The organism is Streptomyces sp. 8N114, from assembly GCF_052245835.1.
Classification (GTDB): Bacteria; Actinomycetota; Actinomycetes; order Streptomycetales; family Streptomycetaceae; genus Streptomyces.
Genome location: NZ_JBQQBT010000027.1, coordinates 1 through 54,265, shown reverse-complemented (window position 1 = coordinate 54,265; position 54,265 = coordinate 1). Strand labels below are relative to the sequence as shown.

The 54,265-nt window shown below is 71.2% G+C and carries 52 protein-coding genes (1 of these 52 cut by a window edge); 32 read left to right on the top strand and 20 right to left on the bottom strand.

The genetic code is table 11. The features are described from left to right. The 3 genes from map to ACTWQF_RS32190 form a co-directional block, all read left to right on the top strand. Positions 1-467: the 3' portion of a type I methionyl aminopeptidase gene (gene map / locus ACTWQF_RS32200; protein ID WP_443283274.1), read on the top strand. 301 nt of this gene lie to the left of the window's left edge; 467 of the gene's 768 nt are visible here — the last part of the coding sequence; the start codon falls outside the window, past its left edge; it ends in the stop codon at positions 465-467. Between the two features lie 348 nt (positions 468-815). Beyond that, complete coding sequence (locus ACTWQF_RS32195) at positions 816-1,271, top strand: GNAT family N-acetyltransferase (protein WP_443283273.1); 456 nt, start codon at positions 816-818, stop codon at positions 1,269-1,271. A gap of 54 nt (positions 1,272-1,325) precedes the next feature. Then, positions 1,326-1,610, top strand: coding sequence for a muconolactone Delta-isomerase family protein (locus tag ACTWQF_RS32190; protein ID WP_443283272.1), 285 nt, complete (start codon positions 1,326-1,328; stop codon positions 1,608-1,610). Between the two features lie 80 nt (positions 1,611-1,690). Here ACTWQF_RS32190 and ACTWQF_RS32185 read toward each other — a convergent pair whose 3' ends face one another. Then, positions 1,691-2,281: a CGNR zinc finger domain-containing protein gene (locus ACTWQF_RS32185; protein WP_443283271.1), complete on the bottom strand. Its 591-nt coding sequence runs from the start codon at positions 2,279-2,281 to the stop codon at positions 1,691-1,693. 85 nt (positions 2,282-2,366) lie between these two features. Here ACTWQF_RS32185 and ACTWQF_RS32180 point away from each other — a divergent pair, with 85 nt between their 5' ends. Both ACTWQF_RS32180 and ACTWQF_RS32175 read left to right on the top strand, forming a co-directional pair. Beyond that, the gene (locus ACTWQF_RS32180) at positions 2,367-3,266 is read left to right on the top strand and encodes an alpha/beta fold hydrolase (RefSeq protein ID WP_443283301.1); all 900 of its coding nucleotides are present in this window, start codon (positions 2,367-2,369) and stop codon (positions 3,264-3,266) included. A gap of 48 nt (positions 3,267-3,314) precedes the next feature. Then, the gene (locus ACTWQF_RS32175; RefSeq protein ID WP_443283270.1) at positions 3,315-3,869 is read left to right on the top strand and encodes a YunG family protein; all 555 of its coding nucleotides are present in this window, start codon (positions 3,315-3,317) and stop codon (positions 3,867-3,869) included. On the opposite strand, the gene ACTWQF_RS32170 is transcribed toward ACTWQF_RS32175, so the two are convergent. Next, positions 3,823-4,794, bottom strand: a complete 972-nt coding sequence (locus ACTWQF_RS32170; protein ID WP_443283269.1) for a quinone oxidoreductase family protein — start codon at positions 4,792-4,794, stop codon at positions 3,823-3,825. The two genes, ACTWQF_RS32175 and ACTWQF_RS32170, sit on opposite strands and share 47 nt — an antisense overlap. A gap of 120 nt (positions 4,795-4,914) precedes the next feature. On the opposite strand from ACTWQF_RS32170, the gene ACTWQF_RS32165 reads away from it, so the two are divergent. Next, the gene (locus tag ACTWQF_RS32165) at positions 4,915-5,352 is read left to right on the top strand and encodes a MarR family winged helix-turn-helix transcriptional regulator (protein WP_443283268.1); all 438 of its coding nucleotides are present in this window, start codon (positions 4,915-4,917) and stop codon (positions 5,350-5,352) included. 70 nt (positions 5,353-5,422) lie between these two features. On the opposite strand, the gene ACTWQF_RS32160 is transcribed toward ACTWQF_RS32165, so the two are convergent. Continuing rightward, complete coding sequence (locus tag ACTWQF_RS32160; RefSeq protein WP_443283267.1) at positions 5,423-5,926, bottom strand: GNAT family N-acetyltransferase; 504 nt, start codon at positions 5,924-5,926, stop codon at positions 5,423-5,425. A 43-nt stretch (positions 5,927-5,969) separates the two neighbouring features. Continuing rightward, positions 5,970-6,443 (bottom strand): MarR family winged helix-turn-helix transcriptional regulator, encoded by a 474-nt coding sequence (locus ACTWQF_RS32155; protein WP_443283266.1) that lies wholly within the window; start codon positions 6,441-6,443, stop codon positions 5,970-5,972. Between the two features lie 245 nt (positions 6,444-6,688). On the opposite strand from ACTWQF_RS32155, the gene ACTWQF_RS32150 reads away from it, so the two are divergent. After that, positions 6,689-7,921, top strand: coding sequence for an MFS transporter (locus ACTWQF_RS32150; RefSeq protein WP_443283265.1), 1,233 nt, complete (start codon positions 6,689-6,691; stop codon positions 7,919-7,921). A 190-nt stretch (positions 7,922-8,111) separates the two neighbouring features. Here ACTWQF_RS32150 and ACTWQF_RS32145 read toward each other — a convergent pair whose 3' ends face one another. Further along, on the bottom strand, positions 8,112-8,621 hold the full coding sequence (locus ACTWQF_RS32145) for a DUF2269 domain-containing protein (protein WP_443283264.1): 510 nt from the start codon (positions 8,619-8,621) through the stop codon (positions 8,112-8,114). A gap of 141 nt (positions 8,622-8,762) precedes the next feature. Between ACTWQF_RS32145 and ACTWQF_RS32140 the strand changes: the two genes are divergently transcribed. The 3 genes from ACTWQF_RS32140 to ACTWQF_RS32130 all read left to right on the top strand — a co-directional run bounded on the left by ACTWQF_RS32140 (position 8,763) and on the right by ACTWQF_RS32130 (position 12,644). Next, positions 8,763-9,473, top strand: a complete 711-nt coding sequence (locus tag ACTWQF_RS32140) for an HAD family hydrolase (RefSeq protein ID WP_443283263.1) — start codon at positions 8,763-8,765, stop codon at positions 9,471-9,473. 211 nt (positions 9,474-9,684) lie between these two features. Continuing rightward, positions 9,685-11,076: a globin domain-containing protein gene (locus ACTWQF_RS32135; RefSeq protein WP_443283262.1), complete on the top strand. Its 1,392-nt coding sequence runs from the start codon at positions 9,685-9,687 to the stop codon at positions 11,074-11,076. Between the two features lie 98 nt (positions 11,077-11,174). Then, positions 11,175-12,644 carry a pyridoxamine 5'-phosphate oxidase family protein gene (locus tag ACTWQF_RS32130; RefSeq protein WP_443283261.1) on the top strand — a complete coding sequence of 490 codons (1,470 nt, stop codon included), beginning with the start codon at positions 11,175-11,177 and terminating at the stop codon, positions 12,642-12,644. Between the two features lies 1 nt (position 12,645). Here the strand turns inward: ACTWQF_RS32130 and ACTWQF_RS32125 are convergent, their stop codons facing one another. Both ACTWQF_RS32125 and thiC read right to left on the bottom strand, forming a co-directional pair. Further along, complete coding sequence (locus ACTWQF_RS32125; protein ID WP_443283260.1) at positions 12,646-13,149, bottom strand: NUDIX domain-containing protein; 504 nt, start codon at positions 13,147-13,149, stop codon at positions 12,646-12,648. Between the two features lie 293 nt (positions 13,150-13,442). Beyond that, on the bottom strand, positions 13,443-15,245 hold the full coding sequence (gene thiC, locus ACTWQF_RS32120) for a phosphomethylpyrimidine synthase ThiC (protein ID WP_443283259.1): 1,803 nt from the start codon (positions 15,243-15,245) through the stop codon (positions 13,443-13,445). A gap of 199 nt (positions 15,246-15,444) precedes the next feature. Between thiC and ACTWQF_RS32115 the strand changes: the two genes are divergently transcribed. Then, complete coding sequence (locus tag ACTWQF_RS32115) at positions 15,445-16,899, top strand: YibE/F family protein (protein ID WP_443283258.1); 1,455 nt, start codon at positions 15,445-15,447, stop codon at positions 16,897-16,899. Between the two features lie 40 nt (positions 16,900-16,939). On the opposite strand, the gene ACTWQF_RS32110 is transcribed toward ACTWQF_RS32115, so the two are convergent. After that, complete coding sequence (locus ACTWQF_RS32110; protein ID WP_443283257.1) at positions 16,940-17,158, bottom strand: DUF5326 family protein; 219 nt, start codon at positions 17,156-17,158, stop codon at positions 16,940-16,942. A gap of 164 nt (positions 17,159-17,322) precedes the next feature. After that, positions 17,323-17,640: a cupin domain-containing protein gene (locus ACTWQF_RS32105; protein ID WP_443283300.1), complete on the bottom strand. Its 318-nt coding sequence runs from the start codon at positions 17,638-17,640 to the stop codon at positions 17,323-17,325. Between the two features lie 48 nt (positions 17,641-17,688). Here ACTWQF_RS32105 and ACTWQF_RS32100 point away from each other — a divergent pair, with 48 nt between their 5' ends. The 4 genes from ACTWQF_RS32100 to ACTWQF_RS32085 are packed head-to-tail and all read left to right on the top strand — an operon-like array spanning position 17,689 to position 20,716. After that, the gene (locus ACTWQF_RS32100) at positions 17,689-18,066 is read left to right on the top strand and encodes a phage holin family protein (protein ID WP_443283256.1); all 378 of its coding nucleotides are present in this window, start codon (positions 17,689-17,691) and stop codon (positions 18,064-18,066) included. A gap of 6 nt (positions 18,067-18,072) precedes the next feature. Then, positions 18,073-18,567: a low molecular weight protein-tyrosine-phosphatase gene (locus tag ACTWQF_RS32095; protein ID WP_443283255.1), complete on the top strand. Its 495-nt coding sequence runs from the start codon at positions 18,073-18,075 to the stop codon at positions 18,565-18,567. Next, a complete protein-coding gene (locus ACTWQF_RS32090; protein WP_443283254.1) occupies positions 18,567-19,490 on the top strand; it encodes a fructosamine kinase family protein in 924 nt (307 codons plus the stop codon). The genes ACTWQF_RS32095 and ACTWQF_RS32090 overlap by 1 nt, the downstream gene beginning before the upstream one ends. 47 nt (positions 19,491-19,537) lie before the next feature. Then, positions 19,538-20,716, top strand: coding sequence for a cystathionine gamma-lyase (locus tag ACTWQF_RS32085; protein ID WP_443283253.1), 1,179 nt, complete (start codon positions 19,538-19,540; stop codon positions 20,714-20,716). A gap of 43 nt (positions 20,717-20,759) precedes the next feature. Here the strand turns inward: ACTWQF_RS32085 and ACTWQF_RS32080 are convergent, their stop codons facing one another. From ACTWQF_RS32080 to ACTWQF_RS32070, 3 genes are all read right to left on the bottom strand, one after another. Beyond that, positions 20,760-21,719: a hypothetical protein gene (locus ACTWQF_RS32080; RefSeq protein WP_443283252.1), complete on the bottom strand. Its 960-nt coding sequence runs from the start codon at positions 21,717-21,719 to the stop codon at positions 20,760-20,762. Positions 21,720-21,983: 264 nt separating this feature from the next. Beyond that, on the bottom strand, positions 21,984-23,444 hold the full coding sequence (locus tag ACTWQF_RS32075; protein ID WP_443283299.1) for a metallophosphoesterase: 1,461 nt from the start codon (positions 23,442-23,444) through the stop codon (positions 21,984-21,986). A 506-nt stretch (positions 23,445-23,950) separates the two neighbouring features. Continuing rightward, a complete protein-coding gene (locus ACTWQF_RS32070) occupies positions 23,951-25,126 on the bottom strand; it encodes a LacI family DNA-binding transcriptional regulator (protein WP_443283251.1) in 1,176 nt (391 codons plus the stop codon). A gap of 439 nt (positions 25,127-25,565) precedes the next feature. Between ACTWQF_RS32070 and hisC the strand changes: the two genes are divergently transcribed. The 4 genes from hisC (at position 25,566) to cydD (ending at position 33,017) form a co-directional block, all read left to right on the top strand. Beyond that, positions 25,566-26,672, top strand: a complete 1,107-nt coding sequence (hisC, locus tag ACTWQF_RS32065; RefSeq protein WP_443283250.1) for a histidinol-phosphate transaminase — start codon at positions 25,566-25,568, stop codon at positions 26,670-26,672. Between the two features lie 241 nt (positions 26,673-26,913). Then, positions 26,914-28,449 (top strand): cytochrome ubiquinol oxidase subunit I, encoded by a 1,536-nt coding sequence (locus ACTWQF_RS32060; protein ID WP_443283249.1) that lies wholly within the window; start codon positions 26,914-26,916, stop codon positions 28,447-28,449. 19 nt (positions 28,450-28,468) lie between these two features. Beyond that, positions 28,469-29,476: a cytochrome d ubiquinol oxidase subunit II gene (gene cydB / locus ACTWQF_RS32055; protein WP_443283248.1), complete on the top strand. Its 1,008-nt coding sequence runs from the start codon at positions 28,469-28,471 to the stop codon at positions 29,474-29,476. Positions 29,477-29,492: 16 nt separating this feature from the next. Beyond that, complete coding sequence (gene cydD, locus ACTWQF_RS32050) at positions 29,493-33,017, top strand: thiol reductant ABC exporter subunit CydD (protein ID WP_443283247.1); 3,525 nt, start codon at positions 29,493-29,495, stop codon at positions 33,015-33,017. Here cydD and ACTWQF_RS32045 read toward each other — a convergent pair. Together ACTWQF_RS32045 and ACTWQF_RS32040 are read right to left on the bottom strand one after the other, a co-directional pair. After that, the gene (locus ACTWQF_RS32045) at positions 33,003-33,386 is read right to left on the bottom strand and encodes a VOC family protein (RefSeq protein ID WP_443283246.1); all 384 of its coding nucleotides are present in this window, start codon (positions 33,384-33,386) and stop codon (positions 33,003-33,005) included. The genes cydD and ACTWQF_RS32045 overlap by 15 nt on opposite strands. Before the next feature lie 79 nt (positions 33,387-33,465). Next, positions 33,466-34,350, bottom strand: a complete 885-nt coding sequence (locus ACTWQF_RS32040; RefSeq protein WP_443283245.1) for a Cof-type HAD-IIB family hydrolase — start codon at positions 34,348-34,350, stop codon at positions 33,466-33,468. A 319-nt stretch (positions 34,351-34,669) separates the two neighbouring features. Between ACTWQF_RS32040 and htpX the strand changes: the two genes are divergently transcribed. Together htpX and pspAB are read left to right on the top strand one after the other, a co-directional pair. Next, positions 34,670-35,581 (top strand): zinc metalloprotease HtpX, encoded by a 912-nt coding sequence (gene htpX, locus ACTWQF_RS32035; protein ID WP_443283244.1) that lies wholly within the window; start codon positions 34,670-34,672, stop codon positions 35,579-35,581. 25 nt (positions 35,582-35,606) lie between these two features. Further along, positions 35,607-36,194 (top strand): PspA-associated protein PspAB, encoded by a 588-nt coding sequence (gene pspAB, locus ACTWQF_RS32030; RefSeq protein WP_443283243.1) that lies wholly within the window; start codon positions 35,607-35,609, stop codon positions 36,192-36,194. A 28-nt stretch (positions 36,195-36,222) separates the two neighbouring features. Here pspAB and ACTWQF_RS32025 read toward each other — a convergent pair whose 3' ends face one another. Further along, positions 36,223-37,209, bottom strand: coding sequence for an endonuclease/exonuclease/phosphatase family protein (locus ACTWQF_RS32025; RefSeq protein ID WP_443283242.1), 987 nt, complete (start codon positions 37,207-37,209; stop codon positions 36,223-36,225). 268 nt (positions 37,210-37,477) lie between these two features. Here ACTWQF_RS32025 and ACTWQF_RS32020 point away from each other — a divergent pair, with 268 nt between their 5' ends. From ACTWQF_RS32020 to ACTWQF_RS31995, 6 genes are all read left to right on the top strand, one after another. Then, positions 37,478-38,101: a hypothetical protein gene (locus tag ACTWQF_RS32020; RefSeq protein WP_443283241.1), complete on the top strand. Its 624-nt coding sequence runs from the start codon at positions 37,478-37,480 to the stop codon at positions 38,099-38,101. Positions 38,102-38,223: 122 nt separating this feature from the next. After that, on the top strand, positions 38,224-39,213 hold the full coding sequence (locus tag ACTWQF_RS32015; RefSeq protein ID WP_443283240.1) for an oxidoreductase: 990 nt from the start codon (positions 38,224-38,226) through the stop codon (positions 39,211-39,213). Between the two features lie 45 nt (positions 39,214-39,258). After that, complete coding sequence (arsC, locus tag ACTWQF_RS32010) at positions 39,259-39,612, top strand: arsenate reductase (glutaredoxin) (RefSeq protein ID WP_443283239.1); 354 nt, start codon at positions 39,259-39,261, stop codon at positions 39,610-39,612. Positions 39,613-39,839: 227 nt separating this feature from the next. Continuing rightward, entirely contained in the window at positions 39,840-41,195 is a 1,356-nt protein-coding gene (locus ACTWQF_RS32005) for a radical SAM protein (protein ID WP_443283238.1), read from the top strand. Continuing rightward, positions 41,188-42,165 carry a hypothetical protein gene (locus ACTWQF_RS32000; protein ID WP_443283237.1) on the top strand — a complete coding sequence of 326 codons (978 nt, stop codon included), beginning with the start codon at positions 41,188-41,190 and terminating at the stop codon, positions 42,163-42,165. The genes ACTWQF_RS32005 and ACTWQF_RS32000 overlap by 8 nt, the downstream gene beginning before the upstream one ends. Further along, positions 42,149-42,676, top strand: coding sequence for a hypothetical protein (locus ACTWQF_RS31995; protein WP_443283236.1), 528 nt, complete (start codon positions 42,149-42,151; stop codon positions 42,674-42,676). The genes ACTWQF_RS32000 and ACTWQF_RS31995 overlap by 17 nt, the downstream gene beginning before the upstream one ends. Here ACTWQF_RS31995 and ACTWQF_RS31990 read toward each other — a convergent pair. Then, positions 42,621-43,817, bottom strand: coding sequence for a MalY/PatB family protein (locus ACTWQF_RS31990; RefSeq protein ID WP_443283235.1), 1,197 nt, complete (start codon positions 43,815-43,817; stop codon positions 42,621-42,623). The genes ACTWQF_RS31995 and ACTWQF_RS31990 overlap by 56 nt on opposite strands. Before the next feature lie 54 nt (positions 43,818-43,871). Between ACTWQF_RS31990 and ACTWQF_RS31985 the strand changes: the two genes are divergently transcribed. The 3 genes from ACTWQF_RS31985 to ACTWQF_RS31975 all read left to right on the top strand — a co-directional run bounded on the left by ACTWQF_RS31985 (position 43,872) and on the right by ACTWQF_RS31975 (position 45,998). After that, complete coding sequence (locus ACTWQF_RS31985) at positions 43,872-44,654, top strand: AraC family transcriptional regulator (RefSeq protein WP_443283234.1); 783 nt, start codon at positions 43,872-43,874, stop codon at positions 44,652-44,654. A 5-nt stretch (positions 44,655-44,659) separates the two neighbouring features. After that, a complete protein-coding gene (locus ACTWQF_RS31980) occupies positions 44,660-45,565 on the top strand; it encodes an amidohydrolase family protein (protein WP_443283233.1) in 906 nt (301 codons plus the stop codon). 136 nt (positions 45,566-45,701) lie between these two features. Beyond that, positions 45,702-45,998, top strand: coding sequence for a hypothetical protein (locus tag ACTWQF_RS31975; RefSeq protein WP_443283232.1), 297 nt, complete (start codon positions 45,702-45,704; stop codon positions 45,996-45,998). Between the two features lie 135 nt (positions 45,999-46,133). On the opposite strand, the gene ACTWQF_RS31970 is transcribed toward ACTWQF_RS31975, so the two are convergent. Then, positions 46,134-46,667: a hypothetical protein gene (locus tag ACTWQF_RS31970; protein ID WP_443283231.1), complete on the bottom strand. Its 534-nt coding sequence runs from the start codon at positions 46,665-46,667 to the stop codon at positions 46,134-46,136. 162 nt (positions 46,668-46,829) lie between these two features. Here ACTWQF_RS31970 and ACTWQF_RS31965 point away from each other — a divergent pair, with 162 nt between their 5' ends. Further along, positions 46,830-48,632 (top strand): FAD-dependent oxidoreductase, encoded by a 1,803-nt coding sequence (locus ACTWQF_RS31965; RefSeq protein ID WP_443283230.1) that lies wholly within the window; start codon positions 46,830-46,832, stop codon positions 48,630-48,632. A gap of 242 nt (positions 48,633-48,874) precedes the next feature. Continuing rightward, entirely contained in the window at positions 48,875-49,768 is an 894-nt protein-coding gene (locus ACTWQF_RS31960) for an LLM class flavin-dependent oxidoreductase (protein WP_443283229.1), read from the top strand. A gap of 6 nt (positions 49,769-49,774) precedes the next feature. On the opposite strand, the gene ACTWQF_RS31955 is transcribed toward ACTWQF_RS31960, so the two are convergent. The 3 genes from ACTWQF_RS31955 to ACTWQF_RS31945 all read right to left on the bottom strand — a co-directional run bounded on the left by ACTWQF_RS31955 (position 49,775) and on the right by ACTWQF_RS31945 (position 54,085). Then, positions 49,775-51,058, bottom strand: a complete 1,284-nt coding sequence (locus ACTWQF_RS31955) for a hypothetical protein (protein ID WP_443283228.1) — start codon at positions 51,056-51,058, stop codon at positions 49,775-49,777. A 123-nt stretch (positions 51,059-51,181) separates the two neighbouring features. Beyond that, entirely contained in the window at positions 51,182-52,180 is a 999-nt protein-coding gene (locus ACTWQF_RS31950; RefSeq protein ID WP_443283227.1) for a MerR family transcriptional regulator, read from the bottom strand. 147 nt (positions 52,181-52,327) lie between these two features. Beyond that, positions 52,328-54,085, bottom strand: coding sequence for an SDR family oxidoreductase (locus ACTWQF_RS31945; protein WP_443283226.1), 1,758 nt, complete (start codon positions 54,083-54,085; stop codon positions 52,328-52,330). Positions 54,086-54,265 lie beyond the last annotated feature (180 nt).

The following is a 54,265-nucleotide window of genomic DNA, read 5'->3' as shown; positions in this document are numbered from 1 at the left end:
GCGGTGCCGAGCTCGACGGCTGGACCGGCGACGCCGCCATCTCCTTCACCGTGGGCACCCCCAGTGCCGCCGACCGGGAACTGGTCGACGCCACCCGGAAGGCGCTCGACGCGGGCATCGCCGCCGCTCGGCCGGGCAACCGCATCGGTGATATCTCGCACGCCATCGACACGGTCGCCCAGGAAGCTCACTGCGGTATGCCCGCCGACTTCGGCGGGCACGGCATCGGCCGGCGTATGCACGAAGACCCCCCAGTGCCCAACCGCGGGCGGCCCGGCCGCGGTTACCCCCTCCGGCCCGGTCTGGCCCTCGCCATCGAGCCCATGCTCATGGCCGGTGGCCGTGACGCATACCGCGTCGGCGCCGACGGCTGGACTCTGCGGACCGCCGACGGCAGCCGGGCGGCCCACATCGAACACACCGTCGCCATCACCGAAGAGGGCCCCCGCATACTGACCCTTCCGTGACTGCTGCGTGAGCCCGCCGCAAAAGTCTTTGCCGGGGCTGCGGGGAGGTTGTTAGCGTCCCGGCAGCGCGAGACGCAGCGCGAGAGGCGCGTGTGCGTGATCAAGGGACAGGGGGGTTGATGAATATGGCCGCCGTCGGCCGTCTTCAGCCTGCCCTTGTCCGGCCCGCGCGGTAGCGAGCGCGGTCCGGGTCGTTCCCACGATCAGGAGTGACGCGTGTCTTCCTCTTCTGCTTCTCCCTCTTCCTCCTCTTCCTTCTCTTCCTCTGCTTCTCCCTCTGCTGCTTCTGCGGGGTCCGCCGCTCCCGCGGAGTCCGCCGCTTCTGCGGAGCTGGTCACCGATCGGCTCGTGCTTCGGCCGTGGACGACGGCCGAGGCCGGTGCGGTCCTCGGCGGCGCCAGGTCGGTGGAGTGGGCGGACGACTTTCCCGCCGAAGGCGACCGCGTCGTCGCGGGCCTCTTCGCACAGTTCCCCGCCTGGCTCGGCGACTACGGCCACCGTCTCGTCATCGAGCGGGACAGCGGCCTGGTGGTGGGCTCGGTCGGTCTGTTCTGGCCGCCGAGCGAGGGCGCGCTGGAGATCGGCTACGGCGTGGTCGGCTCCCGCCGTGGCCGGGGCTACGCCGCCGAGGCAGCCCGTGCCCTGACGGAGTTCGCCCTCACCTCGCCGGATGTCAGCACCGTGTTCGCCGACGTGGAACTGTCGAACCCCGCCTCGGTCCGAGTGCTGGAGAAGGCGGGCTTCCGGTGTTCGGCGTCCGGGGAGGGCCAGGTCCGGTACAGCCTTACGAGGTCGGCCGGGTGAGGCCGCCATGGGCCGCTGCACCGTGCGGTGACTGGTCCGCATATGGTCCGGCATATGCAATTCATGGTGATGACCCAGCGCTACAGCGACCGCTACTCCGAAGAGGAGTTCGCCGCTGTGCTGCCGGAAGAGACCGAGACGGTACGGAAGTTGTACGCGGACGGGGTGCTGCGGCAGATCTGGCTGCGCGCCGACGGGCCGGGGGCCTGTTTCCTGCTGGAGGCCGCGTCCTTGGCGGAGGCCCAGGCGGCTGTGGACACGCTTCCGCTGGCCCGCAAGGAGATGTCGGAGTTCCGCATCGTCCCGCTGCGGCCGTACGGAGGCTTCGGACCGCGCTGACGGGCCTGTTGACTGCCCTGCCGGATGCCTGCTGACTGCCTGCCGGATGCCCTGATGACGAGCCTGTCGCCGGGCGCCCGTCAGGCCCCTTCGCGCCGGTTGCCGCGTGCTCGGTGGTTGGCCACGTTCTGGCGGTTGCCGCACAGTTCCGGCATGCAGTAACGGCGGCGTCCCGCGCGGCTGGTGTCGATGAAGGCGCCGTCGCAGTCCGGCGCCGCACAGCCCCGGAAACGGGTGGCGCCCAGGGTGCGCAGGGTGCCGAGGACGCCTACGGCGGACAGTGCGGCCAGCTGCACCCCGGGCGCCGCGTCCGGCGCGGTGTGCACGTACCACTGCCAGGTGCCCGCCTCGTCCCGACCGAGGCGGGCACCCAGCGTGCTCCGGCTCAGCATCGCGTTGGCGGCGTCGGCCATCTCCGTCTCGCTGCCGTACTCCAACAAGGCGCGCAGTTCGTCGCGCAGGGCGTGGACGGCCAGCACATCATCAGCTGTCGGGGCGGGCCCGGTGCCGCCGGCCCGGACCCGAACCGGGACCCGGTGCTCGGCGAGGAAGCGGGTCAGCGCGTCGGGGTCGGGCAGGGCCTCGCCCGCGCTTCTGACCCGGGGCGAGGTGTTGACCAGATCGGTGGCTGTTCCGGCTCCCCAGCCGTAATCGGAAAAAAGAACCTGCACACCTTACCTCCCGCTGTTTGCCGCGCTACCGTAACCGGATAACAAGAAGTTTACCCATTACGTGGGAGTGATCGGTGTGAGCGGTATGCAGACGAGCACGGCACGACGGGTGCGGGTGTCCGGCGGTGAAGTGGCCACATACGACATGGGGGACGGGCCGCCCGTCGTGCTGACGCACGGCTCTCCCGCGTCGTCGTACCTGTGGCGCGAGGTCGCCCCCGTCCTCGCCCGCAACCACACCGTCCACGTCTGGGACCTGCTCGGATACGGGGATTCCCGGGCGGACGACGGAGTCGCACCCACCATCGCCCGGCAGGCCCGCACGCTGGTCGAACTCGCCGCCCACTGGGGCATCGACGACGGAACGGCCATGCTGGTCGGGCACGACATCGGGGGCGGGGTCGTCGCGCGGGCGCATCTGCTGGAGGGGCTGGCCGCCGCGCGGCTCGCGCTGGTGGACGCGGCGGTGCTCGGGCCGTGGAACACGCCCTTCACCGAGCACCAGCAGCGGCACGCGGAGGTCTACCGCACCATGCCCGCGGACATCTTCGGCGACCTCGTCGCCGCCCGGTTCACCTCGGCGACCCACAACCCCATGGCACCCGAGGCCGCCCGGGCCTACGCCGCGCCGTGGCAGGGCGCTGACGGGCAGCACCGGTGGCTCGACCAGGTCGAGGCGGTCAGCTTCGAGGACACCCGCGAGGTGGTGGACCGGCTCGGCGAGGTGGCGGTGCCGTCGCTGGTGCTGTGGGGCGAGGAGGACCGCTGGCTCGCCCCGCCGACAGCGGACCGACTGGCTGCCGCGATCCCGGGCGCCCGGCGGGAGCTGATCCCCGGCGGCGGCCACTTCCTGCCGGAGGACCGGCCGATGGAGACGGCGCACGCGCTGGAGCGCTTCGCTGCGCGCGGCCGGCGGCCGGAGACCGGCGGTCAGGTGTCGGTTGCCTGTACCGGAGGCGACAGCGGTCGGACATCTGCGGTGTGACGCGGTCGGCAGGGGTCGTTGTCAGTGGGGTGGGGCATGCTTGCGGACATGAGTGTGGATGCGGTCGGCGTTTCCGGTGTGGGCGTGGGTGCTTCGGAGTTGGGCCGGATCGAGGGGGCGTTGCGGGCGTCCTGGGGCGCGGATACCTGCTCCCCGGAGGAGCTGGAGCGCGCGGGCTGGAGTCCGGCGAACCCCGCGTGGGGGCAGTGCGATGTGACGGCGCTGGTGGTGCACGACCTGCTCGGCGGGGAGCTGATGTGCGGGGAGGTGTACGCGGTGAACGGCCAACGGCAGGGTTTCCACTGGTGGAACAGGCTGCCGGACGGTTCCGAGGTCGATCTCACCCGTGACCAGTTCCACGCCGGTCAGGTCGTCATGGAGGGGATCTCCGTGCCCCGCCCGATGGGGCACTCGCTGCGCAGAGCCGCCGAGTACACACTGCTGCGCGGGCGGGTGTGGGAGCGGCTCGGGCTCCAGGCCGGTGGCGCGGCCGGTGCCGGCGGCACGGCCCAGGGCGGGGGTGCGTGTGGTTCGGGGCCCCGGGGCGGGGCGGTCGTCAGGGGATCAGCAGCACCTTGCCGAGGTTGGCGCGGCGCTGGATGAGGAGGTGTGCCTCGTCCGCCCGGTCCAGCGGGAGCGCGGCGGCGACGGCGGGGCGCAGGGTGCCCGCCGCGTGCAGCCGCCACAGCTCCTGGCACCAGGCGGCGTAGCGGTCCGGCTGATCGCGGGCCGTTCGGCCGATCTGGAAGCCGGTCACCGATCTGGCGCCGATCAGCAGCTCATGCGCGTCGACGGTGCCGCCGCCCGAGCTGTAGGCGACCAGTCGGCCGTGGTCGGCCAGTGTGCGGACGGCGAGGGTGAGCAACTCGCCGCCGACGGCGTCCAGTACGTAGTCGGGGCGAGTGGTCCCGTCGGGCTTGCCGAGGTCCTCGTAGCCGATGACCGCGTCGGCTCCCAGGCCGCGGAGGAACGGCCCCTTGGTGGAGGGGTCGCTGACGGCCGCGACGACGCGGGCGGCGCCGCCGTGCAGCCGGGCGAGCTGGACGGCGAGATGGCCGACGCCACTTGCGGCCGCAGTGATCAGCGCGGTCTCGCCGGGCCGGGGCCGCGCGGTTTCCAGCGCGCCGAGCGCCACGAGCCCGCCGCGCAGCAGCGCCACGGCCTCGCGCGCTGTGGCGTGTGCGGGGACGGGGGTGGCCATGCTGGTGTGCAGCAGGGCGAGTTCGGCGTACGCGTCGCCGAAGCAGAGCCCGGTGACGCGGTCGCCGGGCGCATGACCGGTGACGTCCGGTCCGACCGCCTCGACCGTGCCTGCGACCTCGCCGGAGACCGGCTGTGGTTCGGCCGCTCCCTGGGCTTCGGCCGACGCCTCGGTTCCGGTCGTTCGGCCCGCTGTGCGGAGGTTGCGGACGGCGGGGAGGGTGACGCCGATGGCCTCGGTGCGGATGAGGAGTTCGCCCGGCCCGGGTGTAGGGGCGGGGGTCTGCTGGAGGGTGAGGGTGCCGGAGGTGTGGCGGACGCGACGCATGGGGGCTCCCGGTGTGGTGGTTGCTGGTTACCGTTGGGAGCCCCAACGATAACCTTAGAAATCGTAGGGAGCTCCAATGAATATTCGTGGGGATTCCCTACGATCGCGTACCCTGGCGTCATGCCGGAGACGCCACACGCCCCCACGCTGATCCGTACGCTGCCGAGCTGGTTGCTGGGCCGGGCCGCGGCGCGTGGGCGCGCACTCGTCGCCGAGGCGCTGGCCGAGGAGGGGCTGCGGATGTGGCACCACGTGGTGCTGGCCGCCGCCTCCGACCACCAGCCGGTTGCCCAGGCGGAGCTCGCCCGCAGCGTGGCGCTCGACCCCAAGGACGTCGTCGGCATCCTCAACGACCTGCAGAAGGACGGCTATGTGCGGCGCGAGCCGCACCCCGAGGACCGGCGCAAGAACGCCGTACGCCTCACCCCCGAGGGCGAGCGCCTGCTCGCCCGGTGCGCCGCGGCGGCCGACCGCGCCAACGACGCGCTGCTGGAGGGCTTCTCCGCGCGCGAACGGGCCGACTTCCTGGCGCTGCTGGAGCGCGCGGCCCGCGTGTGAGGGGTGTGAGGGGCGGCGTGTGAGGGCGCCCGCAAGGGGGCCGGCCCGGGCCGGCCCGAGGGCGGTGCCCTCAGTCCAGCGGCATCTTGAAGCCGAGGTGCGACGCCTGGAAGCCCAGGCGCTCGTAGAAGCGGTGCGCTTCGACGCGGGTGGCGTCGGAGGTGAGCTGCACCAGTACGCACCCCAGGCGCCGTGACTCGGCGACGGCCCATTCGATGAGCCGCGTGCCCAGTCCGCTGCCGCGCAGATCGGTGTGGATCCGTACGGCCTCGATGAGGGAGCGGGCGGACCCGCGGCGGGACAGGCCCGGGATGACGGTGAGGTGCAAGGTGCCGGCCGTCCTGCCGCCGGACTCGGCGATGACGAGATGCTGGTTGGGGTCGGCGTCGATCCGGTCGAACGCGGCGCGGTACGGAGCGAGATCCGACGGGGTCTCCCGGCCGGCACCGAGCGCGTCGTCGGCGAGCATGGCGACGATCTCGGGGATGTCCTCGGCGGTCGCCCGGCGGACGGTGAACTCCTCGTCGGGCGGCTCCTGCGCGAAGTTCGCCGAGCCGGTGGAATCCGTGGTCATCCTCCGCACGATACGCCCAGGTGTACGTACTGCCCCAGGCGCCTCAGCCCTTGGACCGGCTCGCCGGCTGGGCGGGGGCGAGGGAGCGGACGGCCGCGGCAAGTGGGGCCAGTTCGGGGCGGGCCTCGGCCGCGGTGAGGGCTTCCTTGAGTGCGACGTCATGGGTGGGACGCGCCGCGTCCAGCAGGGCGTGGCCCTCCTCGGTCACGTCCGTGTAGATGCCGCGCCGGTCGTCGGGGCACAGATACCGCCGCAGCAGTCCGCGGTCCTCGAGCCGGGTGACCAGCCGTGTCGTCGCGCTCTGGCTGAGGACGACGGCGTCGGCGAGCTGATTCATACGGAAGTGGCCGCCGTCCCCGTCGTGCTGCTCGCTCAACACGTCCAGCAGGGAGAACTCGCGCACGCTGAGCTCGTGTGCGGCCTGGAGCTCCCGTTCGATGTGCGCCTCGATGCGGCCGTGCAGCGCCGAGAGCGCGCACCAGCTGTGCGCGAGACCGAGATCGGCGCGACGTGACATGAGGGGCTCCTCTCCTGGCGGCTCCTCGCCCCGCACGGGGCGTAGCTCCCAGGTTAGGCCATCCACCGCTCCGCAATATCCAGCGTTTGCATATATCCCGCGTCTGCAATTAATGTCGACGCCTGTAATTGCTGCCCGCGTGATCCCACGTGGGTGGTCCCACGCGCGCTGATCTCCATCTGCGCAGACCCGCACCTGCGCGGACCGCACGCGCGCAGACCCCACCTGCACTGGAAGGCTCGCTCATGCCTCTCGCCCTGCTGGCGCTCGCCATCGGTGCCTTCGGCATCGGGACCACCGAGTTCGTGATCATGGGCTTGCTGCCCGAGGTCGCCGCGGAGTTCGGTGTCTCCATCCCCACGGCCGGGTATCTGGCCTCCGGCTACGCGGTCGGGGTGCTGCTCGGCGCCCCCGTCTTCGCCGTCCTCGGCACCCGGATCTCCCGTAAGCGGATGCTGATGCTGCTGATGGGCCTGTTCATCCTGGGCAACCTGGTCTCCGCGCTCGCGCCCGTCTTCGGCGTGATGCTCGCGGGCCGGGTCATCGCCTCGCTCGCGCACGGTGCCTTCTTCGGCATCGGCTCGATCGTCGCCGCCGGGCTGGTGGCCCCGCACCGTAAGGCCGCCGCCATCTCGCTGATGTTCACGGGACTGACCCTCGCCAATGTGATCGGCGTGCCGCTCGGCACCATGCTGGGACAGCAGGCGGGCTGGCGGCTCACGTTCGTGGCCGTCGCCGCGCTGGGGGTGCTGGGGCTGGCGGGCGTCGCCGCGCTGGTCCCGCGCGACGAACCGGACTCCCGGCAGGCTCCGGCGGCCGGCGGCCGGATCCGGGGTGAGCTGGCCGCCTTCCGCAACGTCCAGGTACTGCTGGCGATGGGGATGACGGTGCTCGGTTTCGGCGGGGTCTTCGCCGCGATCACCTACATCGCGCCGATGATGACGGACGCTGCCGGGTACGCCGACACCTCGGTGACGTGGCTGTTGGTGCTCTTCGGAATCGGCATGGTCGCCGGGAACCTGGTCGGCGGCCGGTTCGCGGACCGGGCGCTGCTGCCGATGCTGTTCACCGCGCTGATCGCGCTGGCCCTCACGCTGGCGGCGTTCACCGTCACCGCGCACGACAAGGTGGCGGCGGCGGTCACGCTCGCGCTGATCGGCGCGTTCGGTTTCGCCACGGTCCCGCCGCTCCAGAAGCGGGTGCTCGACCAGACGGCGAACGCGCCGACCCTCGCCTCCGCGATGAATATCGGCGCCTTCAATCTGGGCAACGCGCTCGCTACTTGGCTCGGCGGGCTGGTGCTCGGCGCCGGCTTCGGCCCCACCTCGCCGAACCTGGTGGGCGCGGCGCTCGCAGTCGGCGCCCTTGCGCTGGCGGTGACCTCCGCCCTCCTGGAACGGCGCGAGCCCGCGTCCCCGTCCCCGGTACGGGCGGGCTCCCCCGCACGGGACGAGGCCCCGAGCCACAGCGTCAGCTAGAGCTTGCCCGGCAAGGGGGGCTGCGCTTGCCCACCCTGCGCCCCTGGCGCAGACTGCCCAAGCTTCGCCGAGGACCTGCTCCCCCAGCCTCCGGCCGGGAGGTGCCCCCACCAGCCACAAAGCACCCGCAGTCTGCGACGTCGGGCAGGGGCACCCCCTCGCCGGAACAGCAGCGAGGCGGGGCGGCAACCTAACCGCGGCCGCGAGCGGCGGAAGCGCGGCGCCGCCCCCGCTTGGTCAACCCCCAAGGTTTCAGCACCGAGATGACCGTCATGAACGTATAGGCGCCCAGCGAGACGATCGGCGGGATCACCAGCTCGTACGGCAGGACCGGGCGCCCGGCGAGCACATCGGCGAGCGTGCTGTCGATCCGTACGCGGAAGACGAGCACGCTCGCCGCCGCCGCGGCCAGGGTGAGCCAGAACTTGATCCATACCCACCGGTGGCGCGCCAGCCCCCACCTGGTGCCCAGCGACAGCAGCAGCCCGCTGACCAGGGTGACCAGGGCGAGCGGACCGAGCAGCCAGTCCGCGAAGAGCTTCATGGAGCGGTACGACGCCTCGGCGACCGCACCCGGACCGGTGAGGGCCGCGGTGAGGCCGAGCGCGAGCAGACACAGCGTCATGCCCAGCCAGCCGGCCGAGGCGCAGACGTGGAGCGCGAGGGTGCCTCTGCGGGCACGTCGGGAGAGTTGGCGCATGCTGCCGACTGTGCCGTCGCACGCTGCGGACGGCGTCTGACGGCGGGAGTATCGACGGCTACTCGCTCCCGAGTACGTGGGCGCCGGGGCGTTGCTCCCGATGCCGTCCCTCGCCCGTCGTACGGCCGTACGATCGCGGGTATGCATCCGGCTCAGCACACGACCGCGCGAACGGCGCCGGGAGAGCGCCGTCCCCGGCTTCACCTCTTCGACCTCGACGGCACCTTGCTGTACGGTTCGGCGGCCTCGGTCGAGATATCCCAGCAGCTCGGTGTGGAACGCGAGATCCAGCAGCTCGAACGCGCCTTTGCGGAACGGAAACTGACACCTCCGCAGTTCGCGCTCAGGGCATGTGCGCTGTGGTCGGCGCTCACCGACGAGATCGTGAGCGCCGCGTTCGCGGAAGCGCCATGGCTGGCGGGTATTCGCGAGGTCTGGGCGGACATCAGGGCCAACGGGGAGCGCTGTGCCGTGATTTCGCTCTCGCCGGATTTTTTTGTGCGCCGACTACAGAATTGGGGGGCCGACGTTACCCACGGTTCACGGTGGCCGGAGGTTCCGCGCGCAATTCCGAACGGAAGTACGAAGTATCCGATGCGTCCCCTCGATCCGGCCGGGATTCTTTCGCCGTCGTCAAAGGTGAAGATCGCGAAGGAACTGTGCGCCCAATTCGGCGTCCGGCCCCAGGACTGCGTGGCATACGGTGACTCCCTGTCGGACGCCGAGCTGTTCGCCACCGTCCCGGTCTCCGTGGCGGTAAACGCCGATCAGCACGTACGCTCCCTCGCTTCGCATCACTACACCGGCCGTGATCTCCGGGACGCCTACGGACTCGTCTCCCTGGCACGGTAATTCCTGTTCGTGTTCCGAATGACGGAATTCACCGGAACCGCGAGCAGGGGTTGTGGCGTGAACGCTTCACGGTATGGTCGGTTCCCTCCCGCATCGTGCTGTAAGGACTGCAAAGGTTTCCTCGCTCGATGTTCACAGGGGGCGGTTTACCGGAACTTTCGGAACACGGATGTGCACAGAACGTCCGGAAGAGGTACGAGGCGAGGCGAGCATGACCACCATGTCGGGCAGCGACGGTGCGTCCGCCGGTGGCAGCGGCGGATGGGGATGGTTCACCCCGGCGTCCGATGCCGCACCCGCGGAGCGCCCCGCGCCAGGCGCACTGGACGCGACACCGACCCCGCAGGGCACCAGGACAGCCGCGGCCGAACCGGAACCGGAACCGGAAGCGGAACCAAAAGCTGAACAGGAAGCGGAACCGAAAGCGGAACTCGGACCGAAGGTGGCGCCCCCCGCTGCGGAACAGGCCACCGACTCCGAGCTGGTCCGGACATCCATGGCCGAGCTGGAACGTTCTGCCGGGGCTGCGACCGCGTACTTCTACGCGCTGCTGTTCGTCCAGTACCCGCAGCTGCGCGAGATGTTCCCGGCCGCCATGGACAACCAGCGCGACCGGCTCTTCCGCGCGCTGCTGACCGCCGTACGCCTCTACGACGACGGCAAGCTGCTCGGCGACTACCTCGCCAACCTGGGCCGTGGCCACCGTAAGTACGGCACTCTCCCCACCCATTACCCGGCCGTCGGCGAGTGCCTGATGGCCGCGATCGCGCGCTATGCGCCGAACAGCTGGGGCCCGCGTACCGAGGCGGCCTGGGTGCGCGCCTACACCGCGATCTCCCAGACGATGATCGACGCGGCGGCCGAGGACGAGCGCCGGGCACCCGCCTGGTGGGACGCGGAGATCGTCTCGCACGAGCTCCGTACCCCGGAGATTGCCGTGATCACCGTCCGCCCGGACCAGCCGTACCCGTTCCGTGCCGGGCAGTACACCAGCCTGGAGACGCCCTGGTGGCCACGGGTGTGGCGGCACTACTCCTTCGCCTCGGCCCCGCGTCCCGACGGGTTGTTGACCTTCCACGTCAAGTCGGTGCCCGCCGGGTGGGTCTCCACCGCGCTGGTGCAGCGTGCCCGGCCCGGCGATGTGCTGCGGCTCGGCCCGCCCGCCGGCACGATGGTCGTCGACCACCGCTCCGACAGCGGACTGCTGTGTCTGGGCGGCGGCACCGGTATCGCCCCCATCAAGGCGCTGGTCGAGGACGTGGCCGGGCGGGGCATGCCGCGCCCGGTCGAGGTCTTCTACGGCGCACGCACCAACCACGACCTGTACGACCTGGACACGATGCTGCGCCTCCAGGACCGGCACAACTGGCTGTCCGTACGCCCGGTCGTCGCGGCGGGCGCGGCACAGTCCACGGCACAGGCGCTTGCGGGGGAGCTTCCCGACGCGGTACGCAGATACGGCCCGTGGCCCGCGTACGACGGCTATCTGTCCGGTCCGCCCGGAATGATCAAAACCGGGGTCGAGGCCCTGGTCGGGCTCGGCATCCCGACCCACCGCATACGCCACGATTCCCTCGACGAACTGGTCGCGCAGGGGGCCTAGATGGTGGGGTGTTCGGATTGTGGCTGTGTCGAGGGCCGCGAATCCAGGTCCGGTTGCGGATCGGTTGACCAGGGCCGGCCGGTTGAGGAAAGGGACGAGTGGCGGCGTTGAGTGACGCGAACGGATACGGCGACGGGTCCGCGGGACACATAGCAGGCACGGGCCACGGTGCGGACACGGACCACGGCCCGCCGCTGCGGCTGCCCGGTAGCGACGGGGAGCATGCACTCCAGCAGCGGATCGGCTCGGACGGCCGCGCCAACCGGTTCTACCAGGACCAGGTGCTCGACCGTCTCAACGAGCGGATGCAGGAGTTCACCCGCCAGCAGGAGATGTTCTTCCTCGCCACCGCCGACCGCCACGGCGAGTGCGACAGCAGTTTCCGCGCCGGGCCGCCCGGGTTCCTGCGGGTGCTGGACGAGCGGACGCTGGTCTTCCCGGAGTACCGCGGCAACGGCGTGCACGCCAGTCTCGGCAACATCCAGGAGAACCCCCATGTGGGCATCCTCCTCATCGACTTCCTCCGGGCGAGGATCGGACTGCACATCAACGGCCGTGCCGAGGTGCTGGACGACGCGGAACTGCGCCCCTGGGTCCCGGACCTGCCGCAGGACCCGGTGCCCGGACGGCGGGCCGTGCTGTGGGTGCGGGTCGAGGTGGAGGAGGCGTACATCCACTGCGCCAAGCACATCCCCCATCTCCAGAAGGCCCCGCGCCGCCCCGCGCGGGAATGGGGCACCGACGACCACAAGCGCAAGGGCGGCGACTTCTTCGGTGCCGCCCGCGACGCCCGCGAGGCCCGCCAGGAGGCGGCGACAGCCATGGAGGCAGCGCCGGAAACAGAGACGGCCACGGAGTCTGTGCCTGCTGCCGAGCCTGTGTCCGCCGCGGAGTCGGTCCCCGCCGCCGAGTCGGTGCCCGCCACGGAGCCCGCCGCGGAGGAGGCGGTCGGCGCGGTGCTCGGCGAGGACACACTCACGCTCGCGGCGCCGCCGTTGCCGCCCGAACTCCCCGCGGTTCCCGGGGCCCCGCCCGCACCGGCGTCCGCCTCCGCCGACACCGGCCCGGAGACACCGCAAGCCCCACCGGTGCAGCGAGCCCCGCACATGCCGCCTGTCCCGGCCGCGCCGCCGTTGCCCGTCGTGCCGCCCGCTCCAGCAACTCCGCCCGCGCACGAGCCGACGCACGGACCCGCGCAAGGGCCGACGCACGGACCCGCGCACGAGCCGACGCACGGACCCACCACGAGCCGGGAACCGGCAGCCGCCGAGCCCGGACCCGAGCGTGATGCGGGACTCGAGCCCGCGTATGCGGCCGGGCCCGCGCCGCTGCCCCGGCGGCGGCATGCGGCTGCCGCCCCGCCGGCCGCCGTTTCCGCCGCGTCCTCGGCGGTCTCCGCCGCCATCTCGGCGCGGTCCGGGAACGGGGAGGCCGCCGAGCACGCCCGGGACATCTCCGCCTGGCGGCTGGAGGCCGAACGGGCGCTGGCCGAGGCGCAACGCCGGGGCCGCAGCGCGGAGTCGGACGAAACGCGCGAATCCGCCGATTTCCAGGGCTGGTTCGGGTAGGTCAGCTCAGGTCGGGAGCGAGCAGCGCCTGAACGCCCTCGATGTTGGCGGCGAGATAGGCCCGCAGCGATGGGGGCACGACCTCCACGGAGGTGAGGCTCTCCGGGGTGAAGGGCAGCCGTACGATCTCGTACTCCCCCTGTGGCTCCTCCACTTCGGGTCCGTGCCGTAGGCGGGGGTCGAGAGAGACGAGTCGGCACACGAAGAAGTGCTGTACCTTCACTCCACCCGGCGTCTCCGCGGGATCACTCACCGTGTCCACGAACGCGGGCACCACATCGGTGATCCGGGCTCCCAGTTCCTCGGCCACCTCGCGGTGCAGCGCTTCCACCACGGTCCGGTCCACGTCGGGTTCGACACCGCCCCCCGGCGTGATCCAGTACGGCTCCTGACCGGGCTTGGTGCGCTTGATGAGGATCAGCTCCGCCGGCCGGCCCCGGCCGTCACCGGGGGCGAGGAGGATGGCGCGGGCAGTCCGCTTGAGCACGGGACGTTCGACGAACATGCAGGAGGTCTGGCCCACAACAGCCCGGGCCAAACCCTCCGCTTTCGTCACTGTGCGTGGTGGACGCTTAAATCTCCCGATAAGTCTATATCGATAAGTGATTGGACACTGACGCTGAGTCAACTACCCTTGTCGTCTGCGCAGCTTCGCGCGTAGAGCCGGGCAGCGCAGCGCACAGAGCCGGGCGGTTCGTGGCAAGAGGGGGGAGCCACGAACCGCCCTTCGCGCTCAACGGCGCCGGTTCACCGCGTCGTCCGGGCTCGCCGCGCATCGTGCCCACCGCGTCGTCGGGCTCACTGCGCCATCGGCAGATACACCCGGTTCCCCGCCTCCGCGAACTCCCGGGATTTCTCCGCCATTCCGGCCTCGACCTCCTCCATCGTCGTCCCGTGCTGCTCGCGGATCTCGTGGGAGATCTTCATGCTGCAGAACTTCGGGCCGCACATGGAGCAGAAGTGCGCGGTCTTGGCCGGCTCGGCCGGCAGCGTCTCGTCGTGGAACGCGCGGGCCGTGTCCGGGTCGAGGGCCAGGTTGAACTGGTCCTCCCAGCGGAACTCGAAGCGGGCGTCGGACAGTGCGTCATCCCAGTCCTGCGCCCCGGGGTGGCCCTTGGCCACGTCTGCCGCGTGGGCTGCGATCTTGTAGGTGATCACACCCGTCTTGACGTCGTCCCTGTCCGGCAGTCCCAGGTGTTCTTTCGGGGTGACGTAGCAGAGCATCGCCGTGCCCCACCAGCCGATCATCGCCGCGCCGATGCCGCTGGTGATGTGGTCGTAGGCGGGTGCGATGTCCGTCGTGAGCGGGCCGAGCGTGTAGAACGGGGCCTCCTCGCAGACCTCCTGCTGGCGGTCGATGTTCTCCTTGATCTTGTGCATGGGCACATGGCCCGGGCCCTCGATCATGGTCTGCACGTCGTGCTCCTTGGCGATCCGGTTGAGCTCGCCCAGGGTGTCCAACTCGGCCATCTGCGCCGCGTCGTTGGCGTCCGCGATCGAGCCGGGGCGCAGCCCGTCGCCGAGCGAGAACGTCACGTCGTACGTGCGCAGGATCTCGCACAGCTCGCTGAAGTGCTCGTACAGGAAGCTCTCCCTGTGGTGCGCCAGGCACCACGCCGCCATGATCGAGCCGCCGCGCGAGACGATGCCGGTCTTGCGGTTCGCCGTCAGCGGTACGTAGCGCAGCAGTACGCCGGCGTGCACCGTCATGTAGTCGACGCCCTGCTCGCACTGCTCGATGACGGTGTCCTTGTACACCTCCCAGGACAGCTCCTCCGCCTTGCCGTCCACCTTCTCCAGCGCCTGGTACAGCGGCACCGTGCCGATGGGGACGGGGGAGTTGCGCAGCACCCATTCGCGGGTGGTGTGGATGTTGCGGCCGGTCGAGAGGTCCATGACGGTGTCGGCGCCCCACCGGGTCGCCCACGTCATCTTCTCGACCTCCTCCTCGATGGAGGAGGTGACGGCCGAGTTGCCGATGTTGGCGTTCACCTTCACCAGGAAGTTCTTGCCGATGATCATCGGCTCGGTCTCCGGGTGGTTGACGTTGGCGGGCAGTACGGCGCGGCCCGCGGCGATCTCGTCCCGGACGAATTCGGGGGTCAGGTTCTCGCGGAGGGCGACGTACTCCATCTCCGCGGTGATCTCGCCCCGCTTCGCGTACGCGAGTTGGGTGACGGCCGTAGCGTTCCGGCCCCGGCGCGGCTGGCGCGGGCGGCCCGGGAAGACGGCATCGAGACCTGTCAGATCAGCTGCTCCGCTCCGGAGCAGTCCGCCGCGTGGGCTGGTGTGCTTGATGCCGTCGTCCTCCGGCCGCAGTTCACGACCCGCGTACTCCTCGGTGTCTCCCCTCTGGATGATCCAGTTCTCGCGCAGCGGCGCCAGACCGCGGCGCACATCGGTGTCGATCTCGGGGTCGGTGTACGGCCCGGACGTGTCGTAGAGCGTCACGTCCTTGCCGTTGGTGAGATGCACCCGTCGGACCGGGACCCGGATGTCCGGGCGCGGTCCTTGCAGATATCCCTTGTGCGAGCCGATCGCCTTCTCGGCCGCGGCGGCAGTCGCGTTTTCGGCACGCGCGTGTGCATCCTGCGTGGTCATGAGACCCACTCCCTACGCCGGCATTACCCGGTAACAGGTTCGGCGGTCGGCGCAGCCGTTTCCGTGGTGATTTCCACGGAGGTCAGCGCCCTCTCAGCCCCGTGCTCGGAGCTCCCGCGATGTGCAAAGGCGTCTCTACGCTAACGGCACACGGGCCGGACTGAACACCCCGCACGGCTGTTCTTGCGATGATCGGGCGGTGACCCACTCCGACGCCCCCGGCCCCGCGCACCCTCCGGGCCCCCCATCCGGCCCCTCCCATGCTCCCGGCCACACCCATTCGCACGCCCACGCACATGGGCCCGCCGCGCCTGTCTCCCGCCATCTGCGGAAGGTCATCGCGGCCGTGCTCGTGCCGTTCGCGGTGGCGGTGCTGACGGGGTTGGTGGTGCTGTGGCCGGGGGGCGCGCCGAGCCATGAGCACGACCACTCCGGTGTCGGCTTCGACCGGCCGACGTTCGACGCGAAAGTCGTCAAACTGGTCGAAGTGGACTGTGAGAAGGCCAACATCCGCCAGCCGCCCGCCTCCTCGGGAGGAGCCGCCCAAACCCCGGGCGGCACACAGGAGAGCGGTGCCTCGAAGGGGCCGTGCCGCAAGGCGACGATCGAGGTCACCGAGGGCAAGGACAAGGGCCATACCTTCACCGAGGCAGTGCCGCCGGACGCCACCCGCACCTACTCGGTCGGCCAGGGCGTCGTCGTCGGGTATTCGGAAAAGGCGCCGCGCAACCTCCAGTACAGCGTCGTCGACACCAACCGCGATCTGCCGATGGTGCTGCTCGCCGGCATCTTCGCGCTCGTGGTGGTGCTGGTGGGACGGCTGCGCGGGGTGCTGGCGCTGGTGGGCCTCGTCATCAGCTTCGCCGTACTGACGCTGTTCATCCTGCCCGCGATATTGCAGGGTTCGAATCCGCTGGTGGTCGCGGTGGTCGGGGGCAGCGCCATCATGCTGGCCACGCTGTATCTGTGCCACGGCTTGTCGGCCCGTACGTCGGTGGCGGTGCTGGGCACGTTGATTTCGCTGCTGCTGATCGGGCTGCTGGGCTCGCTGTTCATCGGCTGGGCGCAGTTGACGGGCAACACCGACGACCAGACGGGCCTGGTGCACGGGCTCTATCCCGGCATCGAGATCCGGGGCCTGCTGCTGGCCGGGGTACTGATCGGTTCGCTCGGTGTGCTCGACGATGTGACGGTCACCCAGACATCAGCCGTGTGGGAGCTCCGAGAAGCCGATCCGGGGGCGAGTTGGCGTGGGATCTACCGCTCCGCGATGCGGATCGGACGCGATCACATCGCGTCCGTCGTCAACACTTTGGTGCTGGCCTACGCGGGTGCGTCGCTGCCTCTGCTGCTGCTCTTCTCGATCGCGCGCAGCGATGTGACGATGGTCGCCACGAGCGAGGTGGTCGCCGAGGAGATCATCCGGACGCTCGTCGGCTCCATCGGGCTGGTCGCCTCGGTCCCGGTCACCACCCTGCTGGCCGCGCTCGTCGTCTCCGCCGACCGAAGCCGCCCCGGAGATGGTGCCCCGCACGTGGCGGCTCCGCCCCCGGGGGCTCCGCCGAGCATTCCGGCTCCCTCATCGGGTGCCCCGGCGGCGGCAACTCGCCGTCCCGCCGTCGGCGGTCGCGGCAGGCGCCGCAAGCCGAAGTGAGGGCTCAATTTTTCCGCCGCCCCCTACTTCTCGCCGCGGCTCACCAATCACTGCGGCTGGAGGCGCCGGCCTTGACGCGGCGGACGAGGTAGACCACGCCGCCGACCAGGGCGACAAAGACCAGCACCTTGAACAGCAGGCCGATGAGGAAGCCGACCAGATTGGCGATCAGGCCGCCGAAGACGACCAGCGCGATCACCGGTATGACGATCCATGTGACCCACCACGGCAGGCTGGAGAGGGTGCCTTTCGCGTCCATGACTGTGTGCTCCGTCTCTGAGAGTTTTCGAAGGCTTCGCGCCCTCTGACCTCGATGCTAGGGCGGGCCGCAAGGCGACGGAGCGGTGCGGGCCCCCGTCCTCCCCTGAATCCGACCCTGAGGTGACCCTGAAGTACGGAGGCGTACGGCGGCCGAATACCGCCTCAGCCCTCGGGGGGCGAGAAGACCACCAGGACTCGCAGGTCCTCCGAGATGTGGTGGAACTTGTGCGGCACCCCGGCCGGTACGTAGACGACGCTGCCCCGCGCCACATACGTCGTCTCGTCCCCGACGGTGATCGAGCCGCGCCCGCTGACCACGAAGTACACCTCGTCCTGGGCGTGCGGCTGCTGTCGGTCGGCGGCGCCCGCGTCCAGCGCGTACAGGCCGGCCGACATGTTGCGCTCGTGCAGGAACCGCAGGTACGCGCCGTCGTTGGCGGCGCGCTCCGCCTCCAGTTCGTCCAGCCGGAATGCCTTCAACGCTGTCCCCTCTCCCTGGCCGGGCGGCTGTTCTGCCACGATCTGAGTATGAACTTCCTCATCAAGACGCTGGCCAACGCAGCAGCCCTTGCCGTGGCGACCTGGCTGCTCAGCGATATCGAGCTGACCGGCGGTTCCGGAGGTGAGAAGGCGCTGACGCTGCTCGTCGTCGCCCTGATCTTCGGTGTCGTCAACGTCGTGGTCAAGCCGATCGTGAAGCTGCTGTCACTGCCTCTGCTGGTGCTCACCCTCGGGCTGTTCACGCTGGTGATCAACGCGCTGATGCTGATGCTGACCTCGTGGGTCGCGGACAAGCTCGACGTGAGCTTCCACGTGGAAGGGTTCGGCGCGGCATTCCTCGGCGGCCTGATCATCTCGATTGTCGCGTGGGCCCTGCACTTGGTGCTCGACCGGGACCGGGACTGACAGCGCATGTACCGCGTCTGTTTCGTGTGTACGGGCAACATCTGCCGCTCGCCCATGGCCGAGGCCGTCTTCCGTGCACACGTACGGGAGGCGGGGCTGGACGGCGTGGTCGAGATCAGCAGCGCGGGCACCGGCAGCTGGCACCTGGGGGATGCCGCCGATCCGCGGACGACGGCCGTACTGGACGCCGCCGGCTACCCGCTCCGCCACACCGCGCGGGTGTTCGAGCCGGACTGGTTCGACCAGCATGACCTCGTCGTCGCGCTCGACGAGGGCCATGCCGCGGAACTGCGGTCCATGGCGCGCCACACCGGGGAGGCGGCGAAGGTGCGGCTGCTGCGCTCGTACGACCCCGACGCCGATCCGGACGAGTTGAGCGTGCCCGACCCCTATTACGGCGGCTCGCGCGGCTTCGCGGAGTGCCTGGCCATGGTGGAGGCCGCCGTTCCCGGGCTGCTGTCGGAGGTCGGCGCGGCGCTCGAAGCGCGGGAGGCCGGCTGATGGGCGAGACACCGCCCGTGAGCCGGAGCTTGGAACGGCGCGTCGCCCGGCTGCTGGGGTACGCCGTCACGCATGCCGCTCCGGTCGGCGGTGGCTCGATCTGTGACGCCTACCGGGTCTCCGGCGGCCTGGGCGGCGAGCAGGACGGGGGTCCGTTCCAGACCGTCTTCGCCAAGGCGCTGGACGCCGCGCCCGGCGACTTCTTCACCGCCGAGGCCGCCGGACTCGCCCGGCTGCGCGCCACCGGCACCGTCCATGTGCCCGAGGTGTACGCGGCCGAGCGCGAGGTGCTCGTCCTCCAGTGGGTGGAGCCGGGGGCGCCCGACCGGGGGGCCGCCGAACGGTTCGGCCGCCAGCTGGCCGCGCTGCACGAGAGCCTGGCGCCGTCCTGGGGCACCCCGGGCGAGCCCTGCTACCTCGGGCCCCTGCCGCTGACGTCACCGCCTGAACCGGTTACCGAATCGGCGGACTGGCCCCGCTTCCACGCCGAGCACCGACTGCTGCCGCTGCTGCGCGCCGCCGTGGACAGCGCCCACATCGGACCGCAGGACGCGCGGGACGTCGAGCGGTTGTGCGAGCGGCTGGACGACGAGGCCGTGGCGGGCCCGCCGCAGCCGCCCGCCGTCATCCACGGCGATCTGTGGTCGGGCAATGTGCACTGGGCGGTGGACGGCCGGGCCGTGCTGATCGACCCGGCGGCCCAGGGCGGCCACCCGGAGACGGACCTGGCGATGCTCCAGCTGTTCGGCTGCCCCGAACTGCCCCGCATCCTCGCCGCGTACGAGGAGGTACGCCCGCTGCCCGGCCGCCAGGCCCGGGTGCCGCTGCACCAGCTCCAGCACCTTCTCGTCCATGCCGTGCTCTTCGGCGGCGGTTACGGTGCACAGAGCGGCTCGGCGGCTCGCTCGGCGCTTCGCCCCTGAACCCGAACCAGGAGCTGCGCCCCTGAGAACCCTGCAAGGAGGCACCCATGACCGCACCGGACGATCCGCCCCTCACCGGTCCGCAGCTGGACTACGGGCCGGCCAACGACGCGGACGCCACCCGCGTGGTGCGGGCCGGGCTGCCCGCGGAGGAGCCGTACGAGCCACCGCTGCCCGGTCCGGTGTTCGCCGCGCACTACCACCTGCCGGGGGAGGTCGAGGGGGCGCCGTACGCGTACGGGCGGGATGCCAACCCCACCTGGTCGCGGCTGGAGCGGGCGATCGCCGAGCTGGAGGCGCCGGGCGATCCGGACACCGAGGTGATCGCGTTCGCGTCCGGGATGGGCGCGATCTCCGCAGTGCTGTTCTCGCTGGCACGCGCCGGGCAGACGGTGGTGCTGCCCTCGGACGGCTACAACCTGCTGGCCGCGCTCCACGAGCAGCTCGACGGTTTCGGGGTCACGGTGCGGACGGCCCCCACGGGCGGCGACGCACAGCTCGCCGAGCTGGACGGGGCGAGCCTGCTGTGGCTGGAGACGCCCTCCAACCCCGGGCTGGACGTGTGCGACATCCGCAAACTGGCGGACGCGGCGCACGAGCGGGGCGCGCTGGTGGCCGTGGACAACACGCTGGCCACCCCGCTCGGGCAACGCCCCCTCCTGCTGGGTGCCGGCATCTCGGTGGCCAGCGGTACCAAGGCGCTGACCGGGCACGGCGATGTGCTCCTCGGCTATGTCGCCACCCGGAACGCACAGGTCGCGGCGGCCGTACGCGGCTGGCGCAAGACGGTCGGCGCGATTCCGGGGCCGATGGAGGCGTGGCTCGCGCACCGCTCGCTGGCGACGCTCGACGTACGGACCCAGCGCCAGGCGGGGAACGCGCTCGCCGTCGCGGAAGCGCTGGCTGCCCGCCCCGAGGTGCACGACGTCCGCCATCCGGGGCTGCCCGACGATCCCGCACATCCGCTGGCCGCCCGGCAGATGAGCCGCTACGGCTGCGTCGTCTCCTTCACCCTGCCTGACCGGGCATATGCCAACCGGTTTCTGGCCAATCTGCGTCTGGTGAACGACGCCACCAGCTTCGGCGGGGTCCGCTCCACGGCCGAACGCCGGGGCCGCTGGGGCGGGGACTCGGTGCCGGACGGCTTCGTCCGGCTGTCGGTCGGCGTGGAAGACAGCGCGGACCTGGTGACGGACCTCCGCCGCGCCCTGGACGAGACGGGCTGAGGCGGCAAGACCCGCGGGCCGTACGGGATCAGGCCGTACGGGATCAGGCCGTGGGGGTCTCCGGGCCGCCGTACTCGGGGCTGGAGTAGTCGGGGCTGCTGAAGCGCGGGCGGGAGTGCGTCTCCTCCGTCGTCTCGGACGAGGGGCGGCTGGAGAACCCGGGGTGCGAGTAGCCGAGCCGGCTGCCTGGCTGCTGCGGCACATACGCCGTCGGGGCCTGTTCCGGACCGTTCGGATCGGCCAGCGCCTCGCGGAGGAACGGCACGACGCCCCGTTCGAGCAGTGCCTCGCGCCAGGCGGCGCGTGCCAGCGCCACCTCCTCCACGAGGCGGCTGCCCGGATCGGCGCCCTGCCCGCCCCCGCCGGGGGCCCGGATGGAACTGGAGCCGTTGCGCAGCGCCGTCAGCAGCAGGCCCGCCATGGCCACCAGGATTCCGGCGGCAGCGAACGCCGCGAACACCCAGCCCGCGCTGCGGATCGGCCCCGCGACGGCGGGCTCCGGTGAGAGCAGCCGCAGCGCGTACCCCAGCAGCAGGAAGATGACGGCGGCCGTGGCGGCCAGTACCGGAGCGAGCACCGAGACGACCGCCATCAGCCCGGCGCCGGACGCCTCGACGAGGGATTCGCCGCCCATCGCGCCGACCAGCTTCTCGCCGACGCTGCTGCCGCCTCCCTGCCCCGGGCCGCGCACCTGGGCAGCGCCGTTCCCGTTGCCCGCGCCGCCCTGGGCGCCGGTGCCCGGAACGCCCGAGACCGAGGGGGCGTTCTCCGGGCGGCGCAACTCCTCACGCAGCCGTACGAACTGCTGGTACTCCGCCTCGGCGCAGGCGGCTATCGCCGTGGCTGCGCTGAGCGCCATCGTGCGCAACTGCTCGGCGTTCAGCCGTTGTCCGAGCGCCGCCAGGTCGGGGCGTCGGTGAGCGGTTCGCAGTGCCTCGTCGAGGACCCGCTCGAACTCGGGCCGGTCTTCGCGCAACAGGTGCGGAGCGCTGTTCATGTGCATCCCCCGATGCTCCGTAGGGCCCAGGCGGCCGGTCGAGGGCGGGGCAGGTCAGCAGGCGGACAACTCGCCTCGGCAAGCCGATGGTAGAGCCGTTCCGGCGCTGCGTGACAGAGAGTTTCCAGAATTGACCCGCTACAGCGACGCCCCCCAGCCGATCATTTCTGGGAAAACACCTGCCCGGTTATCCGCGCGCGAATCAGAAGTGGTGTGGAACCTCGCTTCGCGCGCCCCCGCCGGTCCGGCCCCCACGCCCCCGGAGCGGGGTCACTGCACCAGCGGGAGCTGCGCGATGAGGAGCTTTCCGGCCATGGTGACGCCGCCGTCCATGGCCACGGCAAGCCCGTCGGCGTACACATGCGGACCGGTGACGTTGGGCGCGCTCTCGCCGTCTTCGCTGTCGACCTCACCCAGCAGATACGGGATCGGGCTGTGCCCGTGCACGATCCGCTTGCCGCCGAAGGTGTCCAGCAGCTCGCGTACGGCGGTCGGGCCGGCCGTCTCCTCGCGGAAGGCGAACCGCTTGGTGAACTTGCGGAACAGTTCCCAGGTCTCCTCCGCGTCGTTGCGCTGGAGGGCCTCGGTGATCGCGTCGTTGACGTCCTCGATCGTGCTGCCGTAGTCCAGGTAGCAGGTGGCGTCCGAGTGCACCAGCAGGTGGTTGTCGGCCAGCGCGATGGCGTCCAGCCGGGACATCCACTGCACATGGTGGTCGGCCAGCCGCTCCATGTCGGTGCGCTGGCCGCCGTTGAGCAGCCACGCCGCCTGGAACGAGGCCGTACCGGCGCCGGAGTTGACCGGCGTGTCCCCGAACCGCTTCGCACCGAGCAGCAGCAGCTCGTGGTTGCCCATCAGCGCCTTGCAGTACCCGCCCGCTGCCGCGGCCTCGGCTGACAGCTGCATGACCAGCTCGATGACGCCGATGCCGTCGGGGCCCCTGTCGGTGAAGTCGCCCAGGAACCACAGGCGCGCGTTGCCCGCGATCCAGTGGTTGTCCGCGTCGATGATGCCGAACTGGCGCAGCGCGGTGCGCAGTTCGTCGAGATAGCCGTGTACGTCCCCGACGACGTACAGCGGCCCCTCGCCGTCGTTGCCCGCCCCGGCCGGGAGCGGCACGTCCACCATCGTCGGCTCCGGCTTCCTGCTTTCCGCGGCGGCCACCGCCCCGACCACCGGGAGATCCCGCGCGGTGGGGGTGTACTCCTCCGGCAACCCGTCCCCCACCGGAACCCCGGCCCCGGCCCCTGCGGGTGCGGGTTCCGCGGGTGTGGGAGCGGGTGTGGGTTCGGCGGGCGCGGGTCCGCTCCGTGCCGCGAAGCCGCGCGGTACGGCGCCGTCGGCTGCCGAGGCGACCGGTGCGGGTACGGGGTCACGGGGACGGGCGTTCGGGGTGCGGGGGTCGGTGCGCGCGGAGCCCGGTGCACTCCGCGCCGCCGCTGACTCGGCCGACCGCGGATCGAGCCGCCCGCCCGGCTCGGCCGGTTCACCCGGCCCGCCCGGCCGTACGCCGACGGCCGGGGCCCGCAAAACCGCAGGGGCCTCGGGTCCGCGTGGAGCCGTGGGCTCGACGCCCGGCGCCGGCTCGTGTGCCGTCGCCCCGTCGGCGGTCAGCGGAGCGGTCGGCGGAGTGGGCTGGGTGAGCGCCGCTTTCGGACTCTCCTCCGCAGCCGTCGTGCTTGTCGCAGCCGTCGCGTTCGTTGCGGCTGTCGGTGCTGTCGCAGCCGTCATGGCTGCCTGCTGCGGGACGCGGGTGCCGAGTGGCACCGTGGCGTCCTGCGCTGTCGCGGACAGCACCGGGGCGGAACCCTCGCCGTGCGTTGTCGTCCCGCCGTGCCATACGTCGGGTCCCTGACCGGCCCCCTGAGTCATCGACCCCTCCACCATCGCGCCGCCGCCGTGCACCGCAGGACCTTCCCCTTCCATGGGGCCCCGGTCGCTGGTCTTTCGGCCGGGGTGCCGCCCCAGGTCGGGAGCTGGTCCCGGTGTCGTCCTCCCCCGGCCTCCGGCCGGGGTGCCCCCAATCATAGGAACGCTGGTCGCGGCTTGTGACGCACCTGGGGGCGCGCATTTGGCGAGGTAGCCCGACCCGGCGGGAATTCCTCCTGAATTCTCCGCTGACGTACCCTACGGAATCCGTGCCCAGGGACCCGCCCGGCCACGCCACGCCGTCCGGACCGGCGGTCGGCCGGCCCGGCCGGCGCTCCGGCCCCGCCCGTTCCGCGCTCTCCTCGCTCTCATTCGGTCCTCGGGGCGCGGGGCGCACTGACCGTCGTGGGGGCACTGCCGCGCCGGGAGGACGTACGGACGATCAGCTCGGTCGGCATCACCCGCTGGACGGGGCGGGCCGGGGCCAGCCCTTCGATGGCGTCGATCAGCAGCTGGATGACGGTGTTGCCGATGCGTCCCGGTTTCATCGACAGCGTGGTGATGGGCGGCGCCGTGGTGGCGTAGGCGGGGGACTCGCTGCAGCACACCAGCAGCAGGTCCTCCGGCACCCGCAGTCCGTAGCGGCGCGCTGCGGCCAGCAGGTCGGTGCCGTTGGGGTCGAAGAGGCCGTACACCGCGTCGGGGCGGTCGGGTCTGGCGAGCAGCCGGTCGGCGGCGACGGCTCCCGCGCACGGGTCGTGCGCGGGATAGCGCTCATAGACCGGTTCCTGACCCACCCGCTCGCACCAGTCCAGATACGCGGTGGTCGAGAGCCGGGTGTAGGTGTCGGTGCTGGTACCGGTCAGCAGTCCGATACGGCGGGCTCCGGATTCGGCGAGGTGGTCGAGGATGCCGCGGACGGCCGCCTCGTGATCGTTGTCCACCCAGGCGGCCACCGGCAGCGAGTCGCTGGGGCGGCCGTCGGAGACGACGGGCAGTCCGGAGCGGAGCAGTTCGCTGACGATCGGGTCCTGCGCCGAGGGGTCGACCACGACGGTGCCGTCGAGCGCGACGTTCGACCACACGTCAGGGCCGCCGGCGCCCGCGGGTCCGCGCCGGGCCGGCGCGGGCAGGATGACCAGCGCGTAGCCCCGGTCGAGTGCGGCCGAGGTGGCGGCTCTGGCCATCTCGGCGAAGTAGGCGAACTCCGTAAAGGTGAACGGTTCTTCGCCGTAGGTCGTCACCGTCAGGCCGATCAGGCCCGATTTTCCCGTGCGCAGCGTCCGTGCGGCGGCCGACGGGCGGTAGCCCAGCCGTTCGGCGACCTCGCGGACGTGGCTGCGCGTCGCGTCCGGGAGACGGCCCTTTCCGTTGAGGGCGTCGGAGACAGTCGTGATGGAGACACCGGCTGCGGCGGCGACATCCCTGATGCCCGCCCGCCCGTTCAGCCGGGCCCCGCCGCGCGGCGGAGGGCACCTCCCGGCCACGGGCGAGGGGACGGAGGCCGATGTCCGACCCGCCTGATGCTTCTCTGCTGCTGTCATGGCGAGCCGATCGTAGGCCCGGAGCACGTTGACGGCGGGGAGCGTTCGAGGGGCGTGTGGAGGCACGATTCTGCATGAGCCACGCTCGCCGACGACCATGGAAACCCCAGCTCGGAACGGGGGCATCCGGCAAGTGTCCGGCCGCGGGGGTGGGCTGGGCCGGTGTGGTGGCGAGGCGGCGAGGCAGTCCTAACTCACCTTCATGAGCGACGCGCGCCACCGCGCCCGCCACAGCGCGCGCGGCGCAGCGGCGCACGCAGGCGCACGCACGGGAGGGAGCGCATGTCGTCGTGCTCCGGGGGGAGGCCGACGCGGTCCGGGGCTGCCCGGAGTTGCCCGGGATCTACGCCGCGCGGGTGAATCCTCATAAGGTGAAGAGCATTGGCGCGTGACGCCGGAGGTCTCGACCGACGAGGGCGACGACGGAGGAGGAGCAGCGGTGAGTGACAAGAGCGAGCGGAGTGCGGGAGGGCCCCGGCTGCGCGCGGCGCTGGAGGGCGTCCCCAGCTACAAGCCGGGGCGTCCGGCAGCCGCCGGCGGCCCCGTCTCCTACAAGCTGTCGTCGAACGAGAACCCCTACCCGCCGCTGCCCGGGGTGCTGGAGTCGGTGACGTCGGCTGCGGCGTCCTTCAACCGCTACCCCGACATGGCCTGCACCGGGCTGTACGCGGAACTGGCCGAGCGGTTCGGGGTGCCCGTCTCACACCTGGCGACCGGCACCGGCTCGGTCGGCGTGGCCCAGCAGCTCCTCCAGGCCACGGCCGGGCCCGGCGACGAGGTGATCTACGCCTGGCGCTCCTTCGAGGCGTACCCGATCATCACCCAGATCTCCGGCGCCGCCTCGGTGCAGGTGCCGCTGACCGGGGGCGCGGAGCGTGAGGCGCACGATCTGGACGCGATGGCGGACGCGGTCACCGAGCGCACTCGGCTCATCTTCGTCTGCAACCCCAACAACCCGACGGGCGCTGCCATCCCCCGTGCGGAACTGGAGCGCTTCCTGGACCGGGTGCCGGGCGATGTGCTGGTGGTGCTGGACGAGGCGTACCGCGAGTTCGTCCGGGACGAGCAGGTGGTCGACGGGCTGGAGCTCTACCGCGACCGGCCGAACGTGTGTGTGCTGCGGACGTTCTCCAAGGCGTACGGCCTGGCCGGGCTGCGGGTGGGCTTCGCGGTCGCGCATGAACCGGTGGCCGCCGCACTGCGGAAGACGGCGGTACCTTTCGGTGTGAGCCAGCTCGCACAGGAGGCTGCCATCGCCTCGCTGCGCAGCGAGGATGCGCTGCTGGAGCGGGTCGAGGCGCTTGTGAAAGAGCGCACACGCGTGCTCGCGGAGCTGCGCGGACAGGGCTGGCCAGTGGCCGAGTCGCAGGCCAACTTCGTCTGGCTCCGGCTGGGAGAGCGCACCTCAGCCTTCGCGGAGCGCGCCGAGGAGGCCGGCGTCACGGTGCGGCCGTTCCCCGGCGAGGGCGTGCGGGTCACCGTGGGCGAGACCGCGGCGAATGACATCTTTCTGCAGGTCGCAGCGGCTTTCAGAAAAGAGATCTAGCTCGTCCCGCAGACGCCTACGGTCCGCACCGGGTTCGCGTTGTGGGCGTCTGCGGGTTCCGTCGTGCCCACCCGTTCCGCCTGGGGGTCCCCCTGCCGGAGGCTGGGGGAGGAACGCCTGCCCACGACGGAAGTGGATAGGGACCCCCGCTCGCATGTCCGAATTGGCCGCGTCGTACGCTGGGGTCTTGTGAATGTGAACTCATTCACGAAGTCCGCCGCGATGTGAGGGAGAGAGCGACGTGACAGACCTTGCGTTGGCGCCGGAGACACTGGCGCGCTGGCAGTTCGGCATCACGACCGTCTACCACTTCCTCTTCGTCCCCCTCACGATCTCGCTGGCCACCCTCACCGCGGTGCTCCAGACGGCGTGGGTGCGGACGAACAAGGAGAAGTACCTCAAGGCGACCCGGTTCTGGGGCAAGCTCTTCCTGATCAACATCGCCATGGGCGTGGTCACCGGCATCGTGCAGGAGTTCCAGTTCGGGATGAACTGGTCCGCCTACTCCCGTTTCGTCGGCGACATCTTCGGCGCGCCGCTCGCCTTCGAGGCGCTCATCGCGTTCTTCATGGAGTCGACGTTCATCGGGCTGTGGATCTTCGGCCGTGACAAGCTGCCGAAGAAGCTGCACCTGGCGACGATCTGGCTGGTCGCGTGCGGCACCGTCGCCTCGGCGTACTTCATCCTGGCCGCGAACTCGTGGATGCAGCACCCGGTCGGCTACCGCCTCAACAAGGAGACGGGCCGCGCCGAGATGACCGATTTCTTCGGCATCCTGTTCCAGAACACCGCGCTGGCGCAGTTCTTCCACACGATGACCGCCGCCTTCCTCACCGGCGCCGCGTTCATGGTCGGTATCTCCGCGTACCACCTGCTGCGCAAGAAGCACATAGCCGTGATGCGCAGCTCGCTGCGGCTCGGACTGGTCACGCTGGTGGCTGCGGGGCTGCTCACCGTCGTCAGCGGCGACCGGCTCGGCAAGATCATGTACGAGCAGCAGCCGATGAAGATGGCCTCCGCCGAGGCGCTGTGGGAGACCCAGGCCCCGGCGCCGTTCTCCGTCTTCTCCTACGGCGATGTCGACAAGGGCCACAACAAGGTCGCCATCGAGATTCCCGGTGTGCTCTCCTTCCTCGCGCACGACAACTTCCACGAGGCCGTCCCCGGCATCAATGACACCAACGCGCATCTGAAGGAGAAGTTCAAGGCCGAGACGGGGCTGGACGACTACCGGCCCAACATCCCGGTCGCCTACTGGTCGTTCCGCTGGATGATCGGCTTCGGGATGGCCTCGTTCACGCTCGGTGTCGTCGGTCTCTACCTCACCCGCCGCCGGTTCTGGCTGTCCGAGCGGCTGCGTACCGGCGAGGACGAGCTGCCGCGGCTCGCCCTCACCAGGGACCGGGAGTTGAACCCCCAGCTGGGCACCTGGTACTGGCGGCTTTCCGTGCTCACCCTCGGCTTTCCGCTGATCGCCAACGCCTGGGGCTGGATCTTCACCGAGACGGGCCGGCAGCCCTGGGTCGTCTACGGCGTACTGCCCACTGCCTCGGCGGTCTCCCCCAGCGTCTCCCAGAGCGAGGTCCTCACCTCGCTGATCGCCTTCACGTCGCTGTACGCGCTGCTCGCCGTGATCGAGGTCCGGCTGCTGGTCAAGTACGTGAAGGCCGGGCCGCCCGAGCTGACCGAGGCCGACCTCAACCCGCCCACCCGGATCGGCGGCGATCCCGGCGCCGACTCCGATGCCGAAGACCGGCCCATGGCCTTCTCGTACTGACAGACAGGGGCGCTGAGCAATGCAACTCCACGACGTCTGGTTCGTCGTCATCGCCGTGCTGTGGATCGGCTACTTCTTCCTGGAGGGCTTCGACTTCGGGGTCGGCATCCTCACCAGGCTGCTCGCCCGCGACCGGGCCGAGCGGCGGGTACTGATCAACACCATCGGGCCCGTCTGGGACGGCAACGAGGTGTGGCTGCTCAGCGCGGGCGGCGCGACCTTCGCCGCCTTCCCCGAGTGGTACGCCACCCTCTTCTCCGGCTTCTATCTGCCGCTGCTGGTCATCCTCCTCTGCCTGATCGTGCGCGGGGTCGCCTTCGAGTACCGCGCCAAGCGTCAGGAGGAGTACTGGCAGCGCAACTGGGAGCACGCGATCTTCTGGACCTCGCTGATCACCGCGTTCCTGTGGGGCGTGGTCTTCGCCAACGTCGTGCGCGGGGTGCGGATAGACGCGGACATGGAGTACGTCGGCACCCTGGCCGATCTGTTCAACCCGTACGCCCTGCTGGGCGGGCTGGTCACGCTGACCCTCTTCACCTTCCACGGCGCCGTCTTCACCGCGCTCAAGACCGTCGGCGACATCCGGACGCGGGCCCGGCGGACGGCCACCGGGGTGGGCGCTGCCGCCGCCGTACTCGCCGTGATCTTCCTGCTGTGGACCCAGGCCGACCGGGGCGACGCGGCTTCCCTGGTCGCGCTGCTCGTCGCCGGCGTCGCGCTGGTGGCCGCGCTCGGCACCAACCTCGCGGGCCGCGAGGGCTGGTCGTTCACCTTCTCCGGGCTGGCCATCGTGGCGGCTGTGGCGATGCTCTTCCTGTCCCTCTTCCCCGACGTCATGCCCTCCACGCTGAACGAGGAGTGGAGCCTGACCGTCACCAACGCGGCCTCCACCCCGTACACGCTGAAGATCATGACCTGGTGCGCGGCCGTCGCCACCCCCGTCGTGCTGCTCTACCAGGGCTGGACGTACTGGGTGTTCCGCAAGCGCATCGGCACCCAGCACCTGGCCCCCTCCGGCGGGCACTGAGGGAGGCGGGGTCGTCATGAAGCCCGTCGATCCGCGGCTGCTGCGGTATGCCCGTGCCACACGCGTCTTCCTCGTCGCCTCCGTGGCCCTCGGGCTGGCCGGTGCCGGACTGGTCGTCGCCCAGGCCGTGCTGCTCGCGGACGTGATCGTCGGCGCCTACCGGCACGGCGAGTTCGAGCGCGGCGCGCTGCTGCTGCTCGCGGCCGTCTCCGTGGTCCGGGGGCTGGTCGCCTGGCTGACCGAACTGGCCGCGCACCGCTCCGGTGCCGCGGTCAAGTCCCAGCTGCGCCTCCGGCTGCTGGAGCGGGCCACCGCGCTCGGTCCCGGCTTCCTCACCACGCAGCGCACCGGCGAGCTGACCGCCCTCGCCACCCGGGGCATCGACGCGCTCGACGACTACTTCGCCCGCTACCTGCCCCAGCTCGGCCTCGCCGTCGTCGTTCCTGTCGCCGTGCTGGCCCGTATCGTCACCGCCGACTGGGTCTCGGCGGCCATCATCGTCGTGACCCTGCCGCTGATCCCGGTGTTCATGGCGCTCATCGGCTGGGCGACCCAGTCGCGGATGGACCGCCAGTGGAAGCTGCTCGCCCGGCTGTCCGGCCACTTCCTCGATGTCGTCGCCGGGCTGCCGACGTTGAAGGTGTTCGGCCGCGCCAAGGCCCAGGCCGACAACATCCGCACCATCACCGGCGACTACCGCCGTGCCACCCTGCGCACTCTGCGCCTGGCGTTCTTGTCGTCGTTCGCGCTGGAGCTGCTGGCGACGATTTCGGTGGCCATCGTGGCGGTCAGTATCGGAACCCGGCTGGTGCACGGGGAGCTGGACCTGCACACCGGTCTCCTGGTGCTGATCCTCGCGCCCGAGGCTTATCTGCCGCTGCGGCAGGTGGGCACCCACTACCACGCCGCCGCCGAAGGGCTCGCCGCCGCGGAGTCCGTCTTCGAGGTCCTGGAGCGCCCGGCGCCGGCGCACGGCTCGGCCAGGGTGGACGTACGGGAGGCTCCCCTGACGCTGGAGGGGGTCGCCGTACGGCACGAGGGCCGGGCCGGATACTCACCCCCGCCGACGGACCTGGTTCTGCGCCCCGGCGAAACGGTGGCCCTGACCGGCCCCTCCGGCGGCGGCAAGTCCACGCTGCTCTCCGTGCTGTTGGGCTTCACGCCTCCGACGGAGGGCCGGGTGCTGGTGGGAGGGACCCCGCTCGACGCGGTCGACCTCGCCCCCTGGCACCAGCAGATCGCCTGGGTGCCCCAGCACCCGTATCTCTTCGCGGGGACGATCGCGGAAAACGTGCGCCTGGCCCGGCCCGACGCCGATGAGGGCGCGGTCGCCCGGGCGCTCGCCGATGCCGGGGCGCCGGATCTCGACCCGGCGCTGGAACTGGGGGAGTCCGGCGCCGGTCTCTCCGCGGGTCAACGCCGCCGCGTGGCCCTGGCGAGGGCCTTCCTCGCCGACCGCCCTCTCGTCCTGCTGGACGAGCCGACGGCCGCGTTGGACGGTGCGACGGAGGCGGCTGTCCTGACCGCCGTACGCCGCCTCACCAGGACCAAGACGGTGGTCATGGTGACCCACAGGCCGGCGCTGCTGGGCGCGGCGGACAGGGTGCTGGAGCTGTCCCCCATGTCGGGGGAGCCTGCTGCCGCCGCCTTGGGGCAATCTGCTGGGGGTCCCCCCGGCCGGAGGCTGGGGGAGGGCCAAGGCGGCCCGCAGACGCACACCGACCCGCACCCTCCACCCGCCGATGGCGCCGCCCCCACGCGGAGCCCTCTCACCCGCGTACGGGCCACTGCCGACGGCCTGCGCCGCAAGTTCACCCTCGCTCTCACCCTGGGCGCCCTCGCGCTGGCCGGCGCGGTAGGACTGATGGCCACATCAGGGTGGCTGATCTCGCGGGCCGCCCAACAGCCCCCGATCCTCTACCTCATGGTCGCGGTCACAGCGACCCGCGCGTTCGGCATAGGCAGAGCCGTCTTCCGCTACGCGGAACGCCTCGTCTCGCACGACGCCGCCCTCCGCGTCCTCGCGGCCCTCCGCGTCACCGTCTACCAGCGGCTGGAACGCCTGGCCCCGGCGGGTCTCAGGAACAGGGCTCGCGGCGATCTGCTCACCCGCCTGGTCGCGGATGTGGACGCGCTCCAGGACTACTTCCTGCGCTGGCTGCTCCCGGCGACCGTCGCCGGAACGGTCGGCGTGGCGGCTGTCGCGTTCACCGGCTGGCTCCTCCCCGCCGCGGGAGCGGCCCTCGCCGTGGGTCTGGCGGTGGCGGGCATCGCGGTGCCGGCGCTCACCGCGGCGCTCTCCCGCCGTACGGAGCGCCGACTGGCCCCCGCGCGGGCCCGGTTGGCGGTCCGTACGGTGGACCTGCTCACCGGCACCGCCTCCGGCGAACTCCCGGTCACCGGCGCACTTGCCGCCCGCCGCGCGGAGGCCACCGCGGCGGATACAGCGCTGACCCGGATCGCGGCCCGCTCCGCGTCCCGTACGGCGCTGGCGTCCGGCCTGAGCACCCTGGCCGCCGGACTGACGGTGACGGCGGCGGCATGGGCAGGCGCGCGTGCCGCCACGGACGGTGCGCTCGACGGGCTCCTTCTGGCCACGGTGGTCCTCACGCCGCTCGCCACGTTCGAGGTGGTGACGCCGCTGCCACAGGCGGTCCAGTTCCGGCAGCGGGTGCGGCGCTCGGCGGAGCGGGTGTACGAGGTACTGGACGCACCCGCGCCCGTCGCGGAACCGGAGCACCCCGAACCGTTGCCGGTGGACCCGTTCCCCCTCCGTATCCGCAAACTGACCGTTCGGTATGCCGATGCTGCCCCCGAGGCGCCACCAGCCCTCTCCGGCTTCGATCTCGACCTGACGCCGGGCCGCCGGGTCGCCGTCGTCGGCGCGTCCGGCTCCGGCAAGACGACGCTGGCCAACGCGCTGCTCCGCTTCGTGGACCCGCACGCGGGTTCCTACACCTTCGGCGCGGCCCCGGCCGTCTCCGCGCTCGCCACCAGCACGGACACCGTTCGACGCCACGTCGGCCTGTGCGCCCAGGACGCCCACCTGTTCGACAGCTCGCTGCGGGAGAACCTCCGGCTGGCCCGGCCGTCCGCGACCGAACCCGAACTGCACGCGGCGCTCGCCGCCGCCCGCCTCGACGACTGGGTGGTGACACTCCCACGCGGCCTGGACACCCTCGTCGGCGAGCACGGGGCCCAGCTCTCCGGCGGCCAACGGCAACGCCTCGCGCTGGCCCGCGCCCTGCTCGCGGACTTCCCCGTCCTCGTCCTCGACGAGCCCGCCGAACACCTCGACTTGCCCACCGCAGACGCCCTGACCGCCGACCTGCTGACGGCGACAGAGGGTCGCACCACCGTCCTGATCACCCACCGCCTCCAGGGCCTGGCAGCGGTCGACGAGATCGTCGTCCTGGACCACGGCCGCCCGGTCGAGCGTGGCACCTACGACCAACTGGCCGACGGCGACGGCCCGTTCGCAGCGATGCTGGCACGCGAACGCGAAGCCGCGGGCGCCATCACGCCCCTACCCACCGGCTGAGGCCCGCTCCGCCGCACTGCGCTCGACGCAGAACTCGTTCCCCTCCGGATCGGCGAGCGTCACCCACCCCTTGCCGTCGGGCGCGCGGTGATCAGCGACGACCGTGGCCCCCAACCCCAGAATCCGCTCGACCTCCTCGTCCCGGCTGCGGTCCTGCGGCTGGAGATCGAGGTGCAGCCGGTTCTTGACGCTCTTCGCCTCGGGAACGCTGATGAACAGCATCGCCGATCCCGGAGCCTCCACCAACGCCTCGGGATCCCCCGGCAGGTCGTCGTCGGAGAGGGCCCCGTCCAGCACGGCGGCCCAGAACTGCCCGAGGCGGTAGGCGTCGCGACAGTCAATCGTGATGTGTCGTACGAGAGTTGGCATGCCCGCACTATCGGCCAGGTCGCGTCACCGGGCCACCGCATTTCCGGAAGTCGGAGGAAGCCGCCTCGGAGAAGTCGCCTCAGAGGAAGCTCTCGATGATGGTGGCTACGCCGTCGTCCTCGTTGGAGGCTGTGGTGTGGGTGGTGCACAGGAGGACGTCGGGGTGGGCGTTGGCCATGGCGTAGGAGGTGCCTGCCCAGGTGAGCATGGCCAGATCGTTGGGCATGTCGCCGAAGGCGACGACCTCTTGTGGGGTGATGCCGCGTTCTTCGCAGGCCAGGGCGAGGGTGCTGGCCTTGCTGACGCCGCGTCCCGAGATCTCCAGCAGGGCGCTGGGGCTGGAGCGGGTGAACTCGGCGTGGGCTCCGGCGGCCTTGCGGCCGAGGGCGAGGAAGTCGTCGGGGTCCCCGGACGGGTGGTAGGCGAGGAGCTTGACGATGGGCTCCGCGTAGTGGCCCTCGTGACTGTCTGTGAGCAGCTCTTCGACGGGGGCGAAGGATGCGCCGGGGTCGTGGGGGAAGGACGGGTACTCGGGCTCGTAGTGGATGCCCCCGGTGCGTTCGACGGCGAAGCTGACGCCGGGGGCGGCGGCGCGCAGGGCGTGGACGACGGCGAGCGCGTCCCGCCGCGCGAGCTCCCGTACGCGGATCACCCGGCGGCCCGCGTGCAGATCCACGATGGCCGCGCCGTTGGCGCAGATGGCGAGCCCGTGGCCGTGTACGTGCTCGCTGACGACACCCATCCAGCGGGCGGGGCGGCCGGTGACGAAGAACACCTCGATCCCGGCGGCCTCCGCGGCGGCCAGGGCCGCGATGGTGCGGTCGGAGACCGTCTTGTCGTTCCGCAGCAGCGTGCCGTCCAGGTCGGTGGCGATCAGCCGGGGCGCGGTGCACCTGCCCGGCGACGGCGGGCTCTGCGGGGAGGGGGAGTCGAGGCGTTCTGACGGGCGAGTCGGAGGAGTCACAGGCACCATCTTCCCGCATATGCCTGAACAGGCGTGCGAAGCTCCGCACAGATGAGAGCCCGATGAGAGCACGCCTCAAGGGCAAGGGGGCACGCGAGCGCACAGAGGGGCGCACGGGGCAGGAGTGGGCTCCGGCATATGCGGGGACAGAGGGGGCGGAGCACTCTTATCACCTTCTCACCCACCAAAATCGTCCTCTGACGCACCAAACAGGCACAATCGAAGTGAGTGCTTCATGCGCGCTGTGCTTCCGCGGCTTCCGCGCTTCGGGAAGGCCGCCGCGGGAAGGGCTGTCGCGCTTCGGGAAGGAGCGGCCGTCATGGCTCGTCACTCGCGTTACGTCGCAGACCGTGGGCTGACCACACGGATGGTCACCACCATGTTCCTGATCGGCCTGCTCTACGTCGTGCTCGTCGGCGTCCTGGTGGCGCTGCTGGGCAAAGCCTGGCCCATCGTGCTGGTGATCGCGGGCGCGCTGTTCATCGCCCAGTTCTGGTTCAGCGACAAGATCGCCGCCTTCAGCATGGGCGCCCATGAGGTCACCCCGCAGCAGGCGCCGGAGCTGCACGGCGCCGTCGACCGGCTGTGTGCCCTCGCCGACATGCCCAAACCCCGCGTCGCCATCGCCGACAGTGACGTCCCCAACGCGTTCGCCACGGGCCGTAACCAGCAGAACGCCCTCGTGTGTGCCACCACCGGGCTGATGCGCCGCTTGGAGCGGGAAGAACTCGAAGGGGTGCTGTCGCACGAGCTGTCGCACGTCGCGCACCGTGATGTCGCCGTCATGACGATCGCCTCGTTCCTCGGTGTGCTGGCGGGGATCATGACCCGGGTGGCTCTGTGGGGCGGTATCGGCCGCAGCGCGGGCCGGGACAACAACGGGGTGGGCCTGCTCCTGCTGCTCGTTCCGCTGGTCAGCGCCGTGGTCTACGTGATCAGCTTTCTGCTCACCCGGCTGCTGTCCCGCTACCGCGAACTGTCGGCGGACCGCGCCGGCGCCCTGCTGACCGGGCGTCCCTCCGCCCTCGCCTCGGCCCTCACCAAGATCAGCGGCGATATGGCCCGGATCCCCACCAGGGACCTGCGCAAGGCCGAGCCGTACAACGCGTTCTTCTTCGTTCCCGCCTTCTCCGGCGAGAGCCTCGCCTCGGTGTTCTCCTCGCACCCGACGCTGGAGAAGCGCCTGGACCAGCTCGGGCGGATATCAAGCCAGCTGGGCCACGGCGAGTGACAAGCCCGACGAAGGGAGACGGCCCGTGGGCTTCCTGGACGTGCTCCTCGGCCGCAGCAAGCCCAAGCGGCCCGATCTCGACCAGCTCTTCGCGCTGCCCGCCGCCGCGCTGACCCTCCAGGCCGGGACCGCGTTCGTGCCGACCGGCGTCGGCGCCGTCTGCTTCGCCAGCGTGGAGGGCGGCGCCTTCACCCGGCTCCGGCAGGAGGTACGGGAGTTGCTGGACGCGGACACCGAGCGGGGCGGCATCCCCGTCGAGTTCGACCAGGACTCCTACGGCTATACGTGGCTCACGGCGCGCCAGCCCGCCGACGACATGGCGGCCCTCGTCAACGATCTGCACGCCGTCAACACGCTGCTGGCCGAGGGCGGCTTCGGGCCGCAGCTGCTGTGCTCGCTGGTGTCCTTCCGGCAGGAGGGCTCGGGCGCCTCGCTCGCGCTGATCTACCTCTACAAGCGCGGCACCTTCTACCCCTTCGCCCCGCTCCCCCGCGGCACCGAGAAGCGGGACAACGGGCTGGAGCTCCAGGTCCGCAGCCTGCTGGCGAACGACCTCCCGCTGGAGGCCGACCTCAGCCGCTGGTTCCCCGTCTGGGGTGCCCCGGGGCTGTGAGCTCCTCCGAGCCGTATGGCCTACGGCCTCAGAAAAGCGGCTTCAGATCCGCGTGCACCAGTGAGTGGTCCGACTGGCCCTGCGGGTCGTGGACGCCGACGCCCGGCGGATCGAAGACGCCGCGCCGCAGCAGGATGTAGTCCAGCTTCTTGGCGTTGGACGGTGCGCCGATCGTCCCCTGGCAGCGGGCGTCCGGCTTGGCACCGCAGTGCGGGTCGGCTTCTGCGAAGTGCTGCCATATCGGGGCCAGCTCGCTCGAACTGGGCAGGGTGTTGAAGTCGCCGAGCACGACCGCGCGGCTGTGCGGCCGGGCTGCGGCCTCCAGTTCACGCACCTGTTGGGCGCGCACCTCGGTCTGCTGGTCGTCCGCCGTCTTCTGCGCGAGGTGTGTGGTGAAGACCCGTACGTCCTTGCCGTGGATGGGCACGGTGACGGCCATGTAACCGCGCGGTTCCGAACCGCCGTTGCTGTAGCGCACGTTGACCGGGTCCTTGGCGGGTGCGGCCGTCAGCATGGCCTGGCCGTATGCGCCGCCCTTGAAGACGCCGCCGCACTGGCCGCGCTTGCGGTTGATGGTGCCGTAAGTGACGTGGTAGTCGAGCTTGTGGATCTCCCGCAGGGCCTTCGCGATCCTGTCGACCTTCGTCTTGCAGGCTTCCTGGAAGCCGATGATGCCGGGCCGGTACCGGGCGATCTGCCGCGCCTGTTCGTGGGCACTGTGGTGGCCGGGCCCGTGCAGGTTCCAGGTGACGACGCGGTTCCCGTACGCCGCGGCGTTCGGCGAGGCGGCGCCGTTCGCTTCGTCGGCAGCCGTGTTGCGCAACTGGCCGCCGTCCTTGTTGTGCTTGGCGGCGGTCTTGGCCTCCTCGTTCCGGGCCTCCCCGTTTTCGTCACCGGTTTGGCCAGTGACGGCGACGCCCACACCCCCGACGGCGAGTGCCGCCGCGACGGCGGTGGCGGACAGGAGGGTACGGCGCCGGCGCGTACGCGTACGTGTTCCAGTGCTCCGTTCCATGGTGAATCCCCCGTTGGTTTCGCTCCCGCAACTGCGGGCCTGTACAGGACAGTAGGGGCGGGCGGGGCGCGGGCGCGTCAGTCGTCGACCCGAGATCGGGGTGGACCGTCGCGGCAGTACGGGGCAGGGGGTCAACCGCCGCAGTACCCCCTCCTGATGAGGGGCGGATTCCGCTCTGGCAGGATCAGGCGCCTATAACTGGTCCGTCCGCGCGGGCGATCCGCCCTGCCGGGCGACGGGGCTATTCAACGGGGAAAGTGAGGAAGACATGCGTACGTGGACTCGTGCTGTTCCTGCGGTGGTGGGAGCGCTGGCGCTGACAATGGCAGTGACCGGCTGCGACATAGGCGGCGGGAAGAAGAGCCGCGGCTCCGGCTCGCACTCGTCCGACTCCGACTCCGACTCCGGCTCCGACTCGTCGGGCGGCAAGAAGACCTTCGCCCTGGGTGAGGCCAGCCCGGTGCAGAAGAGCGACCAGACGAGCTCGAAGGGCGCCAAGTACACGGTCACCCCCACCAAGGTGCAGACTGGTACGAAGGCGGACATGGACAACTCCGGCCTCAAGAAGGACAAGAAGGACGGCCCGCAGATCCCCGTGTACGTCTGGTCGACCGTCACCCACAAGGGCGGCAAGACCATGGAGCTCGGCGACATGGACGACGACCTGGTCGTCAAGACGGACCAGGGCAAGCGCACCAAGGCCCTCATCGTGATCATGGGCGAGGCCAAGTGGCCCAACTGCCCTGCCACCGATATCAGCAAGAAGGTGCAGGCGGGCGCCTCGGAGAAGATCTGCTCCGCGTTCCTCGTCCCCGAGGGCCAGAAGGCCACCGCGGTCGAACTGAGCCAGGGCTTCTACAAGGACCCGCTGGAGTGGCCGGTCAAGAACTGATCGCCTTCCACAGCTGACAAGTGCGCGCACCCACCACAGGGTGCGCGCACTTGCTGTTTGTCGTCCCTCCGCTGTGGGCGAATTCGGGTGAGTGTTCGGGGTGGGGGTGCTTGGCTGGGGCGATGGAGACTTTGGTGCTGGGGGGAACGGCATGGGTGGGCCGGGAAGTGGCACGGCAGGCGGTCGGGCGCGGGCATCGGGTGACGTGCCTGGCGCGGGGTGAAAGCGGGGACGTGGCGGAGGGCGCGCGGCTGGTCGTCGCCGACCGGCGCGACGCGGCGGCGTACGAACCGCTGCTCGACCGCGAATGGGACATGGTCGTCGAAGTGTCATGGCAGCCGGGGTTCGTGCGCGGTGCGCTCGGCGCGCTGGGCGAGCGGGCCGGGCACTGGTCCTATGTCTCTTCCATCAACGCCTACGCGTCCCAGGGCACGCCCGGCGCCGACGAGTCCGCGCCCGTTCTCGTCCCGACCGACCGGAGCGAGGTGGACCGGTCGCTGTACGGCGAGGCCAAGGTCGCCTGCGAGCAGGCGTCGGCGGCTGCCGTCGGCGACCGCCTCCTGAACGCCCGCTGCGGCCTCATAGGCGGCCCCGGCGACGGAAGCGACCGCTCCGGCTACTGGGTGGCCCGCGCAGCCCGCGACCCCCAGGGGCCGATGCTCGTACCCGACACCCCTGACCTGCCGACCCAGGTCGTCGACGTACGGGATCTCGCCGCCTGGCTGCTCGACGCCGCGGTGAAGGGAGTCACCGGTACGTACAACGCCGTCGGTCCCATCGTTCCGTTCGCGGAGTGGATCGAGCTGTGCCGGACCGTCGGCGGGCACACCGGCCCGGTGGTCGCCGCCGGTTCGGGGTGGCTGCGCGAGGAGGAAGGCGTGGTCGAGTTCATGGGGCCCGAGTCGCTGCCGATGTGGCTGGTCAAGCCGGGATGGGAGGGGTGGTCAGCGCGCAGCGGTGCCGCCGCCCGCGCTGCGGGACTCCGCCATCGGTCGCGGGAGGAGCTGTTGGCCGACACCCTGCGCTGGGAACGCGAGCAGGGCCTCGACCGGCCGCGTCGGGCCGGACTCAGTGCCCGGCGCGAGCGCGAACTGATCGCTGCGCTCGGCTGACGCCGGTCAGCCGGCCGCGGCTCGCCGCCGCTTAGCATGAGGCGCATGGCGAAGACGGCGACGATCTACCACAACACCCGCTGCGGTACGTCCAGGACGGTCCTGGCCCTCCTGGAGGACGCGGACTACGAGATCGAGATCGTGGAATACCTGAAGACCCCGCCGGACGCGGCCACCCTGCGGCAGCTGATCACCGACGCGGGGGTGGGCGTACGGGACGCCGTACGCACCAAGGAGGCCGCGTACAAGGAACTCGGCCTCGACCGGCCCGAGGTGACCGACGACGAGCTGATCACGGCCATGACCGAGCACCCCGTGCTGATCCAGCGGCCCTTCGTGGTGACGGAGAAGGGCACCCGACTGGCCCGCCCCTCGGAGGTCGCCGCCGAGGTGTTGTGACCCGCCGGGCGGACGGGCCGCGAGTACCTGTACGCATGAATGCGGCCGACCACTCCTGACATCTGACTGGCGACCACTCCTGACATCTGACAGGTGTGACGGCCGCGCAGGGTAACGGAAGATGTCCGAACCGTTGTCGGCAATCCACAACCTGGGGATGATGCTCTGCGTTGTGATTCGATGCTGATGCGTAGAGCAGGCTCGACTTCGAGCGACTGGAGTGATTCTTGAACGGAACTCCGGACATCTTCGCCGTCCCCCTGGATGACGAGGCGTATCTGGTGTACGCGCCGCTGCACGGTGTCGCCTTCGCCGCGACGAAGGGGCTGGCGGCAGCGCTTCCCGGCGTCCTGGCCGGTGAGGGTGGGGAAGAGAGCGTGGTCACGTTCGCGCGCGAGGCCGGGCTGCTGAGAACTCCGCGCTCACCCGTCACACGCCGTCAGGGCGATCCCTCGCCGACCGAGGTCACGCTGTTCCTGACGACGGCATGCAATCTGCGCTGCACCTACTGCTACGCCTCGGCGGGCGACGCTCCGGCCACGTACATGTCGATGGAAGTCGCCAAGCAGGGCATCGACTTCGTCATCGACAACGCCAGGCGCCAGAAGGCGCCCTATGTCGGGGTCAACTACCACGGTGGCGGGGAGCCGAGCGTCCACTGGAACCTCATGACCGAGTCGCTCGCGTACGCCCACGACCGGGCAGACGGCCTCGACGTGATCGCGGCGTCCGCGGGGAACGGCGTGTTCACCGACAGGCAGATCGACTGGATGATCGCCAACCTCAACGGTGGCGTGAGCCTGTCGTTCGACGGTCTGCCCGAGGCGCACGACAAGCACCGGCCGACCGTACGGGGCACGGGGTCGAGCTCTCGCGTCATGCACACGATGCGACGCTTCACGGAGGCGGACTATCCCTACGCGGTGCGGCTGACCGTCACCGCCGAGCAGATACCGCTGCTGCCGGACTCCATCGAGTTCGTACTGTCCAACTTCACGCCGAAGCGCGTACAGGTGGAACCCGCCTACCAACTCGGCCGGCACGAGGGGAAGCCCGACGCCGAGACAGAGGACTTCATCGCCGCCTACCGCGAAGCCCAGGCCCGCGCCGCGCGGTTCGGCCATGAACTGATCTACAGCGCGGCACGGGTCGGCACTCTCACCAACCACTTCTGCGGTATCACGCAGGACAACTTCTGCCTCACTCCCTCGGGAAACGTCTCGGCCTGCTTCGAAGCGTTCTCCGAGGACAACGAGTTCGCGGATGTCTTCTTCTACGGCACGTCGGGGCCGGACGGCTACACGTTCGACATGGACGCGCTCGGCCGGCTGCGCGAGCTGGGCGTCGAACAGCGCTCCTTCTGCGACGGATGCTTCGCCAAGTGGAACTGTGCGGGCGACTGTTATCACAAGTCCCTGTCGGCGAACGGACGCGGCGAGTTCGTCGGTTCGCAGCGCTGCCACATCACCAGGGAGCTGGTGAAGGACCAGCTCCTCACCCGCATCGCAGGATCGGGTGGCCTCCTCTGGCGTGACGGCCACGACGGCGAGCCCTGCACTCTTCACGGAGGCCGAAGTGAATGACGTGATGCTGCCCTGGCCGGAGCCGAGGCGCCCAGGCAAGGACGGAAAGGACCGAAAGGACGGAAAGGATCGAACGGCGGAGAACAAGACTGCTCCGCACTACGAGATCCAGCGGGTGAACGCCGACGACTCCACCGGCCCTGTCGAGGTGCTGCCCATCACCCGGCCGCCTTGGGCGGCGAAGTCCGGGCGGCGCGGCTTCCTCGGCGCGGGCGTCGCCTCATCGGTCGCGGCGGCACTGCTGCTCAGCGGGTGCAGTGACGACAGCGACTCGGGGTCCCCGTCGTCGCCGACACCGAGCGACTCGGAGTCCTCCTACTCCCCTACTCCCAGCGAGTCGGACTATTCGAGCCCGCCGACCCCGACCTACCCGGACGACACCGACACGCCGTCCTACACCCCCACTCCGACGGAGAGCCCGACCTACGGCACCGGCGGCACGACGACCGGGGGCACGACCTACGGCGGTACGACGAGCGGGAGTACGGGGAGCGGGGGCACAATCTGCACCTGCAACAAGGTCTGCACCTGCATCCCCGTCTGCCAGGCCCACGAACTGCTCAACCCCGACCCGGTCGTCCGGCGCATGGCCGAGACCGTTCTGGTCGCCATGGGTCTGTGTGAACTCCCTTACCTGCGCTGGGCGGCGAGCGAGGCATCCGCTCCGCTCCGTACGCGCATCGAAGAGCTCACCGCGCAGCTGCGCGACGGCCGCCGCCTCGGCCCTTCCGATCTGGCCGACCCCGGCTGCGAGCCCTATCTCACCTCCGCCAACCCGGTCATCGCCCTGATGGCAGCCCAAGTCCTCACCCTCCGCGCCCTGTTGCACGGGACGCGCCTGACCGGCACCCCGGCCGCCCACGCGGCCCGCGCCCTGACCGCCGGACACGCCCTTCACCTGCGGCGCGCCCCTGCGTGGAGTTCATCCGGCGACGGCGGATCCCGGGGCGAACTTGTCCGAGCGGGATAACGAGCGGGATGAGGGGCACGAGCAGCGGGGCCACAGCTGGTCGGCCCGGCTGCGCACACTGCGGCCATGGGTGATCGGGCTGTCCGGGCCCGCCGCGTTCATGACGTTCATCGCGGTGTGGATCGGCAGGAACGCCTGGAGGCTGGTGACGGGCGAGTCGGCCACCGTGCGCATGGTGAGTCGGTGCGTCGAAGGCGGTGGCCTGTCACTGCCGGGCTCCCACTGCGACGGATCGTGGGTGTTCGCGGACGGCCGCACCGGCGTCGGCGAAATCACCGGCGAGACGGTGTCCGTGGGCGACACGGTCTTCGCGGGCGACGGATGGGCGTACTCGTCGACCGCTCCGCTGCACCGGCTGGTGTGGATTCCGAGCGGTATCTTCTGCGCGCTCGGCGTGGTCGTGTTGGTGATGTGGGTGAACTACCGCAGGGAGCAGCACGCAGAGGGAGGTCTGCTCAGCGGGGCGCGGTGGTCGCGGTGGTCGCGGTGGTGGCCGTTGCGACGCGGGTGACGGCCTCGGTCAACGTGTCCGGCGCACAGGCGAAGTTGAGGCGGGCGAAGCCGCGGCCCTCGGCGCCGTATCCGAGCCCTGAGGTCACGGCGACGCGGGCGGCCCCCAGCAGGTGCGCGGCGGGGTCGTCGCGCCAGCCCTCGCCGCGCAGGCGGCGGAAGTCGAGCCAGGCCAGGAAGCCCGCCCGCGGAGGGCGGTAGCCGATGTCCGGTACATGGCGGGCCAGCAACTCGCCCAGCAGCCGCCGGTTGCGGTCGAGCGCCGTGACGATCTCGGCCAGCCACGCGTCACCGTGCTCGTACGCGGCGACGGTGGCGAGCACGCCCAGGTGCCCGGTACGGAAGAGGGCGTGCGGCGAGAAGCGGTCGACGTACCGCTTGGGCGCCGGGTCGGCGGTGACGACGGTGGCCGCCTTGAGCCCGGCCAGGTTCCAGCCCTTGCTGGCGGAGTGGAACGCGAAGCCCCGGCGGCGGGCCGCCTCCGACACGGAGAGGAAGGGGACGAAGGCGGCCCCCGGGAGGGTGAGCGGGGCGTGGATCTCGTCGGAGAGGACGTGGACGCCGTACCGGTCGGCGAGTTCGGCGAGCACCGTCAGCTCCTGACGGGTGTGCACCAGGCCGAGCGGGTTGTGCGGGTTGCACAGCAGGTACGCGACGGTGCCGGGGGCTGCGAAAGCCTCCTCCAGCGCGTCCAGGTCGAGCCGCCGTTCGCCGTCGGGCCGGGTGGCGAGGGGGACTTCCACCGGTTGCGCCCCGACCTCGCGTATCCACCAGCCGAACGGCTCGTACACCGGAGGGCTCAGCACCACGCCGTCGCCGGGGGAGACGAGCCGGCGCAGCGTCTCCACGATGCCGATGCCCACATCCGTGACCGTACGGACGTGGTCCGGGTCGATTGTCCAGCCCCAGGCGCGGTGGGCGTAGCCGCGGAGTGCGTGGGCGAGCTCGCGGGTGGGGGCCGCGTATCCGGTGTCGGAGCGGTCGATCGCCGCGTGGAGGGCCCGGGCCACTGGTTCGGCCAGCACGAAGTCCATCTCCGCGACGGGGAGCGGAAGCACGTCCGCCGGGTGGCTTCGCCACTTGGCGCTGCGGCGGTGACGGAGGGCGGCGAGAGGGGGTACGAGGTGGTCCTGCGCTGTCATAGTGCGATGGTGCGGCGCCGCGCCGCCGTACCGCTTCCGATAAATTGCCAAGTGATGCCGGAAACCCGCCACTCGCCCCGCGCCGTGACGCGGACGCTTGTCCTCTCTGCCGGGGAGGAGATCGATGCGCACTGGCACGACGAGCACCAGATCGTCTACGCCGGGCGCGGAGTCGTCTCCGTCACCACACAGGCGGGGACCTGGGTCGCCCCCGCAACGCGTGCACTGTGGATCCCGGCCGGGACGCCCCACCAGCACCGGGCCTACGGCGCCACCGACCTCCACCTGGTGGGGCTGCCGGTCAAGGACAACCCACTCCGGCTCGACCGGCCCGCCGTACTCGGCGTCAGCCCACTGCTGCGCGAACTGCTCCTCGCCTGCACCGGGGACTTCCGGGGCACCGGCGCAGAACTCCGCCGGCTGCGCGCCGTACTGCTCGACCAGCTCCGGCACTGCGACCAGCAGCCCGTCCACGTACCGACCGCGAAGGACCCCCGGCTGGCGGCGGTGTGCGGGCAGCTGCACGAGGACCCGGCCGACGGCCGTACCCTCGCCGAACTCGGCGCCGCCGTCGGCGCCGGCGAGCGCACCCTGACCCGGCTCTACCGCGCCGAGTTCGGGATGAGCTTCCCGCAATGGCGCACCCAGCTCCGCCTCCACCACGCCCTTCGGCTGCTGGCCGAGGGCACGCCCGTCACGGCGGTGGCCCACCGCTGCGGGTGGGCGTCCAGCAGCGCGTTCATCGACGTGTTCCGCCGCGCGTTCGGCCATACGCCGGGAGCGGCCGAACGGGGCAGCGGGCGGGCGCTGCGCACCGGGGGCCGCACTCTAGGGTGACCGGCATGGACCCTGATGCCATAGCGGAGGAGCAGGCGCGGGTGGCGGCGTTCCGGGCGCGCATAGGCGCCCCCGCCCTCATCGACGTCCACACCCACTTCATGCCCGAGCGGCTGCTGGCGAAAGTGTGGGCGTACTTCGACGCGGCCGGGCCGCTGGTCGGGAGGGAGTGGCCGGTCACCTACCGCGCCGACGAGCAGCGACGGCTGGCGGTGCTGCGCGGCTTCGGCGTACGCGCGTTCACCGCGATGCTCTACCCGCACAAGCCGGGCATGGCCCGCTCCCTCAACGACTGGGCGGCCGACTTCGCAGCCCGTACGCCGGACTGCCTGCACACCGCCACCTTCCACGCCGAGCCGGGCGCGGCCGACGATGTGCGCCGCGCACTCGACCAGGGCGCCCGCGTCTTCAAGTGCCACCTCCAAGTCGGCGGTTTCGATCCGCGCGACCCGCTGCTGGACGAGGTGTGGGGCCTGCTCGCCGAAGCGCGGGTGCCGGTGGTCACGCACTGCGGATCCGGCCCGGTACCCGGCCCGTTCACCGGGCCCGGCCCGATCGGTGCCGTACTGGAGCGGCATCCGAAGCTGCGGCTGGTCGTCGCCCATCTGGGCATGCCGGAGTACGCCGACTTCCTCGCGCTGGCCGAACGCCATACGGAGGTCATGCTCGACACGACGATGGCCTTCACCCACTTCGTCGAGGAAGCCGCCTCCTACCCCCGCGAAGCGCTGCCCCGGCTGGCAGCCCTCGGCGACCGCGTACTGCTGGGCACCGACTTTCCCAACATCCCCTACACATACGCCGATGCCCTGGAGGCGCTGGAGACGCGGACCGGGCTGGGGGAGCCATGGCTGCGCGCCGTCTGCCACGACAACGCGGCCCGCATCTTCGGCCTCGGCGTGGGGCGTTAGCGCTCGGGCCTCCGGTGTGGGGGGAACCCGGTGTGCGGGGCGCGCGTCCGAGAGGAAACCTCGTTCCAACAGGGCCCCGTCCCGCGGGACCACGTCCCACCGGAACGGGGGCATTCGCCGTATCCGGGAAGGCACCATGGCACGCGTATCGAGGGGTTTCCGGGCCGTCGCCGGGACGGTGGCCGCTGTGCCGGCCGCTGTGCTGGCGGCCGTGGTCGTCGGCGTTTCCGTGAATGGCCCCGCAGGCGGCGCGCACAGCGGCCGGGACGGATCCGAGCCGAGCGAATCCTCCACGACCCACCGCCCGTCCGGCCCCGACAAGGCGGGCGATGGCGCCTCGGCCGACCGGAAACCCGGCACCGCGTCGTCGTACTGGACGGACGAACGCAGGCGCGAGGCGTCACCGGCCCAGATGCCCGAGCCCCGGGAGTGACACGCGGGGTAAGCCCGGGAGTGACGCGCGGAGTAGCGCCGGGAGCGACGGTGGGAGCCGCGCTGCTGGTCACGCGGCGGAGTGGGGCATCGCGTACGTAACGCCCTGCCGCTCGCGGGCGTGGACCGACGGCGCTCAGTTTTCCGCGACGTCGGGATGGATGTTCTCTCCGCCCAAGGAGTTCAGCCAGGGGGAGAGGCCGTAGGCCACGGGGACGATCTCCTTGTAGGACAGCTCGTCGTCCAGCGTCACCACCAGTCGGCAGAACGGCGGATACCACGTCCTCTTCAGATGGGCGCGCCTGTCGAAGACGGCCTCCAGGAAGGCCGGTGTCGCCTCGCGCGGCAGATCGTGGAACGTCACCCCGTCGAGCGTGATGTGCGCGTCTCCCTCCTCGAAGAGCTGGACCGTGATCTGCGGAGTGAACGGTGCCCCGTCCGGGCCCTCGGTCGCGGGGATCTCCAGCAGCGCCTCGTGGGGGAGCGAACCGTCCTCGTCGGTGACGGCGAACGCCCCGGCAGCCGTACGCCGCGACGACTCGTCGGCACCGATCGCATGCTCCACCGCCACCGGCAGCCCGCGGCGCTCGGCCAGCGCGCTGAGCACGGAGACGGCCGACTCGGTGCTGCGGATCCGCGGCAGCCGGTGCGGATGACGGATGTGGTCCATACCACCGAGGATGCCCGGTTCCGGGCCCGACTGCCGAACGGGGCCGGGGGCCGGGAGCTCGCGGTGCGGGCCGTCACCCGTTCATCGTTCGCCGCGCTGCACGGGCGACGCCTTCGGCCCACGCTGGACCGAGGGTCGGCCGGCGGACAGAAAGGCACCTTCATGGTGGAATCGCGGACTGCGGACGTTGCCGAGGTTGCCGATGTCGTCGTGGTCGGTAACGGCGTCATGGGACTGTCGGTCGCCCTGGAGATCGCCCGGCAGAGCCCGGATTCGCGGGTGAGCGTCGTCGGACCTCCGCAGCGGCCGATGTCGGCGACGTACGCGGCCGGGGCGATGCTCAACTGCTTCGGTGAGGTCACCCGCTACACCTCGCGGCATCCGGCGACCCGGGCCCGCTTCGCACTGGCCCGCGAGGCGTTGGACGCCTGGCCCGGCTGGATCGAGATGCTCGCGGAACTGGCCGGCCCTCCCGCGGGCCCGGCCCTGCGCGCCTCGCATCTCCCCGGCACCTTCGTCCTGCTCAGCGGCCGGTCAGGAGCAGTGGCGGCCGACAACTTCGAGGCCATGCGGGCCGCCGCGGAGCAGCATGGTGAACCGCACGAGCTGGTCGATGCCCGGGATGTGGAGGGCCTGGCGCCCCGCAGCGACGCCCGACCGCTGCGGGTGTTGCATCTGCGCCGGGAAGGCTCGGTGGACGCCCGCGCCGTCCTCGCTGCACTGGAAGCGGCGACGGCCCGGCTGGGCGTTCGGCACGTCGCGGGGAGCGTGCGGTCGCTGCTGACGGGGGGTGGGGTTGCGGGTGGTGTGGGCGGCGCGGGGGTGAGCGGTGCGGGTGGCGTACGGGGTGGGGGTGGTGTGAGCGGCGTACGTGGTGGGGGTGGGGAGGGTACGGGCGGCGTACGTGGTGGGGGTGGCACGGGTGGGGCGAGCGCGGGTGGTGCGGGCGGCGTTCGCGGTGTGGGTGGGGCGGGTAGTGCGGGGGGCGTACGTGGTGTGGGTGGGGCGAGCGGCGTACGCGGTGTGTGCGGCGTACAGCTCGACGACGGCAGCACGCTGGCGGCCGACACCGTGGTGCTCGCGGCGGGCGCGGCCAGCACCGCCTTGGCCGAGCCGGTGCTGCCGCCGGGCGCCGTACCGCCCATGCTGTCGGGCACCGGGGCCTCCCTGCTGGTGACCCGCACGGCGGCGAGCGGTCCGGGGGCCCGTCATGTGCTGCGGACCCCCAACCGCGCCGCCACCTGCGGGCTGCACGTCGTACCGATGACGGAGCCCGGCGATCAGTACATCGGTGCCACCAACCTGATCACGACCCAGCCCGTCACCGGCGCGGAGCTCGGCTCCACGCACGCCCTGATGCGGCAGGTCTGCGAGCAGGTCGACCACGACCTCGCCTTCGCCCGCGTCCAGCGCTGGATGGCCGGGGCCCGGCCCATCCCGGTGGACTGTTTCCCGCTGCTCGGCCGCTGCTCGGTGCCGGGTCTGGTCTTCGCCACGGGTACGTACCGCGACGGTTTCCACTGTTCGCCGGCGCTGGCCCCGCGGCTGGCCTCGATGGTGCTCGGCGCCTCGGACGGCGACCCGCACCTGGCCGCCTTCGTCCCCGAGCGGCTGCCCATCGCGCTGATGTCCCCGCACGATGCCGTCACGGACACGGTCACCCATGCTCTGGACACCATGGGGGAGCAGGGCGTGCAACTGCCGTTCTGGGTCGACAGCACGCCGCTGGACGAATGGGTACGCCTCCGTACCGAACGGCTGTACGAGGAGCTGGGTGCCTCCGTCACCCTCGCACCGGAGATCATCTATCCCCAGTTCCTCGCCCCCAAGTCCACCGACGACCCCGACCCGGTGGACCGCCTGCGCACCTACCTCCGCGCCGCGCACGCCCACCACGGCGCCCCCTCCCCGGACCTCGCCGACCCTTCCGACGCCGCACCGTCCACGGACAGCCTGGTTCGTTGAGGGCTGTTGATCTGTGCGGGTGTGCGGGTGTGCGGGTGTGCGGGTGTGGCGGTGTGCGGGTGTGCCGGTGTATTGGATGCGCTGTGCCTGTGTATTGGGCGCGGTGTGGCGGGTGTGCGGGTGTGAGGGTGTGCCGTGTATTGGATGCGCCGTGGCCGTGCAGTGGGCGCGCCGTGGCGGTGCGGGGCGGGGTGATGCGGTGCGGGGGCCGGGCCCGGTGACCGTGCGCTTAAGCTCGGGGTATGCGTCTGAGTACCGTGATCCTCCCCGTCCGCCGCTGGTCCGAGGGCGGACGGGAGATGTGGCGACGGGCCGAGGAGCTGGGCTTCCACGCCGCGTACACCTATGACCACCTTTCCTGGCGGGTACCGTTCCGCGACGGCCCCTGGTTCGGTGCCGTACCGACCCTCACCGCCGCCGCTGCCGCCACCTCCCGGCTGCGGCTCGGCACCATGGTCACCTCGCCGAACTTCCGGCACCCCGTACCGCTCGCCAAGGAACTGATCACTCTCGACGACATCAGCGACGGCCGCGTCACCCTGGGTATCGGCGCGGGCGGATCCGGATTCGATGCGACGGCCCTGGGCCGGCACCCGTGGACCCGCCGGGAGCGCGCCGACCGCTTCGCCGAGTTCGTCCCGCTGCTCGACCGGCTGCTCACCGAGGACGAGGTGACGGTCGAGGGCACCTATTACGCCGCCCACGAGGCGCGCGGTCTCCCTGGCTGTGTGCAGCGCCCCCGGCTGCCGTTCACCGTCGCCGCGACCGGCCCGCGCGGGCTGCGGCTGGCCGCCCGCCACGGGCAGTCATGGCTGACGACGGGCGACCGGGCAGCCAACGAGACCGGCACTCCTGCCGACTCGCTGGCCGCCCTCGCCCGTCAGACCGAGGCCCTGGAAAAGGCGTGCGCCGACACCGGCCGCGCCCCGCACACCCTCGGCCGCACCCTGCTGACCGGCTTCACCCCGGACCGCCCCCTGGAGTCGCTCGACGCCTTCGTGGACTTCGCCGGTCGCCTCGCCACCCTCGGCTTCGACGAACTCGTCCTCCACTGGCCCCTCCCCGGCACCCGCTTCGAAGCAGACACATCAGTCTTCGAGCGCGTGGCCACGGAGGCACCCGCCCAACTGGGCTGACCCGGCCTAGCCGTAACGCTCGATCCGGAACCGGACCTCGGCCGCCGGCACATTGCGGGTATGGCCGACCGACCAGGCCCCGCCATGGGCACCGGTGCTGCTGGTGCTGGTTCCCGTGCGGGTGTTGGTGCCGGTGCCGGTGCCGGTGCCCGTGCTGGTGCCCGTGCCGGGAATGCTTGCGACGTCCCGCACGTACGCATCGACGCCGTCGGCCGCGCCTCGCTCCCCGGCCCACTCCGTACCGGTCCGACGGAGATAGTGCGCGGAGCTGTCGTCCCAGAAGTCCCATCCGCCGACCAGCCCGGGCCCGCCACCCACGCCACCCGTTCCCGTACCGCCCCCGGTGATGGCGTTCAGCGAGCCGATCTTGAACGGCAGCGTGTCACCGGTGACGTGTGTCCACTCCGTACCGTCGAAGTGGGCCAGCACCACGGACGGCGGCTTGCCCGGCGGTCCGCCGACCCCGAACGCCGCGCCCACCGCCCACAGATCGTCCGGCGCTGTGGGCAGCAGATCATTGACGCCGAGCCGAATACCGGTGAGCGGCGGCAGCACCGTCCAGGAGCCGCGCGACGCTGCGCCCTCGTCCCAGCGCGCGAGATCCCAGCCGACCGTGTGCACGCTTCCGGAGGGCGAGACCCGCACCCGCCACGGGGCGTCCGGCGAGGTCGCTCCCGGAATGGGCGGCGTCCACGTCCACTTGCTGCCGTCGAAGCGCAGCAACTTCGGCTGTCCCTCGTGCCGGCCCGTAACCCACGCCCTGCCGTCGCCGTCGGCAGCCACCCAGGTCAGTACGGTGGCCGGATCGCCGTCGCCCGGATACCGCACCTGCCGCCAGGTGCTCCCGTCCCAGCGCAGCAGGCGATCGGCGCCGTCCCTGTCCTCACCCACCGCCCAGGCCGCGCCCGGCGATATTCCGCTCACCGCACGCAGAGAGCCGTTGAGCCCCAGGTGCCCCACGTCCGTGTGCGACCACGCCGTGCCATCCCACCGGAGCGCCAACGGACTGCCGCCCGTGCCCTGTTCCGGTACTCCCTGCTCGCCCACCGCCCAGGCCAGGTCCGCGCTCGCGGCGGAGACCGACAGCAACCGGGACGCCGGGGCAGCAGCGGGCACGGGCATCAGCCGCCAGCCCGTCTGCGCGGCTGCTGCCCTGGTGACCGCCTGCGCGGAGGTCCCCGCGGCCGGGCGGACGGGCCTGGATGCCGCCGCAGCCGTACTGCCGGATTGCGCGGCAAGTCCCGCTAAGCCCGTGACAGCGGCACCCGCCAGAAAGACGCGTCTTCGCATGATCTGCTCCCCTCTACGGCACTTCGACCCCCCACACGCTGGCCCGCCCTCCCGCAACTGACAAGACAGGAACCCGAACGATTACGTGCTACCGGCCCCGGCTCGCGTCGGCCCCACGCCGCGTCACCCCCGTTCCGCTGTCATACGGTCCATCACGCGGGCCCGTACCTCCCGTTCTGCCGCTGCTGCGATGAAGTCCGGCACGTGGGCTTCGCCGACCAACTCGCTTACTGCCGCCACCGTTTCGGCAGGCAACCGGACTGGTTCGGTCCGGCCCGTGCCGCCCGGAGCGGCGGCGGCCGGGGCGGCGGCCGCCGAGCGCAGGTGGTCGCGGAGGTTGCGGGCCGCGAACTTCTGCATGGCCCTGGCCAGTTCGGCCTCGACGGTCTGCTGCGCCAGCGGGCGGAGCCTGCGCACCAGGTCTGCTGCCTCGGAGGCGTCCACATCTGAGAGATGGGCACCCAGATAGCGGACGAAGACGTGTTCGTTGGTGAAGTCCAGGAAGCGGGCGGCTATGTGCTCCACTTGGCCCCGCAGCTCATGCAGTTGCTCGGTGATGGCCAGCAGCGGTACCCCCGCCCTATGCAGCTCCGCCGCCACCGACAGCTCCTGCGGGCTGGGCACCCGGAACTCGTCCTCCCGGCCTGGCAGCGGCTCCAGCACGCCCAGAGCCACCGCCTCGGAGACCGCCGCCTCGTCGTGTTCGCCGCCGAACAGCTCGTCCAGCTCGGCCCGCGAGATACGGCCCGACTCCTCGTCCGTCCACGGCCCGTCCACCTCCGCGACCAGGCCCAGCACCCCGCCCAGGCCGCGGCCCTCGTCCCATGCCTGGAGCAGCTCCTTTATCGACGCCAGCGTGTAGCCGCGCTCCAGCAGATCGGCGATCTGCCGCAGCCGCGCCAGATGCGAGCCGTCGTACACGTTGGCCCGCCCCCGCCGTTCCGGTTTCGGCAGCAGGCCCTTGTCCTGGTACGCCCGGATGGTGCGCACCGTTGCACCGCTGCGGTGCGCGAGATCTTCGATGCGGTACTCCGGCGCGGACGCCGACGCCGACGCCGACGCCGACGCCGACGCCGACGCCGACGCCGGGCCCGGGCTCGTGGAGCTGGGGGACGGAGGCATGGGTGCGGTCTCCTCTGATACAGCTGACACGGGTGACACAGCGGGTGACACAGCGGGTGACACAACGGATGACGCCGCTGGCACGGCGCCGCCCGGCGAGGGTCTCCCGCCGCCGGTCACCTCGGCCTGGGACGGGTGGCTGAAGGTCTACATGGGTGGCCGGACACGGGCGATGCCGCGCAGGGCCCGCGGGGCGAAGCGGGACATCAGCCGTGCCCCCCGGGCTTCGGGCGTCACCGGCACCACGGCCTGGTTCCGGACGACGGCCCGCAGGATGGCCTCCGCAACCTTCTCGGGCGGGTAGTTCCGTATCCCGTACAGCCGGGATGTCCGGCGCCTGAGGCGCTCCTGCTCCGCCTCTTCCACCCCGGCGAACCGCGCGGTGCCGGTGATGTTGGTGTTGACGAAGCCGGGGCAGACCGCCGTCACGCCGATGCCCTGGCCCGCCAACTCTGCGCGCAGGCACTCGCTGAGCATCAGCACAGCGGCCTTGGAGGTGCTGTACGCGGGCAGGGCCCGGGAGGGCTGATACGCGGCGGCCGAAGCGGTGTTGACGATGTGCCCGCCCTGGCCGCGCTCGGCCATCTGCCGTCCGAAGAGGCGGCAGCCGTGGATGACCCCCCACAGGTTGACGTCCAGCGTGCGCCGCCACTCCTCGGTGCTGGTGTCCAGGAAAGGGCCCGCCATGCCGATGCCCGCGTTGTTGACCAGCACGTCGACCGTGCCGTACTCGGCGGCCACTTTCTCGGCCAGCTTCTCCATCGCCTGCTCGTCCGCGACGTCGACCGTCTCCGCCCACGCCTGTGGTGCGCCCACCAGCCGGGCCATGTCCGCGGTGCGGGCGGCGCTCTCCGCGTCCCGGTCGACGACGACCACCCGGGCTCCGGCCTCGGCGAACGAGAAGGCTGTCGCTCTGCCGATGCCGCTGCCCGCGCCGGTCACCAGCACCAGTTGACCTGCGAAGCGGTCCGCGTATCTGCCGGTGGCCGCGGGCTCCAGGGCCGGCATCCCCGGCTCCCTCCCGGTGACGAACTCGGTGATCCAGGCGGCCAGTTGGTCGGGCCTGGTGCGCGGCACCCAGTGCTTGGCCGGGAGGGTGCGGCGGGTGAGCCGGGGTGCCCACAACTCCAGCTCGTCGTAGAGGTGCTCGCTCAGGAAGGCGTCCCCGGTCGGCGTGATGAGCTGGACCGGCACATGGGCGTAGCAGTCGGTGCGGGGACGGCGCAGCCGGGCGCGGACGTTGTCCCGGTAGAGCCAGGCGCCGTGCGCCGCGTCGTCGGGCAGGGACGCGGTCGGATAGCCGCCGCCGGGCACCTTCTCGGTCAGCTCCAGGAGGCGGGGCCAGCGCTTGCCCAGCGGTCCCCGCCACGCCAGCTCGGGCAACACCGGGGTATGCAGCGCGTACACATACCAGGACTTGGCTCCCTGGCCGAGGAGTTGGGCTGCACGGCGCGGGGTCGGCCGGGACATCCGTTTCTTGATCCAGTGGCCGAAGTGGTCCAGCGAGGGTCCGGAGATCGAGGTGAAGGAGGCGATCCTGCCTTCTGTGCGGCGAACCGTCGCGAACTCCCAGCCCTGCACCGAGCCCCAGTCATGCCCCACCAAGTGGACCGGCTCATGGGGGCTGACCGCCTCGGCGACCGCCAGGAAGTCGTCGGTGAGCTTCTCCAGGGTGAAACCGCCGCGCAGCGGCTTGGGCGCCGTCGACCTGCCGCAGCCCCGTACGTCGTACAGCACCACATGGAAGCGGTCCTTGAGGCGGTGCGCCACCTCGGCCCAGACCTCCTTGCTGTCCGGATAGCCGTGCAGCAGTACGACCGTCGGCCGCGTGGCGTCGCCCAGCTCGGCGACACACAGCTCGATCCCCCCAGTGGCGATCCGGCGCTCCCGTGCGCCCTCCAGCAAACCGCGCTCCGCCGAGTGCCCGCCCGGCGTGGCGCCGTCCGTCTTTCCGCTCAGTCGGGTAGCCGGAGCGGGTTGCCCCGCTCCGGCCCCCTCAGAACCGGACGTGCCACTCGTCGCGGCATCCGGCTCAAGCGGGTCCCCAGAGCCTCGTTTTGTGGTCATGTTTGCTTGGTCCTTTTC

What these genes read in the sequence shown, in the direction of transcription:
- ACTWQF_RS32075 (WP_443283299.1), bottom strand. Translation starts at nt 23,444, where the DNA reads ATGACGGCTGCGACAGCACCGACAGCCGCAACGAACGCGACGGCTGCG.
- ACTWQF_RS32155 (WP_443283266.1), bottom strand. Translation starts at nt 6,443, where the DNA reads ATGTCACGTCGCGCCGATCTCGGTCTCGCGCACAGCTGGTGCGCGCTC.
- cydD (WP_443283247.1), top strand. Translation starts at nt 29,493, where the DNA reads ATGAAGCCCGTCGATCCGCGGCTGCTGCGGTATGCCCGTGCCACACGC.
- ACTWQF_RS32135 (WP_443283262.1), top strand. Translation starts at nt 9,685, where the DNA reads ATGACCACCATGTCGGGCAGCGACGGTGCGTCCGCCGGTGGCAGCGGC.
- ACTWQF_RS32080 (WP_443283252.1), bottom strand. Translation starts at nt 21,719, where the DNA reads ATGCACATGAACAGCGCTCCGCACCTGTTGCGCGAAGACCGGCCCGAG.
- ACTWQF_RS32020 (WP_443283241.1), top strand. Translation starts at nt 37,478, where the DNA reads ATGCGTACGTGGACTCGTGCTGTTCCTGCGGTGGTGGGAGCGCTGGCG.
- ACTWQF_RS31965 (WP_443283230.1), top strand. Translation starts at nt 46,830, where the DNA reads ATGGTGGAATCGCGGACTGCGGACGTTGCCGAGGTTGCCGATGTCGTC.
- ACTWQF_RS31970 (WP_443283231.1), bottom strand. Translation starts at nt 46,667, where the DNA reads ATGGACCACATCCGTCATCCGCACCGGCTGCCGCGGATCCGCAGCACC.
- ACTWQF_RS32190 (WP_443283272.1), top strand. Translation starts at nt 1,326, where the DNA reads ATGCAATTCATGGTGATGACCCAGCGCTACAGCGACCGCTACTCCGAA.
- ACTWQF_RS32150 (WP_443283265.1), top strand. Translation starts at nt 6,689, where the DNA reads ATGCCTCTCGCCCTGCTGGCGCTCGCCATCGGTGCCTTCGGCATCGGG.
- ACTWQF_RS32085 (WP_443283253.1), top strand. Translation starts at nt 19,538, where the DNA reads ATGACCGCACCGGACGATCCGCCCCTCACCGGTCCGCAGCTGGACTAC.
- ACTWQF_RS32070 (WP_443283251.1), bottom strand. Translation starts at nt 25,126, where the DNA reads ATGACAGCAGCAGAGAAGCATCAGGCGGGTCGGACATCGGCCTCCGTC.
- ACTWQF_RS32140 (WP_443283263.1), top strand. Translation starts at nt 8,763, where the DNA reads ATGCATCCGGCTCAGCACACGACCGCGCGAACGGCGCCGGGAGAGCGC.
- ACTWQF_RS32015 (WP_443283240.1), top strand. Translation starts at nt 38,224, where the DNA reads ATGGAGACTTTGGTGCTGGGGGGAACGGCATGGGTGGGCCGGGAAGTG.
- htpX (WP_443283244.1), top strand. Translation starts at nt 34,670, where the DNA reads ATGGCTCGTCACTCGCGTTACGTCGCAGACCGTGGGCTGACCACACGG.
- ACTWQF_RS32045 (WP_443283246.1), bottom strand. Translation starts at nt 33,386, where the DNA reads ATGCCAACTCTCGTACGACACATCACGATTGACTGTCGCGACGCCTAC.
- ACTWQF_RS31980 (WP_443283233.1), top strand. Translation starts at nt 44,660, where the DNA reads ATGGACCCTGATGCCATAGCGGAGGAGCAGGCGCGGGTGGCGGCGTTC.
- ACTWQF_RS32170 (WP_443283269.1), bottom strand. Translation starts at nt 4,794, where the DNA reads ATGCGTCGCGTCCGCCACACCTCCGGCACCCTCACCCTCCAGCAGACC.
- ACTWQF_RS31985 (WP_443283234.1), top strand. Translation starts at nt 43,872, where the DNA reads ATGCCGGAAACCCGCCACTCGCCCCGCGCCGTGACGCGGACGCTTGTC.
- ACTWQF_RS32175 (WP_443283270.1), top strand. Translation starts at nt 3,315, where the DNA reads ATGAGTGTGGATGCGGTCGGCGTTTCCGGTGTGGGCGTGGGTGCTTCG.
- ACTWQF_RS32110 (WP_443283257.1), bottom strand. Translation starts at nt 17,158, where the DNA reads ATGGACGCGAAAGGCACCCTCTCCAGCCTGCCGTGGTGGGTCACATGG.
- ACTWQF_RS32145 (WP_443283264.1), bottom strand. Translation starts at nt 8,621, where the DNA reads ATGCGCCAACTCTCCCGACGTGCCCGCAGAGGCACCCTCGCGCTCCAC.
- ACTWQF_RS32125 (WP_443283260.1), bottom strand. Translation starts at nt 13,149, where the DNA reads ATGTTCGTCGAACGTCCCGTGCTCAAGCGGACTGCCCGCGCCATCCTC.
- ACTWQF_RS31960 (WP_443283229.1), top strand. Translation starts at nt 48,875, where the DNA reads ATGCGTCTGAGTACCGTGATCCTCCCCGTCCGCCGCTGGTCCGAGGGC.
- ACTWQF_RS31950 (WP_443283227.1), bottom strand. Translation starts at nt 52,180, where the DNA reads ATGCCTCCGTCCCCCAGCTCCACGAGCCCGGGCCCGGCGTCGGCGTCG.
- thiC (WP_443283259.1), bottom strand. Translation starts at nt 15,245, where the DNA reads ATGACCACGCAGGATGCACACGCGCGTGCCGAAAACGCGACTGCCGCC.
- ACTWQF_RS31975 (WP_443283232.1), top strand. Translation starts at nt 45,702, where the DNA reads ATGGCACGCGTATCGAGGGGTTTCCGGGCCGTCGCCGGGACGGTGGCC.
- ACTWQF_RS32180 (WP_443283301.1), top strand. Translation starts at nt 2,367, where the DNA reads ATGCAGACGAGCACGGCACGACGGGTGCGGGTGTCCGGCGGTGAAGTG.
- ACTWQF_RS31990 (WP_443283235.1), bottom strand. Translation starts at nt 43,817, where the DNA reads ATGACAGCGCAGGACCACCTCGTACCCCCTCTCGCCGCCCTCCGTCAC.
- ACTWQF_RS32025 (WP_443283242.1), bottom strand. Translation starts at nt 37,209, where the DNA reads ATGGAACGGAGCACTGGAACACGTACGCGTACGCGCCGGCGCCGTACC.
- cydB (WP_443283248.1), top strand. Translation starts at nt 28,469, where the DNA reads ATGCAACTCCACGACGTCTGGTTCGTCGTCATCGCCGTGCTGTGGATC.
- ACTWQF_RS31955 (WP_443283228.1), bottom strand. Translation starts at nt 51,058, where the DNA reads ATGCGAAGACGCGTCTTTCTGGCGGGTGCCGCTGTCACGGGCTTAGCG.
- arsC (WP_443283239.1), top strand. Translation starts at nt 39,259, where the DNA reads ATGGCGAAGACGGCGACGATCTACCACAACACCCGCTGCGGTACGTCC.
- ACTWQF_RS32165 (WP_443283268.1), top strand. Translation starts at nt 4,915, where the DNA reads ATGCCGGAGACGCCACACGCCCCCACGCTGATCCGTACGCTGCCGAGC.
- ACTWQF_RS32090 (WP_443283254.1), top strand. Translation starts at nt 18,567, where the DNA reads ATGGGCGAGACACCGCCCGTGAGCCGGAGCTTGGAACGGCGCGTCGCC.
- ACTWQF_RS32095 (WP_443283255.1), top strand. Translation starts at nt 18,073, where the DNA reads ATGTACCGCGTCTGTTTCGTGTGTACGGGCAACATCTGCCGCTCGCCC.
- ACTWQF_RS32160 (WP_443283267.1), bottom strand. Translation starts at nt 5,926, where the DNA reads ATGACCACGGATTCCACCGGCTCGGCGAACTTCGCGCAGGAGCCGCCC.
- ACTWQF_RS32100 (WP_443283256.1), top strand. Translation starts at nt 17,689, where the DNA reads ATGAACTTCCTCATCAAGACGCTGGCCAACGCAGCAGCCCTTGCCGTG.